The 54,913-nt window shown below is 65.5% G+C and carries 57 protein-coding genes and 1 pseudogene (2 of these 58 only partly in view); 23 read left to right on the top strand and 35 right to left on the bottom strand.

The features are described from left to right. From lepB to rpoE, 7 genes are all read right to left on the bottom strand, one after another. On the bottom strand, nucleotides 1-362 hold the start of the coding sequence (gene lepB, locus EWH21_RS08640; RefSeq protein ID WP_037048943.1) for a signal peptidase I. The gene continues 493 nt to the left of window position 1, outside the view; 362 of the gene's 855 nt are visible here — the first part of the coding sequence; it begins with the start codon at nucleotides 360-362; its stop codon lies off the left edge, out of view. Nucleotides 363-368: 6 nt separating this feature from the next. After that, a complete protein-coding gene (gene lepA, locus EWH21_RS08635) occupies nucleotides 369-2,168 on the bottom strand; it encodes a translation elongation factor 4 (RefSeq protein WP_277700292.1) in 1,800 nt (599 codons plus the stop codon). A 155-nt stretch (nucleotides 2,169-2,323) separates the two neighbouring features. Continuing rightward, the gene (locus EWH21_RS08630) at nucleotides 2,324-3,748 is read right to left on the bottom strand and encodes a DegQ family serine endoprotease (protein WP_037048949.1); all 1,425 of its coding nucleotides are present in this window, start codon (nucleotides 3,746-3,748) and stop codon (nucleotides 2,324-2,326) included. Between the two features lie 41 nt (nucleotides 3,749-3,789). Further along, on the bottom strand, nucleotides 3,790-4,236 hold the full coding sequence (locus EWH21_RS08625; RefSeq protein ID WP_037048951.1) for a SoxR reducing system RseC family protein: 447 nt from the start codon (nucleotides 4,234-4,236) through the stop codon (nucleotides 3,790-3,792). Further along, entirely contained in the window at nucleotides 4,233-5,195 is a 963-nt protein-coding gene (locus EWH21_RS08620) for a MucB/RseB C-terminal domain-containing protein (protein WP_277700291.1), read from the bottom strand. The genes EWH21_RS08625 and EWH21_RS08620 overlap by 4 nt, the downstream gene beginning before the upstream one ends. 8 nt (nucleotides 5,196-5,203) lie before the next feature. Further along, entirely contained in the window at nucleotides 5,204-5,776 is a 573-nt protein-coding gene (locus EWH21_RS08615; RefSeq protein WP_152488249.1) for an RseA family anti-sigma factor, read from the bottom strand. A 30-nt stretch (nucleotides 5,777-5,806) separates the two neighbouring features. After that, on the bottom strand, nucleotides 5,807-6,388 hold the full coding sequence (rpoE, locus tag EWH21_RS08610) for an RNA polymerase sigma factor RpoE (RefSeq protein ID WP_037048967.1): 582 nt from the start codon (nucleotides 6,386-6,388) through the stop codon (nucleotides 5,807-5,809). A gap of 505 nt (nucleotides 6,389-6,893) precedes the next feature. On the opposite strand from rpoE, the gene nadB reads away from it, so the two are divergent. Then, a complete protein-coding gene (gene nadB, locus EWH21_RS08605; protein ID WP_047592062.1) occupies nucleotides 6,894-8,525 on the top strand; it encodes an L-aspartate oxidase in 1,632 nt (543 codons plus the stop codon). On the opposite strand, the gene EWH21_RS08600 is transcribed toward nadB, so the two are convergent. Further along, nucleotides 8,479-8,946 carry a protein YgfX gene (locus EWH21_RS08600; protein WP_277700290.1) on the bottom strand — a complete coding sequence of 156 codons (468 nt, stop codon included), beginning with the start codon at nucleotides 8,944-8,946 and terminating at the stop codon, nucleotides 8,479-8,481. The two genes, nadB and EWH21_RS08600, sit on opposite strands and share 47 nt — an antisense overlap. Beyond that, entirely contained in the window at nucleotides 8,930-9,184 is a 255-nt protein-coding gene (locus EWH21_RS08595) for a succinate dehydrogenase assembly factor 2 (RefSeq protein WP_037048972.1), read from the bottom strand. The genes EWH21_RS08600 and EWH21_RS08595 overlap by 17 nt, the downstream gene beginning before the upstream one ends. Before the next feature lie 144 nt (nucleotides 9,185-9,328). On the opposite strand from EWH21_RS08595, the gene EWH21_RS08590 reads away from it, so the two are divergent. The 3 genes from EWH21_RS08590 (at nucleotide 9,329) to EWH21_RS08580 (ending at nucleotide 11,970) form a co-directional block, all read left to right on the top strand. After that, complete coding sequence (locus EWH21_RS08590) at nucleotides 9,329-10,270, top strand: folate-binding protein (RefSeq protein WP_277700289.1); 942 nt, start codon at nucleotides 9,329-9,331, stop codon at nucleotides 10,268-10,270. Between the two features lie 45 nt (nucleotides 10,271-10,315). Then, entirely contained in the window at nucleotides 10,316-11,152 is an 837-nt protein-coding gene (locus tag EWH21_RS08585; protein ID WP_037048978.1) for an HDOD domain-containing protein, read from the top strand. 65 nt (nucleotides 11,153-11,217) lie between these two features. After that, nucleotides 11,218-11,970, top strand: coding sequence for a transporter substrate-binding domain-containing protein (locus tag EWH21_RS08580; RefSeq protein WP_277700288.1), 753 nt, complete (start codon nucleotides 11,218-11,220; stop codon nucleotides 11,968-11,970). Here EWH21_RS08580 and EWH21_RS08575 read toward each other — a convergent pair. After that, nucleotides 11,956-13,350, bottom strand: coding sequence for a sensor histidine kinase (locus EWH21_RS08575; RefSeq protein WP_037048984.1), 1,395 nt, complete (start codon nucleotides 13,348-13,350; stop codon nucleotides 11,956-11,958). The two genes, EWH21_RS08580 and EWH21_RS08575, sit on opposite strands and share 15 nt — an antisense overlap. Then, a complete protein-coding gene (locus EWH21_RS08570; RefSeq protein WP_047592876.1) occupies nucleotides 13,347-14,018 on the bottom strand; it encodes a response regulator in 672 nt (223 codons plus the stop codon). Before EWH21_RS08570 ends, EWH21_RS08575 begins: the two co-directional genes overlap by 4 nt. A 259-nt stretch (nucleotides 14,019-14,277) precedes the next feature. Between EWH21_RS08570 and EWH21_RS08565 the strand changes: the two genes are divergently transcribed. The 5 genes from EWH21_RS08565 to EWH21_RS08545 all read left to right on the top strand — a co-directional run bounded on the left by EWH21_RS08565 (nucleotide 14,278) and on the right by EWH21_RS08545 (nucleotide 19,624). Next, on the top strand, nucleotides 14,278-15,540 hold the full coding sequence (locus EWH21_RS08565; protein WP_047592864.1) for an OprD family porin: 1,263 nt from the start codon (nucleotides 14,278-14,280) through the stop codon (nucleotides 15,538-15,540). A 32-nt stretch (nucleotides 15,541-15,572) separates the two neighbouring features. Next, the gene (locus EWH21_RS08560) at nucleotides 15,573-16,550 is read left to right on the top strand and encodes a tripartite tricarboxylate transporter substrate binding protein (RefSeq protein WP_037048989.1); all 978 of its coding nucleotides are present in this window, start codon (nucleotides 15,573-15,575) and stop codon (nucleotides 16,548-16,550) included. 102 nt (nucleotides 16,551-16,652) lie between these two features. Further along, entirely contained in the window at nucleotides 16,653-17,096 is a 444-nt protein-coding gene (locus EWH21_RS08555; RefSeq protein WP_037048992.1) for a tripartite tricarboxylate transporter TctB family protein, read from the top strand. 1 nt (nucleotide 17,097) lies between these two features. Beyond that, nucleotides 17,098-18,618: a tripartite tricarboxylate transporter permease gene (locus EWH21_RS08550; protein WP_037048995.1), complete on the top strand. Its 1,521-nt coding sequence runs from the start codon at nucleotides 17,098-17,100 to the stop codon at nucleotides 18,616-18,618. After that, complete coding sequence (locus EWH21_RS08545; RefSeq protein ID WP_037048998.1) at nucleotides 18,602-19,624, top strand: AbrB family transcriptional regulator; 1,023 nt, start codon at nucleotides 18,602-18,604, stop codon at nucleotides 19,622-19,624. The genes EWH21_RS08550 and EWH21_RS08545 overlap by 17 nt, the downstream gene beginning before the upstream one ends. Nucleotides 19,625-19,675: 51 nt before the next feature. On the opposite strand, the gene EWH21_RS08540 is transcribed toward EWH21_RS08545, so the two are convergent. Further along, nucleotides 19,676-20,557, bottom strand: coding sequence for an RluA family pseudouridine synthase (locus EWH21_RS08540; RefSeq protein ID WP_152488241.1), 882 nt, complete (start codon nucleotides 20,555-20,557; stop codon nucleotides 19,676-19,678). A 123-nt stretch (nucleotides 20,558-20,680) separates the two neighbouring features. Here EWH21_RS08540 and EWH21_RS08535 point away from each other — a divergent pair, with 123 nt between their 5' ends. The 3 genes from EWH21_RS08535 to EWH21_RS08525 all read left to right on the top strand — a co-directional run bounded on the left by EWH21_RS08535 (nucleotide 20,681) and on the right by EWH21_RS08525 (nucleotide 24,266). Then, on the top strand, nucleotides 20,681-21,352 hold the full coding sequence (locus EWH21_RS08535) for a hypothetical protein (protein ID WP_277700287.1): 672 nt from the start codon (nucleotides 20,681-20,683) through the stop codon (nucleotides 21,350-21,352). Nucleotides 21,353-21,499: 147 nt separating this feature from the next. Beyond that, the gene (gap, locus tag EWH21_RS08530) at nucleotides 21,500-22,519 is read left to right on the top strand and encodes a type I glyceraldehyde-3-phosphate dehydrogenase (RefSeq protein ID WP_037049004.1); all 1,020 of its coding nucleotides are present in this window, start codon (nucleotides 21,500-21,502) and stop codon (nucleotides 22,517-22,519) included. A gap of 130 nt (nucleotides 22,520-22,649) precedes the next feature. After that, nucleotides 22,650-24,266: an NAD(P)/FAD-dependent oxidoreductase gene (locus EWH21_RS08525; RefSeq protein ID WP_047592871.1), complete on the top strand. Its 1,617-nt coding sequence runs from the start codon at nucleotides 22,650-22,652 to the stop codon at nucleotides 24,264-24,266. Between the two features lie 18 nt (nucleotides 24,267-24,284). Here the strand turns inward: EWH21_RS08525 and EWH21_RS08520 are convergent, their stop codons facing one another. The 13 genes from EWH21_RS08520 to EWH21_RS08460 all read right to left on the bottom strand — a co-directional run bounded on the left by EWH21_RS08520 (nucleotide 24,285) and on the right by EWH21_RS08460 (nucleotide 36,430). Next, complete coding sequence (locus tag EWH21_RS08520; protein ID WP_152488238.1) at nucleotides 24,285-24,668, bottom strand: hypothetical protein; 384 nt, start codon at nucleotides 24,666-24,668, stop codon at nucleotides 24,285-24,287. Continuing rightward, entirely contained in the window at nucleotides 24,665-25,174 is a 510-nt protein-coding gene (locus EWH21_RS08515; RefSeq protein WP_152488237.1) for a GNAT family N-acetyltransferase, read from the bottom strand. Before EWH21_RS08515 ends, EWH21_RS08520 begins: the two co-directional genes overlap by 4 nt. A gap of 108 nt (nucleotides 25,175-25,282) precedes the next feature. Then, on the bottom strand, nucleotides 25,283-25,615 hold the full coding sequence (locus EWH21_RS08510; protein ID WP_037049012.1) for a Na+/H+ antiporter subunit G: 333 nt from the start codon (nucleotides 25,613-25,615) through the stop codon (nucleotides 25,283-25,285). Between the two features lie 12 nt (nucleotides 25,616-25,627). Next, nucleotides 25,628-25,897: a K+/H+ antiporter subunit F gene (locus EWH21_RS08505; protein WP_037049014.1), complete on the bottom strand. Its 270-nt coding sequence runs from the start codon at nucleotides 25,895-25,897 to the stop codon at nucleotides 25,628-25,630. Then, entirely contained in the window at nucleotides 25,882-26,385 is a 504-nt protein-coding gene (locus EWH21_RS08500) for a Na+/H+ antiporter subunit E (protein ID WP_037049016.1), read from the bottom strand. The genes EWH21_RS08505 and EWH21_RS08500 overlap by 16 nt, the downstream gene beginning before the upstream one ends. Further along, the gene (locus EWH21_RS08495; RefSeq protein WP_277700286.1) at nucleotides 26,382-27,887 is read right to left on the bottom strand and encodes a monovalent cation/H+ antiporter subunit D; all 1,506 of its coding nucleotides are present in this window, start codon (nucleotides 27,885-27,887) and stop codon (nucleotides 26,382-26,384) included. Before EWH21_RS08495 ends, EWH21_RS08500 begins: the two co-directional genes overlap by 4 nt. Then, entirely contained in the window at nucleotides 27,884-28,213 is a 330-nt protein-coding gene (locus EWH21_RS08490; protein WP_037049020.1) for a Na+/H+ antiporter subunit C, read from the bottom strand. The genes EWH21_RS08495 and EWH21_RS08490 overlap by 4 nt, the downstream gene beginning before the upstream one ends. Before the next feature lies 1 nt (nucleotide 28,214). Continuing rightward, a complete protein-coding gene (locus EWH21_RS08485; protein WP_150608718.1) occupies nucleotides 28,215-31,007 on the bottom strand; it encodes a monovalent cation/H+ antiporter subunit A in 2,793 nt (930 codons plus the stop codon). A gap of 359 nt (nucleotides 31,008-31,366) precedes the next feature. Next, on the bottom strand, nucleotides 31,367-31,828 hold the full coding sequence (locus tag EWH21_RS08480; protein ID WP_037049026.1) for a membrane protein: 462 nt from the start codon (nucleotides 31,826-31,828) through the stop codon (nucleotides 31,367-31,369). A gap of 114 nt (nucleotides 31,829-31,942) precedes the next feature. Then, a complete protein-coding gene (locus EWH21_RS08475; protein ID WP_277700285.1) occupies nucleotides 31,943-33,076 on the bottom strand; it encodes a glycerate kinase in 1,134 nt (377 codons plus the stop codon). 55 nt (nucleotides 33,077-33,131) lie between these two features. Then, nucleotides 33,132-34,499 (bottom strand): GntP family permease, encoded by a 1,368-nt coding sequence (locus tag EWH21_RS08470; protein WP_047590515.1) that lies wholly within the window; start codon nucleotides 34,497-34,499, stop codon nucleotides 33,132-33,134. Between the two features lie 175 nt (nucleotides 34,500-34,674). After that, entirely contained in the window at nucleotides 34,675-35,808 is a 1,134-nt protein-coding gene (locus tag EWH21_RS08465) for a sugar diacid recognition domain-containing protein (RefSeq protein WP_277700284.1), read from the bottom strand. 97 nt (nucleotides 35,809-35,905) lie between these two features. Further along, the gene (locus EWH21_RS08460) at nucleotides 35,906-36,430 is read right to left on the bottom strand and encodes a ProQ/FinO family protein (protein WP_134676320.1); all 525 of its coding nucleotides are present in this window, start codon (nucleotides 36,428-36,430) and stop codon (nucleotides 35,906-35,908) included. 312 nt (nucleotides 36,431-36,742) lie between these two features. Between EWH21_RS08460 and EWH21_RS08455 the strand changes: the two genes are divergently transcribed. After that, nucleotides 36,743-37,180 carry a hypothetical protein gene (locus tag EWH21_RS08455; protein ID WP_277700283.1) on the top strand — a complete coding sequence of 146 codons (438 nt, stop codon included), beginning with the start codon at nucleotides 36,743-36,745 and terminating at the stop codon, nucleotides 37,178-37,180. 445 nt (nucleotides 37,181-37,625) lie between these two features. Beyond that, complete coding sequence (locus tag EWH21_RS08450) at nucleotides 37,626-38,093, top strand: hypothetical protein (RefSeq protein WP_277700282.1); 468 nt, start codon at nucleotides 37,626-37,628, stop codon at nucleotides 38,091-38,093. Between the two features lie 110 nt (nucleotides 38,094-38,203). On the opposite strand, the gene pdxH is transcribed toward EWH21_RS08450, so the two are convergent. The 4 genes from pdxH to dinG form a co-directional block, all read right to left on the bottom strand. After that, nucleotides 38,204-38,851, bottom strand: a complete 648-nt coding sequence (gene pdxH, locus EWH21_RS08445) for a pyridoxamine 5'-phosphate oxidase (protein ID WP_047591956.1) — start codon at nucleotides 38,849-38,851, stop codon at nucleotides 38,204-38,206. Nucleotides 38,852-38,941: 90 nt separating this feature from the next. Continuing rightward, the gene (locus EWH21_RS08440; RefSeq protein WP_150608704.1) at nucleotides 38,942-39,595 is read right to left on the bottom strand and encodes an OmpA family protein; all 654 of its coding nucleotides are present in this window, start codon (nucleotides 39,593-39,595) and stop codon (nucleotides 38,942-38,944) included. An 83-nt stretch (nucleotides 39,596-39,678) separates the two neighbouring features. Then, the gene (locus tag EWH21_RS08435; RefSeq protein ID WP_277700281.1) at nucleotides 39,679-40,824 is read right to left on the bottom strand and encodes a serine hydrolase domain-containing protein; all 1,146 of its coding nucleotides are present in this window, start codon (nucleotides 40,822-40,824) and stop codon (nucleotides 39,679-39,681) included. 148 nt (nucleotides 40,825-40,972) lie between these two features. Next, nucleotides 40,973-43,117: an ATP-dependent DNA helicase DinG gene (gene dinG / locus EWH21_RS08430; RefSeq protein WP_037049053.1), complete on the bottom strand. Its 2,145-nt coding sequence runs from the start codon at nucleotides 43,115-43,117 to the stop codon at nucleotides 40,973-40,975. 140 nt (nucleotides 43,118-43,257) lie between these two features. On the opposite strand from dinG, the gene EWH21_RS08425 reads away from it, so the two are divergent. Continuing rightward, nucleotides 43,258-43,722 carry a CopD family protein gene (locus EWH21_RS08425; RefSeq protein ID WP_150608700.1) on the top strand — a complete coding sequence of 155 codons (465 nt, stop codon included), beginning with the start codon at nucleotides 43,258-43,260 and terminating at the stop codon, nucleotides 43,720-43,722. Nucleotides 43,723-43,762: 40 nt separating this feature from the next. On the opposite strand, the gene EWH21_RS08420 is transcribed toward EWH21_RS08425, so the two are convergent. The 4 genes and pseudogenes from EWH21_RS08420 to EWH21_RS08405 form a co-directional block, all read right to left on the bottom strand. Continuing rightward, a complete protein-coding gene (locus EWH21_RS08420; RefSeq protein WP_277700280.1) occupies nucleotides 43,763-44,524 on the bottom strand; it encodes a collagen-like protein in 762 nt (253 codons plus the stop codon). Continuing rightward, the gene (locus EWH21_RS08415; protein ID WP_277700279.1) at nucleotides 44,517-44,822 is read right to left on the bottom strand and encodes a DUF1145 domain-containing protein; all 306 of its coding nucleotides are present in this window, start codon (nucleotides 44,820-44,822) and stop codon (nucleotides 44,517-44,519) included. Before EWH21_RS08415 ends, EWH21_RS08420 begins: the two co-directional genes overlap by 8 nt. Before the next feature lie 158 nt (nucleotides 44,823-44,980). Further along, entirely contained in the window at nucleotides 44,981-45,715 is a 735-nt protein-coding gene (locus tag EWH21_RS08410) for an OmpA family protein (RefSeq protein ID WP_277700278.1), read from the bottom strand. Nucleotides 45,716-45,853: 138 nt separating this feature from the next. Beyond that, a pseudogene (locus EWH21_RS08405) lies at nucleotides 45,854-46,207 on the bottom strand (OmpA family protein); the annotation flags it as partial. Between the two features lie 436 nt (nucleotides 46,208-46,643). Between EWH21_RS08405 and EWH21_RS08400 the strand changes: the two are divergent. The 3 genes from EWH21_RS08400 (at nucleotide 46,644) to EWH21_RS08390 (ending at nucleotide 48,808) form a co-directional block, all read left to right on the top strand. Then, on the top strand, nucleotides 46,644-47,141 hold the full coding sequence (locus tag EWH21_RS08400; protein WP_277700277.1) for a DUF6231 family protein: 498 nt from the start codon (nucleotides 46,644-46,646) through the stop codon (nucleotides 47,139-47,141). A 2-nt stretch (nucleotides 47,142-47,143) separates the two neighbouring features. Then, a complete protein-coding gene (locus tag EWH21_RS08395) occupies nucleotides 47,144-47,626 on the top strand; it encodes a YchJ family protein (RefSeq protein ID WP_277700276.1) in 483 nt (160 codons plus the stop codon). 66 nt (nucleotides 47,627-47,692) lie between these two features. Continuing rightward, nucleotides 47,693-48,808 (top strand): hypothetical protein, encoded by a 1,116-nt coding sequence (locus EWH21_RS08390; protein WP_037049071.1) that lies wholly within the window; start codon nucleotides 47,693-47,695, stop codon nucleotides 48,806-48,808. Nucleotides 48,809-48,842: 34 nt separating this feature from the next. On the opposite strand, the gene EWH21_RS08385 is transcribed toward EWH21_RS08390, so the two are convergent. Next, on the bottom strand, nucleotides 48,843-49,424 hold the full coding sequence (locus EWH21_RS08385) for a hypothetical protein (protein WP_277700275.1): 582 nt from the start codon (nucleotides 49,422-49,424) through the stop codon (nucleotides 48,843-48,845). A gap of 192 nt (nucleotides 49,425-49,616) precedes the next feature. Here EWH21_RS08385 and EWH21_RS08380 point away from each other — a divergent pair, with 192 nt between their 5' ends. The 4 genes from EWH21_RS08380 to EWH21_RS08365 all read left to right on the top strand — a co-directional run bounded on the left by EWH21_RS08380 (nucleotide 49,617) and on the right by EWH21_RS08365 (nucleotide 53,395). Then, nucleotides 49,617-50,114 (top strand): LEA type 2 family protein, encoded by a 498-nt coding sequence (locus EWH21_RS08380; RefSeq protein WP_080756995.1) that lies wholly within the window; start codon nucleotides 49,617-49,619, stop codon nucleotides 50,112-50,114. 5 nt (nucleotides 50,115-50,119) lie between these two features. After that, complete coding sequence (locus tag EWH21_RS08375; protein WP_037049080.1) at nucleotides 50,120-50,314, top strand: SEC-C metal-binding domain-containing protein; 195 nt, start codon at nucleotides 50,120-50,122, stop codon at nucleotides 50,312-50,314. 7 nt (nucleotides 50,315-50,321) lie between these two features. Next, nucleotides 50,322-50,786 (top strand): DUF2489 domain-containing protein, encoded by a 465-nt coding sequence (locus tag EWH21_RS08370; RefSeq protein WP_037049082.1) that lies wholly within the window; start codon nucleotides 50,322-50,324, stop codon nucleotides 50,784-50,786. Between the two features lie 95 nt (nucleotides 50,787-50,881). Next, nucleotides 50,882-53,395 (top strand): penicillin acylase family protein, encoded by a 2,514-nt coding sequence (locus EWH21_RS08365; RefSeq protein ID WP_277700274.1) that lies wholly within the window; start codon nucleotides 50,882-50,884, stop codon nucleotides 53,393-53,395. Between the two features lie 248 nt (nucleotides 53,396-53,643). On the opposite strand, the gene EWH21_RS08360 is transcribed toward EWH21_RS08365, so the two are convergent. Beyond that, nucleotides 53,644-54,336 carry an NUDIX hydrolase gene (locus EWH21_RS08360; RefSeq protein WP_277700273.1) on the bottom strand — a complete coding sequence of 231 codons (693 nt, stop codon included), beginning with the start codon at nucleotides 54,334-54,336 and terminating at the stop codon, nucleotides 53,644-53,646. Between the two features lie 141 nt (nucleotides 54,337-54,477). Here EWH21_RS08360 and EWH21_RS08355 point away from each other — a divergent pair, with 141 nt between their 5' ends. Further along, nucleotides 54,478-54,913 carry the 5' portion of a nicotinamidase gene (locus EWH21_RS08355; RefSeq protein ID WP_047586569.1) on the top strand. It continues 209 nt past the right edge of the window, so the window shows 436 of its 645 coding nt (coding positions 1-436); the start codon lies at nucleotides 54,478-54,480; the stop codon falls past the right edge of the window.

Raw genomic sequence — 54,913 nt, 5'->3', positions numbered from 1 at the left:
TCGATGACCTTGGTGTCGATGACCGGCAGACGAATGCCGTAGGCGAACTTGTTGACCAGGATGAAATCGCCCACTTCCAGGGTCGGCTTCATCGACCCCGACGGAATCTGGAAGGGTTCCACCAGAAACGAGCGCAGTACCAGCACGATGGCCAGCACCGGGAAGAACGACTTGCCGTACTCGACCAGCAAGGGTTCCTTGCTCAGGCGCTCCAGCACCCTGTCGTCAGGATCGTCGACCCGCCCCTGGTACGCCGCAATCGCCGCACGGCGGCGCGGAGCCAGCAGGATCAGATCGATCAGGGCCAGGAAGCCGCAAACGGCAACCGCGATAACCAACAGGAGCGGGAAATTGATCGACATAGAGCCTTAGCTATCCAACCTGAGCACCGCAAGGAAGGCTTCCTGTGGGATTTCCACGTTGCCGACCTGCTTCATGCGTTTCTTACCGGCCTTCTGCTTCTCGAGCAGCTTCTTCTTACGGCTCACGTCGCCGCCGTAACACTTGGCCAGTACGTTCTTTCTGAGTGCCTTGACAGTGGTTCGCGCGATGATCTGGCCGCCGATGGCTGCCTGGATCGCCACATCGAACATCTGTCGAGGAATCAGTTCCTTCATCTTCTCGGTCAACGCGCGTCCCTTGTACGCCGCGTTGTCACGGTGCACGATCAATGCCAGGGCATCGACCTTGTCGCCATTGATCAGCACATCCAGCCTGACCAGGTTGGCCGACTGATAGCGATCGAAATGATAGTCCAGCGAGGCGTAGCCACGGCTGGTCGATTTCAGACGATCGAAGAAGTCCAGCACCACCTCGTTCATCGGCAGGTCGTAACGCACCTGAACCTGAGAGCCGAGGAACTGCATGTCACGCTGCACGCCACGCTTCTCGACGCACAGGGTAATGACGTTACCCAGGTGCTCCTGCGGCACCAGGATGGTCGCCGTCACGATCGGCTCGCGGAAATCGGCGATGGACGAGACATCCGGCAGCTTGGACGGGTTGTCGACGGTGATGGTCTCACCGGTCTTGAGCTCGAGTTCGTAGATAACGCTCGGCGCGGTGGTGATCAGGTCCAGGTCGTACTCGCGCTCCAGGCGCTCCTGGATGATCTCCATGTGCAGCATGCCGAGGAAGCCGCAGCGGAAACCGAAGCCCAGCGCATCGGAGCTTTCCGGCGCGTACTGCAGCGACGAGTCATTGAGGGTCAGCTTCTGCAGCGCCTCACGGAAGTCCTCGAAATCGTCGGAGCTGACCGGGAACAGGCCCGCGTAGACTTGCGGCTGGATCTTCTTGAAGCCCGACAGCATCTCCACCTCTGGGGTCGAAGACAGGGTCAGGGTGTCGCCGACCGGCGCGCCATGAATGTCCTTGATGCTGGCGATGATGAAGCCCACTTCACCAGCCTTGAGGTCAGCGGTGGCGGTGTGTTTCGGGGTGAATACACCGACGCTGTCGACCAGGTGCACCTTGCCGGTGGACTTGACCAGAATCTTGTCGCCCTTCTTCACCCGACCCTGGCGCACGCGCACCAGCGACACGACGCCCAGGTAGTTGTCGAACCAGGAGTCGATGATCAGCGCCTGCAGCGGCGCCTCGATCTCGCCCTCGGGCGCGGGGATGGTCTGCACCAGGCGCTCGAGCACCTCGTCCACGCCCATGCCGCTCTTGGCGCTACAGGCCACGGCTTCGCTGGCGTCGATACCGATGATCTTCTCGATCTCGTCCTTGACGCGCTCCGGATCGGCCTGCGGCAGGTCCATCTTGTTCAGCACCGGCATGACCTCGAGGCCCTGCTCGATGGCGGTGTAGCAGTTGGCAACCGACTGCGCTTCCACGCCCTGGCCGGCATCGACCACCAGCAGCGCACCTTCGCAGGCCGCCAGCGAGCGACTGACTTCATAGGTGAAGTCGACGTGACCGGGGGTGTCGATGAAGTTCAGCTGATAGACCTTGCCGTCCTGCGCCTTGTAGTGAAGCGTGACGCTGTGGGCCTTGATGGTGATGCCGCGCTCACGCTCCAGATCCATGGAGTCCAGGACCTGAGCCTCCATTTCACGCGCGGAGAGACCGCCGCAGAGCTGGATGAAACGGTCAGCCAGGGTGGACTTGCCGTGGTCAATGTGGGCAATGATGGAAAAATTGCGGATATGACTCAGGTCACTCACAGATCAACACTCGAAGAGGGCACGGGCAAGACGCTTGCCGAAAATAGCCGCGGATTGTACCCGATCCCTCGCAACCACGTCACGTCTGCTGCAGCGCCTGGCGTGCACGCAAAAAGGGCGCCCGAAAGCGCCCCTGTTCAGCCTTGCCGGAAGAATTACTCCGCCAGCTTGAAGGTGATGAAGCTGGCGCGCCCCTGACGCAGCACGCGCATGGAAACCGACCGGTTCTTCGGCAGCTCCTGCGCCACCTGGGTAAAGGTGCTGGTGGAGTCGATGGCCTGGTTGTTCAGGTGCGTGATCACGTCCCCCGGACGCAGGCCGATCATCGCGGCCGGACCATTGAGCACTTCCTTGACCACCACACCGCCTTTCAGGTCGAGGCCTTTCTTCTGCTCGGCAGTCAGCTCGACCACCGTCACGCCCAGGCGGTTGTTGCTGCGCTCGCCACCCTGAGCAGGGTCGCCAGCGGCCAGCTCCTGCCCTTCTTCCGGCAGCGTGCCGATGGTCACGTTGAGCTTCTTGCGCGAACCGTCGCGCACCACGTCCAGCTGCGCCTTCTCACCCGGCTTCAGGCCACCGACCAGATGCGGCAGATCCGCGGACATGATGATCGGCTTGTCATTGAGATTGAGGATGACATCGCCAACCTGCAGCCCGCCTTTGTCGGCCGGGCCATCTTCCAGCACCTGCGCGACCAGCGCACCGGCAGGCTTGTCCAGGCCGAAGGATTCGGCCAGGTCCTTGTTCACTTCCTGGATGACCACACCCAGCCAGCCGCGCGTGACCTTGCCATCCGCCTTGAGCTGGTCGGCGACCTGCATGGCGACTTCCATGGGAATGGCGAACGACAGGCCCATGAAACCGCCGGAGCGAGTGAAGATCTGCGAGTTGATGCCGACGACCTCACCCTTGAGATTGAACAGCGGGCCGCCGGAGTTGCCCGGGTTGATCGCCACGTCGGTCTGGATGAAGGGCACGTAGCTGTCGCTGGGCAGGCTGCGGCCCTTGGCGCTGACGATACCGGCTGTCACCGAGTGATCGAAACCGAACGGCGAACCGATGGCCAGCACCCACTCGCCGACCTTGAGCTCCTCGGACTTGCCCAGGCGCACGGTCGGCAGGTTCTTGCCTTCGACCTTGAGCAGCGCCACGTCACTGCGCGGGTCGGCGCCGATCAGCTTGGCCTCCAGCTCGCTGCGGTCGGACAGGCGCACGATGATCTCATCGGCGTCGGCGACCACATGGTTGTTGGTCATGATGTAGCCGTCCGGCGAGATGATGAAGCCGGAACCCAGCGATTGCGCCTCGCGCTGACGCCCGCCCGGATTGCGCGGCACCTGCGGAATGCTGCGCTCGAAGAACTCACGGAACATCGGTGGCAGGCCTTCCAGATCGGGCAGCCCGGACTGCCCGGCAACGGCGCGCTCAGGCACCTTCTGGCGCGTGCTGATATTGACCACCGCAGGCGAGGCCTCCTCGACCAACGGCGTGAAATCAGGCAGATCGGCCTGCGCCACCAGACTTTGCCCCCACAACAGGGCGGCCATCAACACCGGCACAACGGACTTGATATTTCTCATCGGCTACAACTCCAGATGCAGAATGAAATACACGCAGGAAATCACGGGCTGGCAGCCAGCAATGCGCGCAGGACAACAGGTTGCAATTGGGGATCATCGGCGACCCTGGACGCTCGCCAGCGTACCAGCAGCCAGGAAACGCACAGACCGGCAAGGCCGGAGAGAATGCACAACGGTTCGGAGAGCCCTGCGGCGTCGGCCGCCAGGGCGGCAGCCATGAGGCCCAGCAAGGGCAGCAGATAGACAAGCAGAGAGCTGCGCACCAGCAGCTCTTCGCGGACGCCGATCACCACGGCGTCGCCAACATTCAGATGCAGCGTGGACAGCGCGCGCACATGACCGCGCTCACGGCCCACGCCCAGGCGTTCCATCACGCCCTGCCCGCAGGCAGCATTGGCCGAGCAACTGGAGCAGGTACTCCGGCGTAGCGTCTCGACCCAGACGGCGCCGGGCTCGAGCGCCACTACACGCCCCTGTTCCTCTATCATTGGCTGGCCTGTTCAGGCGCTCCTGTTTCAGGCGCGCCCGCGCGCATGGACAGCGCGATGCGCTCGGCAGTCCCCAGGGGAATCTCCCCCACCACCGTGACCATCACGTCCCCTGCCTCGGTGCTCATGCGCCGCGACACGGCAACGGTCGGGCCCAGCTGGCTGCGTGCGTCTTCGACGACACGACCGTTCAGCGGCTCGAGAAAGACCGAGAAGCGGGCCAGGCCATCGCCATACATGAGGTAGGCAACGCTGGCATCGGAAGACGGTTCGTGGCGCAGCTGCGCCATGTTGAGGGTGAAGCCTGGCGGCAGCCAGTCGGAACGCCAACTGCCTTCGGCCAGGTTGTCGACGGGGCGAATGCGCACCGGACGACAGCGCGAGCTGGGCTGCAGGACCTCGGCTTCCGGCGTCATGACATCGAGCTGGGTGAACTGGAAACGCTCAAGCAGCTGACCGCGCTCGTTGAGCAGCAAGGACTTCAACGGCAGACCGGTCTCCCGATCCAGATGCAGTTCGAAGCCATAGCGGTGCTGGTCCTTGGGTGCCAGCACCAGTACCACGGCGCTGCGATCAGCGATACGCGACTGACCCACGACACGAATGTCGTACCAGTTGCTCAGCTGATCGGCATCCAGGTGGCGAGCGGGCCAGGTCTGGCCTTCGCTGACCTGATCGACCAGCGCACCACTGACGCATTGCGTCTGTCCATCGACCTTCAGCACCTCCTGCGCGGGACCATCCAGCTGCAGAAGGCGCTCACGCACTTGTCCCCCATCCTCCACTTTGTGCCAGACGGCATGACTGGAGAAACTACCGTTACGTTCATAGATAAACGTACCCTGAAAACTTTGCTGACGCTCCGCCTCGGCTAGGCGTCCAAGCAAGTCCTGAACCTCAGAGGCGTGCACCGGCAACGCCAGCAGGCCACTGAGCAGACAGAGGGGAATCGCGCGCATGTGACTCCTTAGCGGTTTTCCAGACTGGCGGCCCGGGCGTAAGGCAGAGCGGTTTCACCACCCCCCATCACGGCCTGCTGCGCATGTTGACGCAGGTAGTCGGGCAGACGCTGATCATGCCAGCTCACGGTGCCAACCTTGGCGGGCTCACCGGCTTCCTCGCTGCTGTTGTAGCCGGCGAGCAGTGCGGGCCCCTGGACCTGCGGCGCCGAGAGCACCGGAGAGGCGTCCTGCTGGGCCAGCTGATTACCCGTCAGCTCGTCCTGATTGTAGAAGCGCACACCAGCCAGCACGGCGACCGTCACGGACGCTGCCACGGCGACACGACCGACGCTGCGCCACATGGGGGTCTTGCGCGCCGGAACCGCTTCATCGGCCAGCGCTGCGGATACCGCAGCAGCGATGTCCAGCTTCGGCACCAGCACCTCGCGATGCATGGCCGCCCTGGCCAGTTGATAGCGCGACCAGGTGTCACGCAGCTCGCTGCCTTCGCTGGCTGCGAGCACACGCCGCAATTCCAGTTCGTCCGCTTCGTTATCCATCACCGCGGACAGCGATTCCTGCAGGGTTTCACGACTCATGGCGTACCTCTCTTGGCTATCGCCGCTGCCTTAGGCTTCCTGCAACAGAGGTTGCAGGGACTTATCAATTGCCTCACGTGCACGGAAGATCCGTGAACGCACCGTACCCACCGGACATTGCATGACGCTGGCAATGTCTTCGTAACTCAAGCCTTCGAACTCGCGCAAGGTCAGTGCCGTACGCAGGTCGTCCGGCAGCTGGGCGATGGTTCGATGCACGGTGGCCTCGATCTCGTCGCGCAGCAGTGCCCGCTCCGGTGACTCGATGTCCTTGAGGCCGTGATCACCATCATAGAACTCCGCGTCATCGCTACTGACATCACTATCTGGCGGCCGGCGACCGCGCGACACCAGATAATTCTTCGCCGTGTTGATGGCGATGCGGTACAGCCAGGTATAGAACGCGCTGTCACCGCGAAAGTTTCCAAGCGCTCTGTAGGCCTTGACGAAGGCCTCCTGAGCGACATCCTGAGCCTCGTGGGTGTCGTGCACGAATCGCACGATCAAACCGAGGATCTTGTGCTGATACTTCAGCACCAACAGATCGAAGGCGCGCTTGTCACCGCGCTGCACTCGCTCGACCAGCTGCTGATCGTCTTCCTGGGTTAGCATGCACTCTCCTCATGACGCTTGGAGGAGGCTTGCGCCCGTAAGCGAATCAGCTTGCCAAGATAGACTCGGGCCTTACGCAAAAGTTCTCCCCTCCAAGCAAGCTTTCCCGCAGAGTTCTCTTCTCTCTGCCAGAAATGGCGCCAGCGGAACCTTTCCGCCAGCGCGAATAATCTTATCGCCGCCCATCCGACCTCCTCGACAACGCTCGGAGGCAGGCACGCGCACGCGTCCTCCCTTATATGGGCGACCCTCTATGGAACCTTACCGACTAAGAAAGTTCCCGAGCACTGCGGTCGGTCATAAGGCCTGTTCATAACCTCTCGAGCCAGAGCGCTGCCGACAAGACAGACGCACCGCTTCGATCCACTCAGCCAGACGAGCGCCCGGCGGATCGACGCCCACGAAGAGCGCATTGCAGCAGGGCGATCCCGAGCAGGCCATGGGCGGCTATTGTGCCGTCGCCCCTCTCTATATACTAGGACTCGCTTTCACGCGGAACTCGGACATGAGCTTACATTTCCAGCACGACGTTCTGGTCATCGGCAGCGGTGCCGCCGGCCTGACCCTAGCCCTTACCCTGCCTTCCCATCTGCGCATCGCGGTCCTGAGCAAAGGTGACCTGTCCAATGGTTCGACCTATTGGGCGCAAGGTGGCGTTGCCGCCGTACTGGACGATACCGACACGGTCGAATCGCACGTGGCCGACACGCTCGACGCCGGTGCCGGCCTGTGCCGCGAGGACGCCGTGCGTTTCACCGTCGAGCACAGCCGCGAGGCCATCCAGTGGCTGATCGACCAGGGCGTGCCCTTCACCCGTGAAGACGAAACCGCACTGGAAGATGGCGGTTTCGAGTTTCACCTGACGCGCGAGGGCGGCCACAGCCACCGCCGCATCATTCATGCCGCAGATGCGACCGGCGCCGCGATCTTCAACACCTTGCTGGAACAGGCCCGCGGGCGCTCGAACATCGAGCTGCTGGAACAGCGCGTCGCCGTCGACCTGATCACCGAGCGCAGGCTCGGCCTGGAGGGCGAGCGCTGCCTGGGCGCCTACGTGCTGGACCGGACCCGTGGCGAAGTCGACACCTTCACCGCCCGCTTCGTCATTCTCGCCACCGGCGGTGCAGCCAAGGTCTATCTCTATACCAGCAACCCCGATGGCGCCTGCGGCGACGGCATCGCCATGGCCTGGCGCGCCGGCTGCCGCGTCGGCAACCTGGAGTTCAACCAGTTCCATCCCACCTGCCTGTATCACCCGCAGGCCAAGAGCTTCCTGGTCACCGAGGCGGTGCGCGGCGAAGGCGGACTGCTCAAGCTGCCCAACGGCGAGCGTTTCATGCCGCGCTTCGACGAGCGCGCCGAACTGGCGCCCCGCGACATCGTCGCCCGTGCCATCGACCATGAAATGAAGCGCCTCGGGATCGACTGCGTCTACCTCGACATCAGTCACAAGCCCGCCGAGTTCATCAAGAGCCACTTCCCCACGGTGTACGAACGCTGCCTGGGCTTCGGCATCGACATCACCCGGCAAGCCATCCCGGTGGTGCCCGCAGCGCATTACACCTGCGGCGGCGTGGTCGTCGACCGCTGCGGTCGCACCGACGTTCCCGGACTGTATGCCATTGGCGAAACTAGCTTCACCGGCCTGCACGGCGCCAATCGCATGGCCAGCAACTCGTTGCTGGAGTGCTTCGTCTACGCCCGCTCGGCCTGCAACGACATCGTCGCCAACCTGAACCGGGTCGACATGCCCAGCGATGTTCCCTGCTGGGACGCCAGCCAGGTGACGGACTCCGACGAGGACGTGATCATCGCCCACAACTGGGACGAACTGCGGCGCTTCATGTGGGACTACGTGGGCATCGTGCGCACCAACAAGCGCCTGCAGCGCGCGCAGCACCGGGTGCGCCTGCTGCTGGACGAGATCGACGAGTTCTACAGCAACTACAAGGTCAGTCGCGACCTGATCGAGCTGCGCAACCTCGCCCTGGTCGCCGAGCTGATGATCAATTCGGCCATGCGCCGCCACGAGAGCCGTGGCCTGCATTACACCCTGGACTACCCCGAGCAGTTGGCCGAAGCCCGCGATACTATTCTGACGCCGACGCCACAGGCTCAGCCCAGCGCCTGCGACTGAACTTCAGACGCAGGCGCAGGCGTCGATGCTGCTCGGTCGGCAGCGCGTCGCGGGGAATGCACAGCCCGCGACTGAAGCGTTGCCCCGGCAGGCGATAACGCAGAACCACCAGCAACGGCAGCGCCATGCTGTCCGGGCGCAACTGCACGGCCTGCCAGGTGCCATCCGCACGCTGCAACGACCAGCCGAATGCATCGCGGCGCACGCCGACGATGCTCTGTGACGATGACAACAGGATGTGGCGCGGTAGCACCCAGGCTGCATGCACCAACAGCAGCGCGCAGATCGACAGCTTCGACCAGAGCGGCAGGTCGGCCAGCCAGGGCGCCGGCATGGCCAGCGCCAGGACCAGCAGATAGAGCCTCAGCAGCCCGCGTGACGGCCGCCACTGACACTCGAATACGTCACTTGGGTTGGACACGGTCCAGGATCATGCGCACCATGCGCTTGAGATCGGCGTCTTCCGGCTCGCCGCGCTGCATGAACCAGCCGAACATGTCCTGATCCTCGCACTCCAGCAGCTTGCGGTAGCGCGCCTGATCCTCGGCATCCAGGCTGGGGTACACCTCCTGGACGAAAGGCACCAGCAGTACGTCCAGCTCCAGCATGCCACGACGGCTATGCCAGAACAGGCGATTCAGTTCAGTTTGCTCAACCATGCAACGGACTCCTCGAACGAGGGCCGCAGTATAACGGCGAATTGCGCCGCTGTTCACCGCGACGAGGCGCAATTGCGCTGACAAGGCCTATCACGCCCTCTATGATGACGCCCCTGACCTTTATCCAGTGATTCGACTTGCATCATGGCCGATAGCGCGTATTTCACCCTCCTCGATCACGAAGGCGTTCTCGCCGTGCGCGGCGCCGATGCCGCCAAGTTCCTGCAGGGGCAACTGACCTGCAACCTCAACTACCTCGATGCCCATCTGTCCAGCCTGGGCGCCCGCTGTACACCGAAAGGGCGCATGCTCTCCAGCTTCCGCATCGTGCCGGTTGCTGACGGCTACCTGCTGGCGATGGCACGCGAGCTGATCGACGCCCAGCAGGCCGAGCTGCACAAATACGCGGTGTTTGCCAAATCCAAGCCTGCCGATGAAAGCGCGGCCTGGGTGCGCTTCGGCCTGGCCGGCGGGAACGCCGCACTGAGCGAGCTGGGCATTGAGCTCGGCGAGCAGGCGGATGCCGTGGCCAGCAGCGGCGAGTTGCTCGCGGTTCGTCTTGGCGACGGCCGCGTCGAACTCTGGGCGCCGCACGCCGGGTCCGAACGACTGCTTGCCGTGCTGGGCAAGCACCTGCGCCAGGCGCCGCTCAACGACTGGCTGCTGGCGCAGGTCCGCGCCGGCGTCGGCCAGGTGTTCGGTGCGACGCGCGAGCTGTTCATTCCACAGATGATCAACCTCCAGGCGCTCGGCGGCGTGAGCTTCAAGAAGGGCTGCTACACCGGCCAGGAGATCGTCGCGCGCATGCAGTACCTCGGCAAGCTCAAGCGCCGCCTGTACCGCCTGCGCCTGGTCGGCGCAGCGCTACCGGCCGTCGGCAGCGAGCTGTTCTCCCCGGTCCACGGCTCCAGTGTCGGAGAAGTGGTGCTGGCCGCGCAGGCTGACGAAGACATTGAGCTGCTCGCCGTACTGCAGGAAGATGCAGTCAATGACGGCCGCATTCACCTCGGCAGCAACGAGGGCCCGGCACTGGCCCTGCTCGACTTGCCCTACCAGCTGGATGCCGACAAGGAAATCCAGCGCTGACTAAACTTCCCGGCGCCACACCGGTTCGCCTAAGAGAGCCTTTTGATGAGCAAGCTTGCCGAAAAAGTCCAACAGGATCTGATCAACGCCATCGAGAACGATGAGCTGGTACTGCCAACCCTGCCCGAAGTGGCACTGAAGGTTCGCGAGGCCGCAGAAGACCCCAATGTCGGTATCCCGCAGATCAGCAAGGTGATCGGCAACGATGCCGCCCTGACCGCGCGCATCATCAAGGTGGTCAACAGCCCGTTGCTGCGCAGCAACAAGGAAATCACCGACCTGCAGATGGCCGTCGCCCGCCTGGGCATCAACTACACCTGCAACCTGGCCACCGGCCTGGCGATGGAGCAGATGTTCCAGGCCACCAGCGACGTGGTCGACCGCAAGATGCGTGAAGTGTGGAACAAGAGCACCGAAATTGCGGGCATCTGCCACGTTCTGTGCCGCCACTACACCCGCCTGATGCCGGACCAGGCGACCCTCGCCGGCCTGGTCCATCAGATCGGCGTGCTCCCGATCCTGACCTACGCCGAAGAACACAACGAACTGCTGGCCGATTCCATCAGCCTCAACCATGTGATCGAGCAGATTCACCCGATCATCGGCGACAAGATCCTGCGCACCTGGGAGTTCCCCGAGCCGATCGCCATCGTGCCCAGCCACTACCTGGACTTCACGCGCAACTCGGCCAAGGTCGATTACGTCGACATCGTCCAGGTCGCGACCCTGCAGAGCTACCTGGGCAGCGAGCACCCCTACACCCAGCTCGACTGGAGCAAGGTGCCGGCGTTCGCCAAGCTGGGCCTCGACCCGCAGGTCGACATGCAGGCCGACGAAGACCTCTCCGCCGCCATGGAAGCGGCCATGGGCATGCTGCAGTAAAAGCATCTCGCCATGGATGGCATATCGCCTCTACACTCAGGTCACTCGCCTGAGGAAGTAGAGCCATGCGTTACGCATTTCTCCTGCTCGTCCTGCTGTTCGGCAACCTCCACGCCGCTGATCGCGTCCGTCTGACCAACGGTGAGTGGCCCCCCTACCTGGGCGAAACCCTCCCCCATCACGGCGTTGCCTCACGTATCGTCGAAGAGGCCTTCGCCTCGCAGGGCATCGCGGTGCAATGGGAGTTCCACCCCTGGGCACGCTCGCTGAAGATGGCCGAGCAGGGCCTGCGCGACGGCAGCGCGGTGTGGCTGAACAACCCGCAACGGCAGCAGCACTTCCATGTCAGCGCGCCGGTCGTGGAGAGCGGCTACTACCTGTTCCACCGCAAGGACGACGCATTCGACTGGTCCGGCATCGATGACCTGCGCGGCCTGCGCATTGCCGGCACGCGCGGCTACGACTACGGCGACGCCTTCCAGCGCGCCGAAGCGGCCGGCGACCTCGAGGTCATGCGCCTGACCAGTGACGAACAGGGACTACGCCAGCTGCTGGCCGGGCGCGTCGACCTGTTTCCCGTGGACAAGGTGGTCGGCTTCGACCTGCTCTACCAGCACTTCAGCCCGGCCGAGCGCCGGCGCCTGAGCTTTCACGCCAAACCACTGCGCAGCGACAGCCTGCACCTGCTGCTTTCGCGCGAGGTGCCGGGCAATGCCGAGCTGATGGCGCGCTTCAACCGGGGTCTCGAGCAGCTCCGTGCCAGCGGCAAGATCTCCCAGTACCTGCTGGAGATTCAGCAGCCGCTAAGCCTCTACTAGCAGCGGAAACTCGACCCGCACCAGCAGGCCGTGCGGCCGGGCCTGGTGCAGGCTGATGCGGGCCTGGTGGGCACGGCAGATCTCCCCGACGATGGCCAGCCCCAGGCCGGCACCATTGCCCTGCGCGCTGCGCCTGTAGAAGCGCTCGAAGACCTTCTCGCGCTCGGCCTCGGGAATGCCCGGACCATCGTCCTCGACCTCCAGCACGGCCGGGGCCACCGCGCGGATCACCAGGTTGCCGCCGGCGGGGGTATGCGCCAGCGCATTGTCCAGCAGGTTGTTCAGCAGTTCGTTGAGCAGGGTTGGCTCGCCATCGATCCAGACTGGCTGCTCGGCCTCCAGCGCCAGCGCCACCCCACGGGCATGCGCCAGCGGCGCCATGGCCAGCGCCAGGTCGCGGGCCAGTTGGCTGAGATCGATGCGCTGCGCACCGCCCTCGGTGATGGCGCGTGCACCACTTTCGATCCGCGCCAGGGACAGCAGCTGATTGGCCAGCAAGGTCAGGCGATCTCCCTGCAGCGCCACCTCCTCCAGCGTCCTGCGCCACTCTTGCGCCTCCTCGGCGCGCAAGCCCAGGGTGATGCGCGCCTTGAGCGCGGCCAGCGGCGTGCGCAGCTCATGCGCCGCGTCGGCGATGAATTGCGACTGGCGCTCGAACAGGCCTCTCAGCCGCTCGTTGAACTGGTTCAGGGTCTCCACCAGCGGCAGCACCTCGCGGGGCAAGCCGCTGTCGTGCAGGGGCTGCAGATCATCGCTGGTGCGCTCGGCCACCTCCCGACGCAACGCCTCCAGCGGTCGCAACGCCAGGTTCACCGCCAGCCAGACCAGCAGCAGCGCACTGATCGACAGCAGGCCCATGCGCCACAGCGTGCCCACCAGCAGTTCGCGAGCCATGCGCTCGCGCGCGCCCTGGGTTTCGGCCACGCGAATCTCGGCGATACCGTTCAACTGCGGCTCGCTGACCGGCTGCAGCAGGCTGACCACTCGCACCCCCTGATTGCGGTACTCGGCGTCATAGAAATGCGCCAGCGCCGGGTAGTCGTCGGTGCGCGGCGTGCCCTTGGGCGCAGCTGGCAGGTCTTCGTAGCCGGATACCTGATGCCCCTCGAGGTCGAGCACCTGGTAGTAGATGCGCCCGGCACTGTCATAGGCGAAGGTGTCCAGCGCCACGTAGGGAATGTTGGCCCTGAGGCGCCCGTCCTCGGCGTAGAGGCCGTCGGCCACGGCACGTGCCGACGCCAGCAGGGTGCGGTCGTAGGCCTCGTCGGCGGCGCGCCGCGCGCTCCAGTAGGCGCTGAGGCTGCTCAGCAACAGGATGACCGACAACAGCAGGGCCAGGCGCCGCAGCAGGCGTCCGCGCAGGCTGAAGCCACGGCTCATGCCTCGACTGCCTCCAGCAGGTAGCCGAGACCGCGGAAGGTGACGATGCGCACGGCGCTGCCTTCGAGCTTCTTGCGCAGGCGATGGACGTAGATCTCGATGGCATCGGGGCTGGCATCCTCGTCCAGACCGAATACCTGCGCGGCCAGCTGCTCCTTGCTCATCACCCGGCCCGGTCGGGCGATCATAGCCTCCAGCACGGCCTGCTCGCGGGCGGTCAGACTGAGCGCCTCGCCCTTCAGGCTGAAGCGCCGCGCCCCGAGGTCGTAGACCAGCTCGCCACAGCGCTGCAGCTGTTCGCCACCCAACACGCTGCGCCGCAGCAATGCCTTGACCCGCGCCTCGAGCTCGCTCAGCTCGAAGGGTTTGGCCAGATAATCGTCGGCGCCGAGGTTGAGGCCATGCACGCGGTCCTTGACCTCGCCACGCGCGGTCAGCATCAGCACCGGCAGGGTCTGCCCGCGATCACGCAAGCGCGCCAGCACGGCAAAGCCGTCGAGGCGCGGCAGGCCGATGTCGAGAATCGCCAGCGCATACTCCTCGCTCGACAGCGCCAGGTCGGCGGCGACGCCATCGTGCAGCACGTCCACCGTCCAGCCCGCGCCTTTCAGGGCCTGGGCCACGCTTTCCGCCAGTTGCGGATGGTCTTCGACCAGCAGGATACGCACCGCCACCTCCAGCTGCAGCATCGTTAGAGGCGCGCAGTGTAGCGCCCTCGACGCCGCTGTGAATTGCCCAGTTGCCAGGTTTCGTTGCCACCGCCAGCCGCGCGGACGCCCCTGCCAGCACCGCCGGAAAAAACTTTCAGCCATGAAAGCCTGCTGAAAGCTTGCCCTCATAGCATCGCTTCAAGGTGGCTCGATCCACCTGCTCAAGCGACCTTGCAGTGGTGCCAGGTCGCAACAAGAACAAAAACGGAGACCACACATGTACGCAGCCTCACGTCAGGCCCTGCCGCCTGTCCGCCTGCTCTGCCTGGCCATCGCCGCCAGTGCGACCCCGCTCGCCAACGCCGCCTTCATCGAAGACAGCACTGCCAGCCTCACCGCCACCAACATCTACCTCAATCGTGACTTCCGCGAAGGTTCCGGACAGAACAAGCGCGAAGAATGGGGTCAGGGCTTTCGTCTCGACCTGCAGTCCGGTTACACCGAAGGCACCGTCGGTTTCGGTGTCGATGCCATGGGCCTGCTCGGCCTCAAGCTCGACTCGGGACGCGGCCGCACCGGCACCGACCTGCTGCCGGTGCATGATGACGGGCGTTCGGCCGACGATTTCAGCCGCCTGGGCCTGACCGCCAAGATCAAGGTGTCCGCGACCGAGCTGCGCTATGGCTCGCACGTGCCGGAGCTGCCCGTGGTCAAGGCCAGCGACAGCCGCCTGCTGCCGCAGGTCTTCGAGGGCGGCCTGCTGACCTCCTCCGAGCTGGAAGGCCTGACCTTCACCGGTGGTCGCCTGGACAAGGTCATCGACCGCGCCTCCACCGACGACGAAGACCTGGTGCTCAACAGCAAGAACCGCCGCTTCGCCGGTGGCATCCAGGCCGACCACCTGGACCTGGCCGGCGCCGACTACAAGTTCGCGCCCGGCTTTACCGGCCGCTACTACTACGCCGATCTGGACGACATCTACCGCCAGCACTTCCTCGGCCTGCTGACCAGTCACAAGCTCGGTGCCGGCACCCTGAACAGCGATCTGCGCCTGATCTACAGCGACGACACCGGCGCCGCCAAGGCGGGCAAGGTGGACAACCGCGCGATCAACGCCATGCTCAGCTACGGCATCGGTGCGCACAAGTTCGGCCTGGGCTTTCAGGACATGAGCGGCGACACCGGCTTCGCCTACATCGACGGCAGCGACCCGTTCCTGGTCAACTTCGTGCAGATCAACGACTTCGCCAACGCCGACGAGCGTTCCTGGCAAGCGCGCTACGACTTCAACTTCGCCAGCGTCGGGGTTCCCGGCCTGACCTTCATGACCCGCTACATCCGTGGTGACGATGCACGCATCGCCGGCAGCGACGAGCGTGGCGGCGAATGGGAACGCGACATCGAGTTCAAGTACGTGGTGCAGAACGGCCCGCTCAAGGATCTCTACGTCCGCGTACGCAACGCCAGCTTCCGTTCCGACTTTGCCCGCGATGCAGATGAAAACCGCGTCATCGTCGGCTACACCCTGCCCATCTGGTAACCCACAATAAGATTCTCCAGGAGAACCCAATCATGAAATCTGCCCTGACCCGCGCCGCACTGGCGGTTTCCTGCCTGGCCTTCGCCGGCCAGCTGCTGGCTGCCGAACCCAAGCGTCCCGAATGCATCGCACCGGCCAAGCCCGGCGGCGGCTTCGACCTGACCTGCAAGCTGGCCCAGAGCGGCCTCAAGGACACCGGCCTGCTCAAGGCGCCCATGCGCGTCACCTACATGCCGGGTGGCGTCGGCGCCGTTGCCTACAACGCCGTGGTCGCCCAGCGCGCCAAGGACCCGGGCACCATCACCGCCTTCTCCTCCGGTTCGCTGCTCAACCTGGCCCAGGGCAAGTTCGGTCGCTATGACGAACACGCCGTCCGCTGGCTGGCGGCCATCGGCACCGACTACGGCGCCATCACCGTACGCGCCGATGCTCCCTGGCAGACCCTCGGCGAGCTGGTCGAGGCGCTGAAGAAAGACCCGGCCAGCGTGGTCTTCGGCGCCGGTGCGACCATTGGCGGCCAGGACTGGATGCAGACCGCACTGATCGCCCGCGCGGCCGGCATCGACCCGCAGAGCCTGCGCTACGTGGCCTTCGAAGGCGGCGGCGAGACCCTGACCGCGATGCTCGGCGGTCACGTGCAGGTCACTTCCAGCGGCCTGGGCGAAGTCACCCCGCAACTGGCGGCCGGCAAGGTGCGCATCCTCGCCGTGCTGTCCGACGAGCGTCTGCCGGGCAAGCTGGCGGACATTCCGACCGCCAAGGAGCAGGGCTACGACATCAGCTGGCCGGTGATTCGCGGCTTCTACATGGGCCCGCAGGTCAGCGACGAGCAGTTCGCCTGGTGGCAGGGCCAGTTCGAGAAGATGCTGGCACGTGACGACTTCGCCGCCCTGCGCGAACAACGTGACCTGTTCCCGCTGTCGCTGACCGGCGACGAGCTCAACGCCTTCGTGCTCAAGCAAGTGCAGGACTACAAGGCCCTGGCCGGCGAATTCGGCCTGGTCCAGTAACACGCCTGTGCAATCCGCGCCCTGCCGAGGGCAGCGCTGAGCACCCCACCCGGGTCGTGTTCAGCGCGGCCCTCCGGCCTGGCGCTTCCGAGGTAAATCACCATGTACGTTCGCCTGTTCTCCGCGGTCTGGCTGCTTCTGTGTGCCTGGCTCGCTGTCATTGCCTGGGGCTTCCAGGCGCCTTTCGCCTATGACCCGGTCGGCCCGCGGGCCTACCCGCTGCTGCTGCTGGCCCTGATGGGTGCCGGCAGCCTGTGGCTGGTGTTCAAGCCGGGTATGCTCGAACAACGCCTGGACCTTCCCACGGCGCTGCGCAGCGCGCTGTGCGTGGTGGTTCTGCTGGCCTATGCGCTGACCTTCGAGCCGCTCGGCTTCGTCATCAGCACCAGCCTGGCCACCTTCGCCCTGGGCCTGCTGTTCACCGGCCGCCCGCTGCCCTGCGCGGTCAGCGCGGTAGCGATGGGCGTGCTGCTGTACGTGTTGTTCGATCTGCTGCTGGACGTGCCCCTGCCGCTCGGCCTGCTTGAAGCCTTCGTGGAGAGCTGAAATGGAAACCCTTAACTTCCTGATGCAGGGCTTCGGTGTCGCCACGCGCCCGGACAACCTGCTGGTGGCGCTGTTCGGCGCCTTCGTCGGCACCGTGGTCGGCCTGCTGCCGGGCCTCGGTCCGATCAACGGCGTGGCCCTGCTGCTGCCGCTGGCGTTCGCCCTCGGCCTGCCGCCGGAAACCGCACTGATTCTGCTCGCCGCCGTCTACCTGGGCTGCGAGTACGGCGGGCGTATCTCCGCCATCCTGCTCAACGTGCCGGGCGACGCCGCGGCCATCATGACCACCCTCGACGGCTACCCGCTGGCGCGCCAGGGCAAGGCGGGCATCGCCCTGTCGCTGTCGGCGGTCAGCTCCTTCATCGGCAGCATCGTCGCCACCTGCGGCGTGGTGCTGTTCGCGCCGCTGCTGGCGAAGTGGGCCGTGGCCTTCGGCCCCGCCGAATACTTCGTGCTGATGGTGTTCGCCATCGCCTGCCTCGGCGGCATGGTCGGCGACAAGCCGGTCAAGACCCTGATGGCCGCCCTGATCGGCCTGGCCCTGGCCACGGTTGGCGTGGACTCGACCACCGGCGTCTATCGCTTCACCTTCGACAGCGTCAGCCTGTCCGACGGCATCCAGTTCGTCATCGTGGTGATCGGCTTCTTCAGCGTCAGCGAGGTCCTGCTGATGCTGGAGAAGACCCATGGCGGGCAGAAGGCGGTCAAGGCCAGCGGCCGCCTGCTGTTCAACTTCAAGGAGTTCTGCCAGACCTTCTGGACCATGATCCGCAGCGCCCTGGCCGGCTTCGTCATCGGCACCCTCCCCGGCGCCGGCGCCACCATCGCCAGCGCCATGACCTACATGACCGAGAAGCGCATGGCCGGCAGCAAGGGCCGCTTCGGTGACGGTGACCTGCGTGGCCTGGCAGCCCCGGAGGCCGCCAACAACGCTTCGGCCTGCGGCTCGCTGATCCCCATGCTGACCCTCGGCGTACCGGGCTCCGGCACCACCGCGGTGATGATCGGCGCCCTGACCCTGTACAACATCACTCCCGGCCCGCTGCTGTTCGAACAGCAGCCCGACGTGGTCTGGGGCCTGATCGCCTCGCTGTTCATCGGCAACGTCATCCTGCTGGTGATGAACATCCCGCTGGTCGGCCTGTTCTCGCGCATGCTCAGCGTGCCGAACTGGGTGCTGGTGCCGGCGATCACCGTGGTCAGCATGGTCGGCGTCTACGCCGTGCACAGCACCACCTTCGATCTGGTGCTGATGATCCTCCTCGGCGTGTTCGGCTACATCCTGCGCAAGCTCGACTTCCCGCTGTCGGCGCTGATCCTCGGCTTCGTCCTCGGCGAGCTGATGGAAGACAACCTGCGCCGCGCGCTGTCGATCTCGGCCGGCGACCTGGGCATTCTCTGGGGCAGCCCGATCACCCTGGTGCTGTGGGCACTGGTCGCGCTGATGCTGGCGTTGCCGGGCATCCGCTGGGTGCGTCGTCGCCAACAGATCAAGGCCGGGGCTGATGCCGCTGCCGCGTGATCTCTGGGTAACGCCGCTGGCCGGTGCGGTCGGCGGCTACCTGGCCAGCCTCGCCGGCTGGCCCCTGCCCTGGATGGTCGGCTCGCTGCTCGCGGTGATCGCCCTGCGCTGCCTGACCAACCGTGCCTTCAGCGAACTCCCCGGTGGCCGCAAGACCGGCCAGTGGCTGGTCGCCAGCGGCATCGGCCTGCACTTCACCAGCGAAGTGCTGGAGCAGGTGCTCAGCCATCTGCCGATCATCGTCATGGGCGCCTTCGGCACGCTCCTGCTCAGCCTCATCGGCATCGCCATCCTCCGTCGTGCCGGCGTCGACCGCGCCACCGCGTTCTTCGCCAGCATGCCCGGCGGGGCCAGCGAGATGGTCAACCTGGCCCTGCGCCACGACGCCCAACCGGCACGGGTGGCGGCGGCGCACAGCCTGCGCCTGCTGCTGGTGGTCCTGCTGATTCCGGCGCTGTTCACCTGGGGTCTGCCCGCTGTCAGTGCACCGGCGCGCGCGCCAGTGGACTGGACCTGGCTGATCGTCCTGCTCGCCGCCGGCGCGGTGCTGGCCCTGGGCTGGGGGCGCCTGAAGCAACCCAACCCCTGGATGCTTGGCCCGCTGACCGCCTGCGCCGTGGCCAGCGCCACCTTCGACCTGCACCTGGGCCTGCCGCCAGGCCTCGGCCAGCTCGGTCAGTGGCTGATCGGCAGCGCGCTGGGCTGTCATTTCGACCGTGCCTTCTTCCGCAGCGCCCCCGGTTTCCTGGCCCGCGTACTGCTGTTCACGCTGCTGGCGATGCTGGTCGCCGCTGCGCTGGGTGAAGGGCTCGGCTGGCTGGCCGGCGAGGATCACCTGTCACTGATGCTGGGCATGATGCCTGGCGGCATCACCGAGCTGTGTCTGACTGCCGAGGCCCTGCAGCTCTCGGTGGCACTGGTCACCGCGCTGCAGGTATTGCGGCTGTTTCTGGTGATGTTTCTCGCCGAGCCGCTGTTCAAGCTCTGGTGCAAGCGCCACGTCTAGCCTGTGGTACTTGCACTGCCGCTTCACTCAAGTGGCTGCCCCGGCGTCCCGCTACCACTGCAGGTGCAGCTGGCTGTCGAACGTACGGGGCTGACCACTGAGCGGGTCGACGAAACGCAGACCACGGGCCAGCAGCTTGAGCGGCTGGCTGTAGTCATCCGCCTGGTGGCGCGACTCCAGCAGGTGCGGATAGAAGTCGTCGCCAACGATGGGCGCGCCCAGCCCGGCCAGGTGCACCCGCAGTTGATGCTTGCGCCCGGTGACCGGCGACAGGCCGTAGCGCCATAGCGCGCCACGGCGCTCGAGCACCTCGATCCGCGTTTCGCTGTTGGCCTCGCCGGCGACCTCCTGCATGCGGAAGAAGGGCTCGCCAGCGACCATCCGCGAACGGTGCACACAGGGGAACTGCAGATCGGTCAGCGCCGGGGCAATGGCCTCGTAGCGTTTCTCCACCTGCCGCTCGCGAAACAGCGCCTGATACAGCCCGCGGCTGGCCGGGTCGACCGAGAACAGCACCAAGCCGGCGGTCAGTCGGTCGATGCGGTGAATCGGCACCAGGTCAGGATTGCCGGTGCGCCTGACCAGACGCGCCAGCAGGGTCTGCTCGACATACTCGCCAGCCGGCATCACCGGCAGGAAATGCGGCTTGTCGGCGACCAGCAGGTGCTCGTCCTGCCACAGCACCTGCTCTTCGAAGGGAATCGGCGTCTCGTTCGGCACCTCACGGAAGTAGCGCACCTTGAGGCCGGCGCGATAGGGATGCTCGGCGTCGATGGGCTTGCCTTCGCCATCCAGCACGCGGCCGCGCGCCATGCGTTGCAGCCACACCGCCCGCTCGATAGCGGGAAAGTGCGCGCACAGGCAGTCGAGCACCGTCGCCCAGTCTCCCTGGGGCAGGTGGAGCGTACTGGGGCGCATGGCAGGGCTGGGCATTACGGGGGCTCGCATCGGTCCGGACGGGCGAATTAGGCCGCAGTCACCGCGTCCAGTCAAAGCAAACGGCTTGAGCCGGCGTCACGCTGTAGCTATGGTGGCCGCTTCGCTTCGGAGGCCTGCATGTCCATCACCCGTTCCCTGCTCAGCAGCATCGCCCTACTCCCGCTTCTGACCGCCTGCCAGGTCTACACCGGCAAGCCGGAAGGCCCGCCACCGGCCACCCGCCTGCAGGGCCAGGTACAACTGGAGAACGGCCAGCTGCTGTTCAGCCCCTGTCAGGAACAGCGCCGCTTCCTCCTGGTCGACGGCGGCAACACCGGCATCGAGCATGAAGCCAGGCAGCTCGCCAGCGATGGCCAGGGCGAGCTGTTCGCCGACCTGGCCGGCCAGCTGGGCGGCAGTCAGGGCCAAGGCAACGATGGCCGCTTCGAGGTCAGCCAGCTCTACCGCCTGCAGGGTGAAGGCCATGGCTGCGACGACCTCAACTTCAAGCGCCTGACCCTGCGCGCCAGTGGCAACGAGCCGTTCTGGCAACTGGAGGTCGGCAGCAAGGGCCTGGTCCTCAACCGTCCCGAGCATGAGCCAATGGCCCTGCCCTACCTGGAAGAACAGCTGCCGGAAGGCCGTCTCAACTTCAGCAGCGAGGCCAACGGCCAGCGCCTCGAGCTGTGGGTCGCGCCGCAACGCTGCGTCGACGGCATGAGCGGTGCGGTGAACCACCTCAGCGCGGAACTGCGCCTGGACGGCCAGGTACTGCGTGGCTGCGCGCACTTCGGCGCCATGCGCAACTGATTGCACCGCCTGCGGCACGGATGCTGACGGCTGAGCGCAGGTCCTGGCTCAGCCGTCAGCCCGTGTGATCTTTTGCCACAATCGAAAGCAGGCGCACCCCGCTCCCTCCGCCTAAGCTCAAGGCAGCATCGCAGGAAGGAGACCACCATGCTACGAGTAGCCCTTAACGGATATGGGCGCATCGGCCGCGCACTCACGCGCGCTCTGGTGCAGCGCGATCTGCAGCAACGCATCCGCCTGGTCGCGATCAACGACCTCGGCGACTACCAGACCCTCACCCACCTGACGCGCTTCGACTCCACCTTCGGCCGCTTTCCCGGCGAGGTGGAACTGCATGGCGAGCAGTTGCACCTCGGTGGCCAATCGATCCACCTGCTCAGCGAGCGCGAGGCGTTCAACCTGCCCTGGAACCGTCTGGGCGTGGACCTGGTGCTGGAATGCTCAGGCAAGTTCAAGAAGCGCGCACAAGCCGAGCAGCACCTGACCGCCGGCGCGCAGCGCGTGCTGCTCTCGCACCCGCTGGAAAGCGCGGACCTGACCGTGGTCTATGGCGTCAACCACCAGTTGCTGAGCAACCAGCAGCAGATCGTTTCCAACGCCTCCTGCACCACCAACTGCCTGGCGCCGCTGGCCAAGGTGCTGCACGAGGCGGTGGGCATCCGCCAGGGGCTGGTCAACACGGTGCATGCCTACACCAACGACCAGAACCTGCTGGACAAGGCCCACAGCGATCTCTATCGCGCCCGCGCCGCCGCGCTGTCGATGATCCCCACCAGCACCGGTGCCGCCCGGACCATCGGCCTGGTGCTGCCGGAGCTGTCCGGGCGCCTCGACGGCCTCTCGGTGCGCGTGCCGACCCCCAACGTGTCGCTGCTCGACCTGACCTTCAACGCCGAGCGTGCGACCAGCCGCGAGGCGATCAATGCCGCGCTGCAGAACGGTGCCAAGGCCATGACGCCAGGCGTCATGGAGTGCAACGAGGCGCCGCTGGTTTCCACTGACTTCAACGCCTACCCGGTCTCCTGCGTGGTCGATCTCAACCACACCCGCGTGCAGGACGACCTGGTCAAGGTGCTGGCCTGGTACGACAACGAATGGGCATTCGCCAACCGCATGCTCGACGTCCTGCTGTACTGGCATCACCTGAGCCGCGACAGCCAGCGCTGAACGTCGCAGCGGCGCTTGCGCCGCTGCGTCCATGGCGTTGCCGGGCGACGACCGGCACACGGCGATCCTGTACAATCGCCGCCCTCGTTACCCCCTGCCGGATCACCACCGGCCCTGCTGGATACCTGCCATGATTCGCCTCACCGAACTGAAACTGCCCCTCGACCACGCCGACGACGCCCTGCGCCCGGCCATCGTCCAGCGCCTGGGCATCGCCGATGGCGAGCTGCTCGCCTTCACCGTGTTCAAGCGCAGCTACGATGCCCGCAAGCGTTTCGGCGACATGCCGTTCATCTACATCGTCGACTGCGAGGTGCAGGACGAAAGCGCCCTGCTCGCCCGCCTCGAAGGTGATCGCCACGTCGGACCGGCACCGGACATCCGCTACAAGCCCGTCGGCCAGGCGCCTGCCGGTGGCCTCGACGAACGCCCCATCGTGGTCGGTTTCGGCCCCTGCGGCATCTTCGCCGCACTGATCCTGGCCCAGGCGGGGCTGCGCCCCATCGTCCTGGAGCGCGGCAAGGAAGTTCGCCAGCGCACCAAGGACACCTGGGGGCTGTGGCGCAAGAACGTGCTCGACCCGACGTCCAACGTGCAGTTCGGTGAAGGCGGCGCCGGCACCTTCTCCGACGGCAAGCTCTACAGCCAGATCAAGGACCCGAACCATCACGGCCGCAAGGTGCTGGAAGAGTTCGTCAAGGCCGGCGCGCCAGATGAGATCCTCTACATCAACAAACCGCACATCGGCACCTTCCGCCTCACCGGCGTGGTCGCCACCATGCGCGAGGAGATCAAGGCGCTCGGTGGCGAAGTGCGCTTCCAGGAGCGCGTCAGCGACCTGCTGATCGAGGACGAGCAGCTCAGCGGCGTCGTGCTGGAAAGCGGCGAACAGCTGCGCAGCCGTCATGTGGTGCTGGCCCTCGGTCACAGCTCGCGTGACACCTTCCGCATGCTCCATGCCCGTGGCGTGTTCCTGGAGGCCAAGCCGTTCTCGGTGGGTTTCCGTATCGAGCACCCGCAGTCGCTGATCGACAACGCGCGCCTGGGCAAGTACGCCGGTCACCCGAAGCTCGGCGCCGCCGACTACAAGCTGGTGCACCACGCCAGCAACGGCCGCGCGGTGTACAGCTTCTGCATGTGCCCGGGCGGCACCGTGGTCGCCGCCACCTCCGAGCCGGAGCGCGTGGTCACCAACGGCATGAGCCAGTATTCGCGCAACGAACGCAATGCCAATGCCGGCATCGTCGTCGGCATCACCCCGGAGCAGGACTACCCCGGTGGCCCGCTGGCCGGCGTGGAGCTGCAGGAGCGCCTGGAGTCGCACGCCTATGTGCTCGGCGGGCGCAACTACGAGGCACCCGGGCAGCTGGTCGGCGACTTCATCAAGGGCACGCCGTCCACCGCGCTGGGTGAGGTGCAGCCGTCCTACAAGCCGGGCGTGCGCCTGGGCGACCTGGCGCCGTCGCTGCCGGACTTCGCCATCGCGGCGATCCGTGAGGCCATCCCGGCCTTCGCCAAGCAGATCAAGGGCTTCGACCTGCATGACGCGGTGCTCACCGGCATCGAGACGCGCACCTCGTCCCCCGTGCGCATCACCCGTGGCGCCGACATGCAGAGCCTGAACCTGAAGGGCCTGTATCCGGCCGGTGAAGGCGCCGGCTATGCAGGCGGCATCCTCTCCGCCGGGGTCGACGGCATCCGTGTCGCCGAGGCCGTGGCCAGGGACATGCTCGGGCTGGAGCGCTGAACAGGGGCCCGGCCGGACTCAGCCGGGCGACCTGAAGCGTAGCGCCAGCAGGCATGCCGGCAGCGCCAGGACCAGCACGCCGACAGTGACCACCAGCAGGCTGCGCAGCGGCATGCTGGTGAAGAGGTTGACCCAGTACAGCGTCCACAGCGACAGGCAGGCGCAGCAGCCGACCAGGCCACTGCGTCGGCTGCGGCAACTCATCAGCCAGATCGCGTTGAACAGCGCCAGGGCGGCGAAGAGATACAGCGAATGCTGCAACTGCACGCCGTAGCCGATATCGCGGCGGAGCGTGCCGAGCAGCTGTCGACAGACCTCGAAGGCGCCGCTGTAGAGCAGTGCTGCCAGCACCAGCTGCGCGCCGACGAGCAAGGCGATAGCGCCGCCACGCCGCGCGTTCAAGCGTCTTCGACGCGCAGGCAACAGAGGGTCGAGCGGCGTGAACCGTGCGGACGCCGTTGCGGGTCGGCGTAGGTGAGCAACTCGACGAACCCCGCCTTGCGCATCATCCCTGCCGAGGCGGCATTCTCCTCGTGGCGATCGATGTAGATGTCGCGCAGCCCATCCTCCAGCAGCCCTTCGACCACGCCACGCAACAGGCGTGAGCCCAGCCCCTGCCCGGCCTGCCGAGCGTGCACCACGGCCTCGCAGATGTAGGCATGCACCTGGCCCGAGCGTGACGGCGGCTGATGCGCGGCGAAGCCATCGGTCAGGCGATGACTGACGAAGCCTTGCAGCACGCCCTCCTGCTCGGCCAGCAGGGCCCGCGTCTCGCCACCGGCGATGGCTGCCAGGTGGGCGCGCACCTCGGCTTCGGGCAAGTGGTTCCAGGGGTTCGGTCCATGCTCCAGCAACAGCTCGCACATGGCCTCGATGTCCGCTGCGGTCGCGGCGCGCAACTGCATCATGATGTTCACCTCGCCTGAGTCAGTGGCCGGCGCCAGGTGCTGCCAGCCAGGGGCTCAGTCTAGGGCCTGCGTGCAAGGGTCTACAGGCACAGTCACGGGTGAAAACTGTCACTGCTCCCAGGGGCGGCCACGGGTCTGCTCGCTCAGGCGTACCTTCTGCTGCAGGGCCGCCTTGGCCAGCATGTGGGCGCTGACCGGCGCGGTGATGAACAGGAACAGGGTGATGAGCAGCTCATGCAGGCTGATGCCCTGGCCCCGCGTCCCGAAGTAGATCAGCGATGCGATGACCATGCCGCCCACGCCCATGGTGGTGGCCTTGGTCGGCCCATGCAGGCGCATGAAGAAGTCCGGCAGGCGGTACAGGCCGATGGCGCCGACCAGGGCGAACAGGCTGCCGAGCAGCAGAAACAGGGCGACCAGGCCCTCGATCCAAGCGTTCATGCTGTCTCTCCTCTACTCGATGATGTCGCCGCGCAGCAGGTACTTGGCCACTGCCACGGTGCCGATGAAGCCCATCACCGCGATCAGCAGCGCCGCTTCGAAATACAGGTCCGAACCCAGCCAGATGCCGAACAGCACCAGCAGGGCGATGGCGTTGATGTACAGGGTGTCCAGCGCCAGGATGCGATCGGGCATGTCCGGCCCCTTGATCAGCCGGGCCAGGGTCAACACCAGTGCCAGGCCCATGATGGCCAGGCAGATCGGAATCACGTACGCGAGCATGCGAACACCTCCAGCAGTGGTGCTTCGTAACGGGTCTGGATGCTGCGCACCAGCGCGGCTTCGTCATCCACGTTGAGGCCGTGGATCAGCAACGTGCGCTTGTCGTCGCTGAGGTCGGCGGAGACCGTGCCGGGCGTCAGCGAGACGATGCTGGCGAGCATGGTCAGCGCCAGCTCGTCGTCCAGCTTCAGCGGCACCTCGACGAACGCCGGGCGCATGCGGCTGGCCGGGCCGAGAATCAGCTTGGCCACCTCCAGGTTGGCGACGACGATGTCACCCAGCACGCGCAGCAGGAACAGGCACAGCTTGACCGGTTTGCGCACCTGCGGCGGGTTGATCCAGAACACCTGGCTGACCAGCGGAATCAGCCAGCCGAGGAAGGCCCCCAGCAGCCAGTGACCGAAGCTGAAGTCGTTGACCAGCAGCAGCCAGACACCGAGCAGGCACAGGCTCAGCAGAGGATGGGGCAGCCAGCGACGCCCGTTCATGCGCCACCTCCGCTGTGCAGGATCATGTGATAGCTCTCCAGGTCATGCAGTTGCGTCACCATGGCGCCGATGTAGTCCAGCGCGGGCGCGGCGCAGGCCACCAGCAGCGGGCTCATCAGCAGCAGGCCGATGGCGGCGAGCAGGCGGCCGTTGTCCAGCTCGGCGCTGTCCAGCTGGCTCAGCCCGACACGCCAGAACAGGGTGCTGCCGGCGCGGCTGAGACTGACCAGGGTCACCAGGCCGCCGATCAGCACCACCGGCCACAGCACGGCGGCTTCCCAGCCGGATCCTGCAGCCTTGAGCAGCAGCAGCTTGCCGACGAAGCCCGAGAGCGGCGGCAGGCCGGCCACGGCGATGGCGCCGGCGAAGAACAGCGCCCCCAGGATGTACGGATTCTGCAGCGCCGGCCCCTGGATCAGCTGCGCTTCCTTGATCCCGCGCTGGCGGCTGACCAGATCGGCGATCAGGAACAGCGCGCCCGCCACCCAGGTACTGTGGATCAGATAGAACAGCGCCGCCTGCAGTGCCTCGGGGGTGCCCAGGGCCATGCCGGCGAGCAGCGTGCCCACCGACAGCACCACCAGGTAGGCCAGCATGCCCTGCAGCGTCACCGAGGCGAACGCGCCGACGGCGCCCAGCGCCAGGGTCAGCAGAGCCAGCGGCCACAGCCACTCCTGGACCAGGTGCGAGAGGTTGCCGCTCTCGTCCCCGAAGACCAGGGTGTAGACCCGCAGAATCGAGTACAGGCCGACCTTGGTCATGATCGCGAACAGCGCCGCCACCGGCGCGGTCGCCGAGGCGTAGGCACGCGGCAGCCAGAAGTACAGCGGCAGGAACGCGGCCTTGAGGCCGAACACCACCAGCAGCAACATGCTGGCCGCGCCGATCAGCGGCGCATGGTCGGCGCCGGCGGCGGCGACGCGCAGCGACATGTCGGCCATGTTCAGCGTGCCGGTGACGCCATACAGCACGCCCACGGCGATCAGGAAGAACGCCGAGCCGACCAGGTTGAGCACCACGTAGTGCAGCCCCGCACGCACGCGATCCTTGCCGCCGCCGTGCAGCAGCAGCGAGTAGGACGCGATCAGCAGGATCTCGAAGAACACGAACAGGTTGAACAGGTCGCCGGTGAGGAACGCCCCGTTGATACCCAGCAACTGGAACTGGAACAGCGCATGGAAGTTGCGACCGCGCTCGTCGTCGCCACGCATCGCGTAGAGCACCGCGAACAGCGCCAGCACCGATGTCACCACCAGCATCAACGCACTGAGGCGGTCCAGTACCAGCACGATGCCGAACGGCGGCTGCCAGTTACCCAGGGCATAGACCTGGATCGTGCCCTGGTCGGCCAGCGCCAGCAGCCAGAAGCTCAGCGGCACCAGCAATGTGGTCACGCCGACCGACAGCACGCGCTTGCGCGGCATGTCCAGGCGAGCGGCCACCAGCAGCAGGCTGCCGGCCAGCAGCGGCAGAAGAATGGGAAGGATCAACGCATGATTCATCGATGCTGCTCCCGGCCATCGACATGGTCGGTGCTCAGTTCACCGACGCTGCGCAGGGCCAGCACCACGACGAACGCGGTCATGGCGAAACCGATGACGATGGCGGTCAGCACCAGCGCCTGGGGTAGCGGGTCGACATAGCGGCTGCCCTGCCCGATCACGCTGGACGCACCGCCCTGCAGGCGTCCCATGGCGAAGAGGAACAGGTTGACCGCGTAGGAGATCAGGGTCAGCCCCATGACCACCGGAAAGGTGCGAGCTCGCAGCAGCAGATACACGCCGCTCGAGGTCAGGATGCCGAGCGCCACGGCAAACAGCGCTTCCATATCAGAGTACCTCCTGTCCGGGCTTTTCCTGGGTCAGCTTGCCCAGGTTGGCGAGGATGAGCAGGGTCGACCCGACCACGGTCAGGTAGACGCCCAGGTCGAAGAGCATGGCCGTGGCCAGCTCGATCTCACCCACCAGTGGAATGTGGAAATGGCCGAACGCCGAGGTCAGGAACGGGCGCTCGAACAACCAGCTGCCCGCCCCGGTGGCCGTGGCGATGAGCACGCCGCCACCGGCCATGCGGTGATAGTTCAAAGGCAGGCGCGACTGCGTCCACTGCACGCCGCTGGCGACGTACTGCAGGATCAGCGCCACGGCCGTGATCAGGCCGGCGATGAAGCCGCCGCCCGGCAGGTTGTGGCCACGCAGGAAGATGAACACCGAGATCAGCAGCGCCATCGGCAGCAGCACGCGCGACAGCGTGGCGAGGATCAGCGGGTGGCGGTCACGCGCCCAGCTGCGGCCCTCGGCGTCGGCGTTGGGCTGGAACAGGCGCAGGCCGTCGAGCATGGCATAGATGCCCACCGCCGCGATGGCCAGCACGCTGATCTCGCCCAGGGTATCGAAACCACGGAAGTCCACCAGAATCACGTTGACCACGTTGGTACCGCCACCACCGGAGACGCTGTTGGCCAGGAAGTAGTCGGCGATGCTCGTGTACGGGCGGGTCAGCACGGCGAACGCCAGCATGGCCACCATCACCCCGCTGCCGATGGCCAGGCTGAAGTCGCGCAGGGCGCGCATGCTGCTGGACTCGACGCGCGTCTGCGCCGGCAGGAAGAACAGCGCCAGCATCAGCAGGATGATGGTCACCACCTCCACCGACAGCTGGGTCAGCGCCAGATCCGGCGCCGAGTAGCGGGCGAAGGCCAGCGCCACCATCAGCCCCACCACGCTGAGCATCACCAGCGCGGCCAGGCGCTGGCGGTGGAAGATCACCGTCGCCAGCCCGGCCATGACCATGATCGCCAGGCCCAGCGCGGTGATACCGTCGATCGGCTGCATCGGCACCGAGCCACTCAGCTCCGGCAGCGGGCCCAGCGCCAGCACCACCACCACGATGGCAGCGCCGAGCAGGTAGGCGATGTAGCGTTGCAGCGAACCGTTCTCCAGGCGACGGGTGAACGCCGTGGCGCTGACGAACAGGCTCATCACCATGCGCTCGAAGACCAGCTTGGCATCCACCCGGGGCATCCCGGCGTACCAGCGGAACAGCGGCTTGCGCAGGGCATAGACGAGAACACCACCCACCAGCGCGACCACGCTCATGATCAACGGCAGGTTGAAACCGTGCCAGATCGACAGGCTGTACTCGGGCAGGTCGCCACCCAGGGTGGCGGACGCGGCAGAGGCCAGCAGCGGGGCCACGGTGTAGGCCGGCACGACACCGACCAGCAGGCAGAGGAACACCAGCACTTCCACCGGCACCTTCATGTAGCGCGGCGGCTCGTGCGGCGGGTACTTCGGTAGGTCGATCGGCTCGCCGTTGAAGAACACGTCATGAATGAAGCGCAGCGAGTAGGCCACCGAGAAGACGCCGGCCAGGGTCGCCGCTGCCGGGATCACCCAGTTGAAGCTGCCGAGCAGGTGCTGGTGCAGCGTCTCGGTAAAGAACATCTCCTTGCTCAGGAAGCCGTTGAGCAACGGCACCCCGGCCATCGCCGAGGCCGCCACCATCGCCAGCATCGCCGTATGCGGCATGTACTTCCACATGCCGTTGATACGCCGCATGTCGCGGCTGCCGGTCTCGTGGTCGATGATGCCGGCGGCCATGAACAGCGAGGCCTTGAAGGTGGCGTGGTTGATGATGTGGAACACCGCCGCCACCGCCGCCAGGCGCGTATCGAGGCCGAACAGCAGGGTGATCAGGCCCAGGTGGCTGATGGTGGAATAGGCCAGCAGGCCCTTGAGGTCATGCTGGAACAGCGCCAGGGTGGCCCCCACCAGCAGGGTCGCCAGACCGGTCAGGCTGACCAGGTAGAACCACCATTCGGAGCCGGCCAGTGCCGGATACAGGCGCGCCAGCAGGAACACCCCGGCCTTGACCATGGTCGCCGAGTGCAGGTAGGCCGAGACGGGCGTCGGCGCCGCCATGGCATGCGGCAGCCAGAAGTGGAACGGGAACTGCGCCGACTTGGTGAACACGCCGAGCAGCACCAGGATCAGCGCGACCGGATACAGCTCATGGGCACGAATCGCGTAACCGGCTGCCAGCACCTGGGACAACTCGAAGCTGCCGGCGATATGGCCGATCAGCAGGATGCCGGCAAGCAACGCCAGACCGCCACCACCAGTGACCGCCAGGGCCATGCGTGCGCCCTTGCGAGCGTCGGAACGTGCCCCCCAGAAACCGATCAACAGGAAGGACGAAAGGCTGGTCAGCTCCCAGAACACCAGCATCAGCAGCAGGTTTTCCGACAACACCACGCCGAGCATGGCGCCCATGAACAGCAGCAGGAAGCCGAAGAAGCGCCCCATCGGCTCGCTTTTGGACAGGTAGTAGCGTGCGTAGAGGATCACCAGCAGGCCGATGCCGAGAATCAGCAGGGCGAAGAGGAAGCCCAGACCGTCGAGACGCAGGCTCAGGTTCAGCCCCAGTTGCGGCAGCCATTCCAGCTTGACGCGCAGGACCTCGCCGGCGAACACGCCAGGCTGCAGGCTGAACAGCAGCACCAGCGCCACCAGCGGCGGCAGTGCGGCGGCCACGGCGCACGCCGAGCGGCCCAGCCGCTCGGCCAGCACCGGTAGAAAAACGCCCAGAAACGGCAAGGCTATGATCAGCGCAAGCGCCATCGGCAAAACCCCTTTAGCAGGCACGCCAGTCGACCACGACCAGCGACGAGAATTGGAGTCGCAACTCCCTGACGGTGACGAACCCCGCACCACAACGAATCAGCTAAGTCGTTGTCGCGACAAGAATAACCGCCGATTATCCATACCTATCGGCGCATCGTCATGCATTGAATTATTACTAAACGCACCAGCAGGTGAATACGCGTCTTTCTCTATCACCGCTCTGCGCCGCGCCTATCAGCCGTTGCGGATAGCGATGTGCGCATCGCTGACCGCCGCACGACGGCGCGTCGTCCAGTATGGCAGGCACAAAAAACCGGAGCGGCCCGAGGCGGCTCCGGTCGGTTGAAACGGCGTCCTCAGTGAGCGACGCGGCTGGTTCCGTTGACGGTCATGATGCGCACGCGCTCGCCGACACGGAAGATCTCATTGGGCTCGACTTCCTGCACATAGGCGCGCAGGGTGCCGTCGTCTTCGCGCACGGTGATCTCCACGCCCTGGGTACGGGTCAGGCCTTCCTCTGCGGCTGCACCGAGCAGGCCGCCGGCCACCGCACCGATCACCGCCAGCACGGCGCTGCCGCGACCGCCGCCGAGACCACTGCCGCCAACGCCACCGATCACCGCACCCGCACCTGCGCCGATGGGCGTCTTGGTGCCTTCGATCTTCACCGGTCGCAGCGACTCGATGGTGCCCATGCGCACGGTCTGTACCGCGCGCGCCTCGTCACGGCTGTAGGTATCGCCAGTCAGGCTCGATGCGCAACCGCCTAGGGCCAGCAGCGCCGCCAGCGAAGTCATGAGCAGAGTGGGTTTACGCATAGCAATTCCTCCAGAGATATCTCGATCCATTAGACGCCGGGCACGCGCAACTGTCACGGCAAAGCCTGAACAATAGTAGCCTCAGACAGACAGAGTTCAGTTAGGTTCGTGGCGCTACGCCCGCGCCAGGCGCCAGAGCCTGGCGATATCCGTGGTGCGAGCCTGCAGCTCGGCGGCGGCGCCGGCCATGGCCTGCTCCAGCGACAAGGGCCCCGGAGCGAGGCTGAACGCGGCTTCGATGCCGGCGTCATACAGTGCCTGATAGTCGTCACCCAGGCTGCCGGACAAGGCGATCACCGGCACGCCGGCGGCACGCGCGACGCGGGCCACGCCGACCGGCGTCTTGCCGTGCAGCGTCTGCGCATCCATCCGCCCTTCCCCGGTGATCACCAGGTCCGCCCCCTGCACGGCAGCCGCCAACCCGGACAGCTCGGCCACCAGCTCGATGCCCGGTCGGAAGCCGGCCTTGAGGAACCCCCGTGCGGCGAACCCCAGGCCACCGGCGGCCCCCACACCGGGGAACTCGGCATGATCCTCCCCCAGGGTCGACGCGGTGACGCGGGCAAAACGTCCCAGCGCCTGATCGAGCTGCGCCACATGCTCGGGCGTCGCGCCCTTCTGCGGCCCGAATACCGCAGAGGCGCCCCGCGGACCGCAAAGCGGGTTGTCGACATCGGCAGCGACGTCGATCTGCACGTTCAGCAGGCGCGCATCCAGGCCACTCAGGTCCAGCTGGTCCAGCTCGGCCAGGGCAGCGCCACCCGGCGCCAGGTCGCGACCCTGCACATCGAGAAAGCGCATGCCCAGGGCCTGCAGCAGGCCGACGCCGGCATCGTTGGTGGCACTCCCGCCCAGGCCGAGGATGATGCGCGTGGCGCCGACATCGAGGGCCTCGCGGATCAGCTCGCCGGTGCCGTAACTGCTGGCCAGGCGCGCATCACGCTGCTCGCGCGGCACCCAGTGCAGGCCGCTGGCCGCCGCCATCTCGATGACGGCCGTGCCCTCCCCCAGCCAGCCCCAATGGGCCACGACCGGTTCGCCCATGGGGCCCCGGACCCGGCACTCGCGGCGCTCACCGCCAACGGCGGCGAGCAGCGCATCGACCGTGCCCTCACCGCCATCGGCCATTGGCCGCAGCAGGCACTCGGCGTCGGGGAATACCTGCTGCCAGCCACGGGCGATGGCCGCGGCGACATCGGGCGCACTGAGACTCTCCTTGAAGGAGTCGGGAGCGATGACGATTTTCATGACTAGAACCTCGGAAGGAGGCGGGTGCGCCGCAGCCACCCGCCGGTAAAGCGGATTACAGCAGAACCAGGCTGAGCAGCCACACCGCCGCCATGCCGGCCAGGCCCTGGATCAGGGTCGCCATGGTCTGGGCGCGATACGCGGTGGCGACTTTCATGCGGCTGAACTGGGTCACCACCCAGAAGAAGCTGTCGTTGGCATGCGAGACGGTCATCGCGCCAGCGCCGATGGCCATCACGGTGAGCACCCGGCCCATCTCGCTGTCCAGGCCCAGGTTGCCCAGCAGCGGTGCAACCATGGCCGACGTGGTGACCAGCGCCACGGTCGAGGAGCCCTGCGCACTTTTCAGCGCGGCCGCCACCAGGAACGGCATGAACAGCCCGATGCCCAGGGCCGACAGGGTGTCACCCAGGTAAGCGGTCAGCGCCGTGGCCTTGAGCACGGCACCGAAGGCACCGCCGGCACCGGTGATCAGCAGGATCGGCGCCGCTTCCTTGAGGCCGTGGGCGACATGGTCATGGAACTGCTGACGCTTGCCTTCCCCCTTGAGCAGGGTGCACGCCAGGGCCAGACCGACCAGCAAGGCGGCGACCGGCTGGCCGAGGAAGCTCAGCACGTCGAAGAACGCGCCGGTGCCGAAGGGCTTGCTCGGGAACGCCGCGAGCGAGCCCAGGCAGATCAGCAGGATCGGCACGAAGATCGGCGAGAACGCCTGCCAGGCGCTGGGCAGCTTGCCGTAGCGGGCGCGCAGGGCGTCGAAGTCGACATCCTCGGCGAGCAACTCGCTGGGCGCTTCCTCCAGCAGTTCATGGTCGTTCTGCTTGAGGAACCGGTTGGCCCACAGCATGCCGGCCACGGCGGTGACCGCAGCGACCAGCAGGCCGACCAGGATCACCAGCCCCAGGGAGGCTTCGAGGCCCAGGTTACCGGCTGCGGCGATCGGCCCTGGCGTCGGCGGCACGAAGGTGTGGGTGGCATACAGACCTGTCGCCAGCGCCACGCTCATGGCCACCACCGAGACTTTCATGCGCGCCGCCAGGGCATTCTTCAGCGAGTTGAGAATGACGTAGCCGGAGTCGCAGAACACCGGGATCGATACCAGATAGCCGATGATCGACATGGTCAGCGTGGGGAAACGCTGGCCCAGCAGACGGATCACCGTCTCGGCCATGGTGATCGCCGCGCCACTGCGCTCGAGGATCACCCCGATGATGGTGCCGAGGACGATGACGATACCGATGTAGCCGAGAATGCCGCCGAACCCGGCGGTCATGGTCTTGATGATTTCGTTGCCAGGCAACTGATAGGCGAAGCCGGCGATCAGGGCGGCGGCCAGCAATGCCAGGAAGGGGTGCAGTTTCAAACGGGTAGTGGACAGCACGATGAACGCGATCAGTGCCACCAGAATCAGGACCAGGCCCATGACCAGTCTCCTCATTGTTGTTATGGCGGGCGCGACGCCCGGGTGGAAGTGCCGACAGGCGCCTCATTGTGGCTCAGCCACCACTCCCCTCGCCCTGTGCGCAGGCACCAAAACAACGCTGACGAACGCCAGCGGCCTGTGCGGGCGCACAAAGCCGCATCGCCCTGCCGGCCGCCTATTCGCTCGTCGGTGCCGGTGCCAGGGCCTCCGGTTCCAGCAGGCCCAGGCCCAACGATAGCTGCAGGCGCTGATCCAGGCGATTGAGGTCCAGGCCGCTCAGCTCGGCGATGCGCTCCAGGCGGTAGCGCAAGGTATTGCGGTGAATGCCCAGTTCCTGGGCACAGGTCTGTACCTGACCGTCATGCGCGCACCAGGCCTCCAGGGTGGTGCGCAGCGTACCCTGGGGGTCCTGCGCCAGCACGCTGCGCAAGGGGGCCAGCCAGCCCTGCAGCAACCAGCTGTGGCGCTGGGCGTACAGCAGCGTCGGCAGGCGCAGCTCGTCCAGGCGCAACAGCCGGCGCTCGGGGAAGCGCGCCTGCCCGTAGGCCTGCAGGTCACGCAGGACCAGGCTGGCCTGGCGCAACTCGGCCAGGTCGTACAGCGGATCGCTGAGCGTCAGGGAACGCACGCCCCATTCGCGCTCGTCGGCCTGGGCCAGCCAGGCCCGGTCATCCCGGCTCGCACTGAACGGCCGGCACCAGAGCAGCTCGTCACGTCCAAGCGGGGCAATCAGGTGATCATTCTTGCCACCCAGGCTGGCCAGCAGGCGCGCCTGGCGTGGCAGCGGGTCGCCGTCGGCGTCGAGCTGCAGCAGGCAGATCTGCCGCGGCCAGGAGAGCTGCAGGGCGAGGCGCTCGGCATCGGCTTCGAGGCTGGCGAGGCGCAACTGCGGGTCGAGCAACTGGCGCAGCCAGGCCTCCTGCTGATGCCGCTGCCAATGCCGTTCCGCCTGCAGCACCCGGTGCTCGACGAGCATCTCCGCGGCCATGCGCACCAGCTCGGCGTAGGGCCTCACGAGCTCGGGCTCGCCGGTGATGCCGAGCACGCCGATCAGGCGCTCGGCATGCAGCAGCGGCAGGTTCACCCCGGGTTTGACTCCACGCAGGCAGGCGGCCGCCTGCGCGTCGATCTCCACCACGCGACGATTGGCCAGCACCAGTTGCGCGCCCTCGTGCCGCGTATGCAGGCGACTGGGGTCTCCGCTGCCGATGATCATCCCCTGCGCATCCATGACGTTGATGTTGTGCGGCAGGATGGCCATGGCGCGGTCGACGATGTGCTGCGCCAGAGTGGAATCGAGTTCGAGCATCGGAAGCGGCCTCGCGATTGAGGCCGTCATTGTAGGCACATCAGCGGCGCTTCACGATGCACCACAGAACCCGAGGCAAGCTCGGGTTGCCGGAGCTTTACGCCTCGTCAGGCTGCGCAGCGGCCTCGACGGCCTCGTCAGCCGCCGGCGCCTTCGCCTTGGCCTGGGCGCGCCGGGCCTCCATGCGCTGCCGCCGGGCCTGCTGCCGGGCATGCAGTGCCTGCGCCGCCGTCACCATGCCGACCGGCTGGCCCTGGAGATCCAGGCGCGGCGCGTTCTCGGTCATCGCAGACCAGTAGCGCCCGCCCCGGCACCAGGCGGCGATGCCCAGCTTGAGCTGCTCGAGACTGATGCCGAGCAACGCCAGATGCTGCTCGGCATCCTTGAGGATGCCCTCTTTCAGCGGCACCTTGGGCGCTGGATTGACCGGGAAGGCCAGCGGGAAATGCTTCTGCAGTCGCCAGATCGCCTCGACGGCCGGATCCTGCTCGCGTGCCTTGGTTTTCGGTGCCCTGGTTTTCTGCGGTGCCTTGCGCTTCTGCGGCTTGGCACTTTCAGGTTCGGCCTGCTGTTTTTCCGCCCGCAGGCGATCACGCAGTTCGGCTAATTGTTCAAAACCCATCGTTCGGTTCACAGCGCTCTGGTTGATTCGTGGCGCAAGGGTATCTCATGTGCTCCTCGCATACAGCCCCATTGGCAGCCGGCATGCTCGGCGGTAGCTGTGAAGGCGGGGCGAAATCGCTGGCATACGTGGATAAGGTAGCGCGCAGATCGGCGGCAACCGGCCAGGAGCGGCCGTAATGGCGTTTGTGTAGTATCTGCCTCTCTTCCCATCTGCATGAGTTGCCCGATGTTTAGCAGACACTCCCCATTCCCTAGCAGAGCTGTCCTAGACTTGCAAAATGCACGTTCGCTTTTGGGAAAGCGGCTGAGTGTGCTGTTGCACGACCAGTACTATTTCAACGACGAGAAAGATCTGGGATACATAGGCTCTCTAGAGTGGCGTTTTGGCGAGCACGAAGTTTTATCCATGTATCTCTTGAGTGATGGCGAGGGAGTAGGCGCGGACTTGTTGCCTTCTGATACGCCAGCTTCCTTTGAGATAGAACCGAACGTGACATGCTTCTGGAAGAGGGAAAACCTGCTTGCAGGTCTATCTGCAACCCAACTCGAAAACGCAAAAATTTGCGCAGTTGAGGGCGTTCTTGATTCTTTCAACGGGCAAGAGCCTTGGCTGGCCGGATTCAGAGTTACGTTCGAGACCGGTGACTCATTGATCTACCTTAACCAGGGTGATGAGGCTGTCGTATTGATAAATGCGCTACCGCCTGTAAGTGTAGGCCTCGAAACCCGCTTCGTTACCACAATTTAATGGCAGCTATGGGTGGCACTGTTCATAAGGGGCAGCAATTGGCCGATTGCTGCCCCTCAGAGTGGCGTGCGAGAGGCTATGATGGACGTCTCGGAAGCTTATTATGACGAACAGCCAAAAGGAGCAACACTGCACGATCTGCGCATGCCTACTCGATAATCCGGAAGATCCGCTATCGGGTAATACCGGCGGGGATTGCTGGAGATGCATAGGTGCTATCGAAGCGGAAACGGGATGCGCAGAGTCACTCGAATATGTACGTCAAGAATACGAGGAGGGACTTCGGCCTGGCTGGATCGATCCGTTCAAGCCATGATTCGAAAGCTGCATTTACGACTGCTTCGGGTAGGTTTCTGCCATTCCTCTGAGGCTGCCGTCGGCCCAGAGAAGACGCCCATACCTAGAAAAAGTAGCCTCTACAGACTCCAGGGATCCGAGAAGTGGGATGAGTAACCTGCTATCCATTACAAGTCATAAATCCAAGTACAGCTCCGGCTTCTACTCTACCTTTGCCATTGACGGTATACCTCTGGAGGTCTGGTTACCTCGTCATAATCGAGAGGCTGAACTACACCTCGTAGCTGCTCATTCAGGCTTGCATAGCGATGACGACACCTATTTGGTCTGGGATCGGATCCACTCCACCGCGCCGGGCTGGAAGACCTTGGTTCCCCTGCTCGTATGCTCTGATGACTTGGACCTGACCTGTACCGTCATTGTCGCTGAGCAGCATGCTGATGAGCACAATGTCCACTGGAGTCGATTTGGCTTGATGAAGGATTTAGTCACTCTGCAATCTCCTGCTGTCGATTGGTACGACTCAATACCGGGTCTGACTTTCGAGCGTCTCCAGTTCCAGAGCGTACTGGACACGTTCCGAAAACAAGAGAACATCAAAATGCACTGGGATTAGGGGCGAAAGCTGGGGTATGCGAGCGTCCGCTTTTGGCCGATAGCAGCCCCCCACCATCTCCAGAAAGCGCTTTGCTACTCAGTCAACGAGCCCTGCCCCTTCCGCGCCCCTCAGGGCGCCAGGCGTTCGCGAATCCAGGCCTCGCCCTGCAGGCGGTAGTTGAGTCGGTCATGCAGGCGGCTCGGGCGGCCCTGCCAGAATTCGATGCGCTCCGGCAGCAGGCGATAGCCACCCCAGTGTGGCGGGCAGTGCGGGGCCTGGTTGAGAAAGCGCCGTTCGGTTTCCGCGAGCAGCCCTTCCAGTTCGGCGCGATCACGGATCACCCGGCTCTGCGGCGACGCCCAGGCGCCGATACGGCTGCCCAGCGGACGCACCTGATAGTAACCATCGGACTCGGCGGGAGTGACGCGCTCCACCCGGCCTTCGATGCGCACCTGGCGCTCCAGGCTGGGCCAGAAGAACGTCATGGCGGCGAACGGGCGCGCCGCGAGCTGGCGCCCCTTGGCACTTTCGTAGTTGCTGAAGAAGGTGAAGCCGCGCTCGTCTAGGCCCTTGAGCAGCAATACACGGCAGTGCGGCCTGCCCTGCTCGTCCACGGTGGCCAGGGTCATGGCGTTGGGTTCGACCGGCAGTTGCTCGGTCTTCACGGCATCGTCGAACCACTGACGAAACAGGGTGAAGGGTTCCAGCGGGGCCTGGGCTTCGCTCAGGCCGTCGCGGGTGTAGTCACGGCGCATATCGGCCAGTGTCTGGGTCATGGCAGTTCCTCGGGGTGCCTGCCGCAACCCTCGGTGCTGTCGCCAGCGGGTTGCGGATACACCCTCAACAGGTGGGGAATGCCGCCAAGCTTACTCTGACTTGCCCAGTTTTCCTTGATCTGCGGCAGCTACCTTGGGCCCATCCTTCAGGTCGGCCTTGGCAGGCTGGCTGTACTTGGCGATCAGCCCCTGCATGGTGTCACGCGAGGTCAGGAGGATTTCCACACGACGGTTGAGCGCACGCCCGGCTGCGCTGTCGTTGGCGGCACGCGGCATGTCCGACCCCAGGCCCATGACCTGCAGGCGGTTCTGCTTGAGGCCGCTGAGGCGGAAGATGGAGGTCACGGCACGCGCGCGCTGCTGGCTGAGGTCGCGGTTCAGCGAGGCATCGCCGCTGCTGTCGGCGTGGCCGAGTATCACCACGGCGATGTCGTTGTCGGCCTCGAGCAGCTTGGCGACCCGGGTGATGGGGCCCAGGCTGGCCGGCAGCAGCATCTGCGGACGGTCCGGGTTGAACGAGCCCTTCACTGGCGCGGTGACGACCAGCAGGTTGTCGCGCCGCTCGAACTCGAATGCGCTGTCCTTGACGGCGTCACGCACGCGCGGCTCGTACTCGTCGAGCCAGGCACGGGTCACCTGCGGTGGCGGCATCACGGCCGCCTTGGCGACCTCTTTCTTCTCCGAGCCCGCGCAGCCGGCAATCAGCAGGCAGCAGGTAAAGGCAAAAATCTTGTTGGCGCGCATGAAGCCCCCGAGGTCGCACAAGTTTCTAATGGTCGGTTTGTTATGGGTGGTACTGAACGAATGGCGCAAGTCTAGCCGCTCGATCAGATACAGTCCGCAACCCGTTGCGCAAGTTTCTGCGCTCGAGGGTCCATCAAGACGAACGGTCCTAGATTATTGATGACGAAGCCGAATGCGAGGTCGCGCTGCGGATCGGCAAAGCCGCTGGAACCGCCGGCACCAGGGTGGCCGAAGGCGCCGGCGCCCATGCCGTAGGTCGCATTGGCCACCTCGGGCTGGTCGAGCATGCAACCGAGGCCGAAACGGGTGCGGGTCAGCAGGGTCTTGTCCTCACCCAGGCTGTGCTCGCGGGTCATTTCGCCGAGCAGCTCACTGTCCAGCAGGCGGCCGTCGAGCAAGCCGGCATAGAAGCCGGCCAGGCTGCGGGCATTGCCGTGGCCATTGGCCGCCGGTTGCTGCATGCGCCGCCACTCCGGCTTGTTGGTGCTGGTCATGATCGATGGCGGATTGGTGAACGAGCGCGTGCTCATGGCGCTGGCATCGCTCATCATCACCTTGAGCAGGCGCTGCGCGGCTGCATCGCCCAGGTTGCCCTTGCCGCGGGCGATGTGCGCGACGCGATCGAACTCGCTGTCGGCCAGGCCGACATGAAAATCCAGGCCCAGCGGCCTGGCGATACGGGCGGCGATGCTCTCACCCGGGCCACGCCCTTCCACCCGACGGATCAGCTCGCCGATCAGCCAGCCATAGGTGATGGGCGCATAGCCGTGCCCCTCGCCCAACGGCCACCAGGGCTGTTCGGCGGCCAGCGCGGCGGTCATGGTCTGCCAGTCATACAGGGCTTCGGCCGGCAGCGGCTGGCGCAGCGCCGGCAAACCGGCCTGGTGGCAGAGCAGATGGCGCACGCTGATGCGCTCCTTCCCGGCGGCGGCGAACTCCGGCCAGTAGCGCGCCACCGGCGCATCCAGGTCGAGCTTGCCCTCGCCCACCAGTTGCAGCGCGACGACCGCCGCGAAGGGTTTGGTGCAGGAGAACAGGTTGGCGATGGTGTCGCTGTGCCAGGCCTGCTGGCCGTCCTTGTCCATCACCCCGGCCCACAGGTCCAGCACGGTTTCGCCGCCAATCTGCACGCAGAGCGCCGCGCCGCGCTCCTGGGAGTCCTCGAACAGGCTGGCGAAAGCATCCCTCACCGCCTCGAAACGCAAGTCGAAATAGCCCTGAACCTGCACATCTGTCTCCTTGAACGAAATTGCCTGCATTGTTCCAGCCCCCGCCGCCGTTGGGAACCGCTGGCCGTCGATGTTACGCGGGGCACGCGGGCGACTCGGCGCTGGCTCGCACTCCTCTGGACCCGCGCTACAGCCGACAGTCAGGCGCTCACTGGATTTCCCGACGAAAGGGGGGCAAGGCATTGAGAATCGCCTTGCCGTAGCGCTGGGTCACCACGCGTCGGTCCAGCAGGGTGATGGTGCCGCGATCGGCCTCGGTCCGCAGCAGGCGGCCGCAGGCCTGTACCAGGCGCAGCGACGCATCCGGCACGGCGATTTCCATGAACGGGTTGCCACCCCGCGCCTCGATCCATTCGGCCAGCGCCGCCTCGACCGGGTCATCGGGTACGGCGAAGGGAATCTTGGCGATCACCACATGCTCGCAGTAGGCACCGGGCAGATCGACGCCCTCGGCGAAGCTGGCCAGGCCGAACAGCACGCTCTCCTCGCCGGAGTCGACACGCGCCTTGTGCTTGTTCAGCGTCTCCTGCTTGGACAGGTTGCCCTGGATGAACACCCGCTTGCGCCAGTCGCGGTCCAGGCCGTCGAACACGTCCTGCATCTGCTTGCGCGAGGAGAACAGCACCAGGGTGCCGCGACTGCCCGCGACCAGCGCCGGCAGCTCGCGCACGATGGCTGCGGTGTGCACGGCCGCCTCGCGCGGGTCGGCCTTGAGGTCGGGCACGCGTAATACGCCGGCATCGGCGTGGTGGAAGGGGCTCGGCACGATGGCGGTGACCGCCACCTTGGGCAGCCCGGCACGCATGCGGTAGCGGTCGAAGGTGCCCAGCGCGGTGAGCGTGGCCGAGGTGACCAGGGCGCCGTGGGCGACGTTCCACAGGTTGCGGCGCAGGGTCTCCGCCGCGAGGATCGGGCTGGCGTTGACTTCGATGTCGAATAGCGCGCCACTGTCGGCCAGGGTCAGCCAGCGCGCCATCGGCGGGCTTTCTTCCGGGTCTTCGGCGGTGAAGGCCAGCCACAGCTCCCAGTTGCCCTTGGCGCGCGCCATCAGGCTGCCGAACAGCGGGTACCATTCCTCGGCCTGGTGGCTGGCGATGCCGACCGCGCCCTCGCCGTCCATCGCTTCCTTGAGCAGCTCGGTGACGCCGGTGAACAGGTCGTTGAGCTTGGAGAAACCTTTCTTCAGTTCCAGCCCCAGCTCGGTCAGGTGCTCCGGCACCACCCCACCGACGAAGCGGTGGCGCGGGCGCTCGCGCCCTTCCATGTCCTCACCGGCCTTGAAGTCGGCAACCTCTTCGCAGGCGCTGAACATGAACTGCTGCTGGCTCTTCAGCTCGCGCGCCAGCTCCGGCACCTGCTCGATCAGCCGGCCCAGGTCGCCCGGCAGCGGATTCTGTGCCAGCAGCTTGGTCAGGTTCTTGTCGATCTGCGTGAGCCAGTCGGCGGTCGAACGCAGGCGCGTGAAGTGAGCGAAGTGGCCGATGGCCTTGTCCGGCAGGTGATGACCTTCGTCGAACACGTAGATGGTTTCGCGTGGGTCGGGCAGCACCGCACCGCCACCGAGCGCGAGGTCAGCCAGCACCATGTCGTGGTTGGTGACGATCACGTCGACCTTGCCCATGCCTTCGCGGGCCTTGTAGAAGGCGCACTGCTGGAAGTTCGGGCAATGCCGGTTGGTGCACTGGCTGTGATCGGTGGTCAGCTGCGCCCAGCGGCTGTCGTCCAGCTCTTCGGGCCAGCTGTCGCGGTCGCCATCCCAGCGGTTGCCGGCGAGTTTCTCGATCATCGCGGTGAACAGCTTCTGCCCCTGCTCATCGACGTCGATGCGGAAGCCTTCCTCTTCGAACAGCTGCGCCGTGGCGCTCTGCGCGGCGCCGTCCTGCAGCAGGTGATCGAGCTTGGACAGGCACAGGTAGCGACCACGCCCCTTGGCCAGGGCGAAACTGAAGTTCAGGCCGCTGTTGCGCAGCAGGTCGGGCAGATCCTTGTGCACGATCTGCTCCTGCAGCGCCACGGTGGCGGTGGCGATGACCAGACGCTTGCCCGCCGCCTTGGCCGTGGGAATGGTCGCCAGGCTGTAGGCCACCGTCTTGCCGGTGCCCGTACCCGCCTCCACCGCGACCACGGCGGGATCGCCCAGGCGCTTGCCCTCGTCGTCGCTCCTGATGGTGCCGAGCACCTTGGCGATTTCGGCGATCATCAGGCGCTGACCGTAGCGAGGCTTGAGCGACTTGGCCTCGAGGAAGCGCGAGTAGGCGCCCTGAATCTGGGACTTGAGTTCGGTACTGAGCATGGATTCTGAAACGAAAAAGGCTGGATAAATTTTCAGTATTCGCGGAGCGGCCGCTATCATAACGCGGCAATCGATCTGGCGCAGACTCCCGTGCACATCGGGCAGCTCGAGCCGTCAACCGAACCCTCTGGAGACCCTGCATGACCCCCTACGCCCCACTCTATGCGCTACACCTGCTGGCCGCCGTCATCTGGGTGGGCGGGATGTTCTTCGCCTGGATGATCCTGCGCCCGGCAGCGGTCGACGCACTGGAGCCGCCTGCCCGCCTGCGCCTGTGGCTGAACGTGTTCAAGCGCTTCTTCGTCTGGGTCTGGTTGGCGGTACTGCTGCTGCCGCTGAGCGGCGTGGGCATGCTGCACCTGAGCTACGGCGGTTTCGACGCGGCGCCGCGCTACGTGCACATCATGATGGGGCTGTACCTGGTGATGCTCGCCCTCTTCCTGCGTATCCAGGCCCTGCTGCTACCGGAGCTGCGGCGCGCGGTGGAGGCCGAGAACTGGCCCGCCGGCGCTGAGGTACTGGGAAAGATCCGCAAGATCGTCGGCAGCAACCTGCTGGTCGGCCTGGCGCTGATGACGCTGGTGGCGATGCGCCCGAGCTTCTGATCGAACCGGCTGCCTGCAGGGCGCAGGCAACCCGCACCCCTCAGAAACGAAAGACCTGCACGGCGCCACTGCGCCCTGCAACGCCGGCGCGCCCCGGCTGGCCGGGGTTGCCGTCGGCGGCGCCATCGACGCCATAGAGCAGGCAGTCCTTGGCCGCGCCACCGTGGCCAGGCCGCCCTGCAGCGCCAGCCACGCCACCCTCGCCGCCGTCGAGCAACACCTGCAGGCGCTCGACCTCGACATGGTGCGGCACTTCCAGCACCACGTTGCCACCCGCCGCGCCGGCATGCCCGTCGGTGCCGTCCTGGCCATCGTAGCCGGCACTGGCCTGGCCCCAGGTACAACCACCCGGCTTGCCATGGGCACCATCGAGCCCGGCGTAACCCGGCGCACCACGACCGCCACGCACGTCCAGGGTCAGGGACTCGAACGTCAGCTTGTGCAGTTTCAGCTTGATTTCCCGCCCGGGCGTGGCGGCCTTGCTGTAGGTGCCTGCGGCGCCCTTGGCGCTGATCCAGGCGCCGGCGCCGACATCGGCATCCAGCACCTCCAGGCGCAGCGGCTGATCGCTCGGCGCCACGCCGATGCGCGCCTCGCGCCCCATCAGCAGGGTGCCGATACGCAGTTCGGTGACCTTCGCCGGAATCATCAGCGTCGCGTGATCGGCGACCTCCAGGCGGTCCAGCTGCAGGGCGGCGCTGGCCACAGGCAGGCGCATCAACGCATTGGCAGGCACCTTGACCTGGTTGTCAGCCTGCGCGACGCCAGTGCACAGGCACAGCAACAGGGCGAGCTTACGCATGCGCAGCCTCCTCGACCGAGGCCGTCTCGACGGGAGCGGGCTGCTTCGTCGCTTTCATCGGATACAGGTGGAAGATGCCGAACAGCAGTACCTGCAGCCGGTCACCCCAGGGGTTGACCCGCCCTACCAGCAGGCCCGCGAACAGCCACAGCTGCAGCGCATGCACGAGCAGCATGGCAGCGGCCAGCACAAGGAGCAGTTGCTCGAACGGTGCACCGAAGCGCTTGGCCAGCGCCGCGCCACACACCACCCAGAACACCAAGACCAGCGCCTTGCCCACGGTCAACAATGACTTCATCCCGCCCCCATGCTCGCGACTTTCTGATAGCGCAGCACGTTAACCGGTCGCAGCGCCGACCACCAGCGGCAAGGGTCTTTTTCCGGGACTTTGTCAGGCGTTGGCCCAGACGGACGTGCCCCCGGGGCGAATGCACCGGGGGCACCAGGTCGTATCGATCAGCGGGAAACGTACAGCTCGACTCGACGATTTTCCGCACGTCCGGCATCGCTGCCGTTGTCCGCCACCGGCTGGCTCTCGCCACGCCCTTCGGTGCTGAGCTTGTCGGCTGGCACACCCTGGGCGACGAGGAAGTCGGCGACACTGCGCGCACGACGTTCGGACAAGCCCTGGTTGTACGCATCGCTGCCGACGCTGTCGGTGTGCCCGACAACCTTGACCGCCACCAGGTTGGCGCCTGTCAGTCGCGTCGCGACATCCGCCAGCAAGCGTTTCGCCTCGCCCGTCAGCTCGGCGGAGTCGAAGGCGAACAGCACGTTGCCCAGATCGCTGAGCACGATGACTTCGTCCTGAACCTGCGGCTCCATGGGCGGTTCCTCGGCGACACTGGCCGGGTACTGCGGCAGCGGGCAACCGTTGTGGTGGACCGGCGTTCCAGCGGGTGTGCCCGGGCATCGATCACGCCGATCGAACACGCCGTCGTCGTCTTCGTCGCCGTCCTGCGCATAACAGATGATGGTACCCAGTACCGCACCGGCCACGGCGCCGCCTGCTGCCCAGGTAGAACTCTCGATTGCACCAAGGCCGCCACCGGCCAGGGCTCCAATCGCACTGCACAGGGGCCAGTTCCCTTGATTGAGCGGCGCGTCTCCCGTACTGGAAGTCGTGGCACAACCAGAGAGAACACTGCTGACCAAGAGAAAAGGTATGACCTTCAGAAGGTGGGTTCTCATGGTGGTGTCTCCTGTGTACCGGCGTTATGCCGGTATTACAGGAGTAAAGACGGCAGGCGGGGATCGCACAAGAACGAGCCCGGTCGGTTGTACACCGACCGGGCTCGTTCGCATCTGCCGTCTACGGGGCGAAGCGCCTTACGGCTGAGCTTCGACCTCGGCTTCCACGCGACGGTTGATGGCGCGGCCATCGGCAGAGGCGTTGTCGGCGACCGGGCGGCTTTCGCCATAACCCACGGCTTGTACGCGGCTGGACTCGACACCGTACTGGTTGACCAGCACGTCACGAACGGCACCGGCGCGGCGCTCGGACAGACCCTGGTTATAGGCATCGCTGCCCACGGAGTCGGTGTGACCTTCAACCACGGTGCTGGTCTGCGGGTACTGTTTCATGAAGTCGGCCAGCGCCTTGATGTCGCCGTAGCTTTCCTGCTTGACCTGCGCCTTGTCGAAGTCGAACTTGACGTCCAGCTCGACGCGTACGGCTTCGGCCGGCTCAGGCGCCATCTCTTCGACGACGACTTCCTCGACGACTTCGACCTGCTGCGCCTCGGCACCGTGGACCCAGCAATAGGCCGCGCCCATGCCGGCGCCAACCAGCGCACCGCCACCCGCCCAGCTCGAGCTCTCGATTGCCCCTAACGCAGCACCACCCACACCACCGACGGCTGCGCAGGTGGGCCAGTCGGTTTTCTGCAGACCGGCACAACCGGTCAGCAGGGTACTAGCCAGAATCAGGGGTACAGCGTTCCTTGTGATACTCATACTTTAGGTCTCCAATGTTCATCGGCCCATAACCGACTCAATAGTAGTAAAGACACGAGTTGTACAATCCGCCAGCTATAGCGCATAGCACGGATAATTTTCTCTCACTCTAGGCCTGATATCGACACCACGTTAGTCTTTGCAGACTTTTCGAGGAAGTTCGATGACTGCCAGCCTTAGCTCCCGTACTCCACAGCAGGCGATTGCCGCACTGCTAGCCCGTTATACACCCGAGAAGCTGTTGCTGCTCGGTGCCAGCGAGCTACCCGCTGTCGATGCCTTCAAAGAGGCACATCCGCAGTGTCAGGTCACCACCGCAGCGGCTGCGCCCCTGGCGCCGGAACTGGCCGCACAGCGTTTCGACCTGGCCCTGCTGGTCGACTGCCTGGAGCACTTGCCCAAGCGCGACGGACTGCAACTGCTCGGTGGCATCCGCAACCTGAACGCCAGCCGGGTTGCCGCGCTGGTCGATCTGCAGGCGGGCGACTGGCAGGAAACCGACTTCTTCGCCCTGGCCATGCAAGCCAGCGAACAGTTCCAGCGCGAGGGACAGACCCTGCATCTGTTCACCTATGATCTGCTCGATTACAAGCAAGTTCCCGACTGGTTGAACGCAAAGTTCTGGGCCAATCCACAAAATTTCGGCAAGTACTGGTGGTGACGATGGACCCACTCGATCCCAACTGCCCATGCGGCAGCGGCAACCCGCTGAGCCAGTGCTGCGGCCACTATCACGGCGGTACCCCCGCGCCCTGCGCCGAGCTGCTGATGCGCTCGCGCTACAGCGCGTACGTCCTGGGCCTGGTGGACTACCTGGTGGCGACCACCCTGCCCGCCCAGCAACAGGCACTCGACCGCAACGCCATGGCAGCCTGGAGCGCACAGAGCACCTGGCTCGGCCTCGAGGTGGAGAAGCGCGAAGTGTTCGGGGGCAAGCCCGAGCACGCCCAGGTGACCTTCGTCGCCCGCTGGCACGATGACAACGGCGAGCACAGTCATCGCGAATGCTCGGCCTTCGTTCAGGTTGACGGCCGCTGGTATTTCATCGACCCGACCGTGCCCCTGAAGGCCGGACGCAACGACCCCTGCCCCTGCCAGGGCGGCCAGAAATTCAAGAAGTGCTGCGCCCCTTTCCTGAGCGCCTGACTGGCTTTCTCCGCGCTTTCTGCTTGAGTTGAAGCGTCCGCAAGGACACTCAACAAGGAGAGAGCCATGCACAAGAAAAGTGGTTTGACGGTCATTCTGGCGAGCCTGCTCATAGGTTGCGCCACTCAGCCCGGCGGGCTGCAGGGGGAATCCGTGGACCTGGGCGACAGCCAGCGCGTCAGCCGGCTGTTCGCCTACCCGAACAACTGCAACGTGATCTGCTATCGCGACTGGACGCTGGAGCAGACCGTCGAGCACTACCTGCGCCAGAGCCTCGATCGGGACGGTTATCCGCAGGCCAGCGTGAACGTGGTCCGCCACGGCGAACGCATCCTGGCCGACTTCAAGGGTGCTCCCGACGGCTATGGCAAGCCGCTGCAGCAACTGCTCGATGCCGGCGACCTGGCCTACAAGGGCGCCAGCCAGCTGAACAGCGACGGCAAGTGGCAGTACAACTGGTACTTCTTCCTGCCCCTGGGCATGGCGCTGGAGAACCGCAAGAGCGTCGAGCTGCTGCACTTCCCGCCAGACTATTCGCTGACCCAGGCGCAGGACTATCTGCGCTCCAACACCACCGATCGCTGGGCGTCGCTGCTCAGCTACAACGGCGTGCCGGTGCAGCAGACGCCGGCCTACCAGACCATCGTCGACATCGCGCCCATCGCGGCACCAGCCAGTGCGGGGAGCACGCTGGAAGGCGTGTACAGCTACTTCAATACCTACCAGCAGCGCATGGTCGGCGAGCTCACCGCTGGCAAGGGTGACGGCACCCTGCCCATGGTTGCCTTCGGCAGCCCGGTGCGGAACTGGATCAAGCAGCAGTACGGCGTGACCCTGCCGGTGCTGGGGCTTGGCCAGATCACCTCGGCGCCCGGACAGCAGACGTCGGTTCTCGGCGCCAACCACCCGAGCTACATCTGGTACGCGGCGGACCCGGACAACAACCAGGGCAGCGAAGCCAAGGCCAACGCCACCGGCATCAAGGTCATGGGGCAGGACCTCAGTGCTGCCTGCTGGCAGGCCGGCATGGGCCAGAACCCGGGCAATGACCCGCAGCAGACGCTCACCAGTTGCACCCAGAAATGGCAGGTGACGGACAAGCAGCAGACCTGCGAACTGTTCTTCATCACCGTGCGCAACCTCAAGCCCGAGGACGCCAAGGCCCAGTGCAAGGCTGGCTGAAACGACAGGGCCCGCACATGCGGGCCCATTTCTCTTATTCCTGCAGCTTAAGGTGTGACGTATCCGGCGGTGGCGCCGCCGCGTCGGCCTTGGCCTGCCCCATGTCACTGCCCACCGGCGCCAGGCTGAACTGCGACAGGTCCACGCGCGGCGCCTCGGCATCCGGCTTGGCGTCCTGCAGGTCCGCCCCGACCGGGGCGATGCCGAAGTCCGGGGCATCCACCTCGCTGAACGCCGCCATGTATTCGTCACGCGGCGCCACCTGCAGCCGCCCCGCCGTGGCCCCGCCAGACGCCGCTGCCGCAGCAGGTGCCGCAGGTGCCGCAGGTGCCGCAGGTGCCGGTTCGGCGGGTGGTGGTGGAGCCAGTTCGACTTCCTCGATCGGCATATCCATGTCGATCACTTCGACACGGGCCCCCGCCCGCTCCAGGGTCGATCGGTACTTCTCCGCCGCCGCCGCGTCGAGGTTGTTCTTGATCACGATGCGACGCCCGGAAAACAGCTGGGCGATCCGCTGGGCATCGGCCTGGAACAACTTGGCCATGTTGGCCTTGACCAGCTCCAGTTGCGCCCCCGGCACCAACTGCCCGGAGAAGGCGATCTCGTAGCGACTCATGGTCACACTCCTGTCCTATTCACGACTCAGTATGGCGCAGGTTGTTTTGCGCTGACACTGCCGGCTTCTCATCCGTGCATCACGCTTTACAAATGTTCAACGGGCAACGGCGGTATCTCCTTGAAAATAATGACTCACCCCAGTTGCAGCCAAGCGCTTGCTTGTTACACTGAGCCGCAATGGGGGTATGAAATGTTTTCTCAGGCGCAAATGATAAGAATTATCAGCCTACTGATGTTTTTTGGCCTTGCTTCAGGCCTCGCAGGATGCTCCACCTGGATGACGGGTGGATTCAAGGACCCGGATGTCCGACTCATCAAGGTGGACGTAATCAAGGCCAGGCTACTCGAACAAGAGTTCCTCCTGCGCTTTCGCATCGACAATCCCAACAGCGTCAGCCTGCCGGTACGCGGTCTGGAATACGCGGTCACCCTCAACGACATTCCCCTGGCCGACGGTTCCGCCAGTGAGTGGTTCACCGTGCCCGCCAATGGTCATCACAGCTTCGACGTGCCGGTGCGCACCAACCTGTGGCGCCATGTCCGCCAGGTGGTGAAGATGCTGGAAAAACCCGACCAGCCGATCCGCTACAGCCTCAAGGGTGAAGTGAAGACCGGCATGCTCTTCAGCCGCAGCGTGCACATGTCGCGCAATGGCGAGATAATTCCCGGCGATTTCATCCCGGAGTAACCCTCATGAGCAACCAACCCCACGTCCACGGCCCTGACTGCAACCATGACCATGATCACCACGACCATGGCCATGTCCACGGCCCGCATTGCAACCACGGCCATCAGGAGCCGGTGCGCAACGCCCTGAAGGACGTCGGCCGCAACGATCCCTGCCCTTGCGGCAGCCAGAAGAAGTTCAAGAAGTGCCACGGCGCCTGAGTCGGGCATGCACGCCGTGACCCTGTCCCTGCTGCTCGCCGGCCTGCTGCTGATCGCCGCCCTGGCCGCCTATGCCTGGCACCTCTGGCGCCGCGTCTGGGCCCGGCAACAGGCCCAGGAGGAGGCTCGCCAGGAACGCCAGGAGCGCCTCGGTGGTGACCTGAACATCCTGGCCAGCAGCCTGCTCGACGAGCAGCTGCCGCTGATCGAGGGCGCCATCCGCATCAAGGTGCTGCTCGACAACTACGACAGCGACCTCAGCAACGACAGCCGCTGCCAGGTGTTCCACCTGCTCTTCGAGGCGACCACCGACGTACCGACCCATGCGGCCTGGAAGGCGCTGGACAAGGAGCAGCGGCGGCGCTTCGAGAAGCGTTTCAACGAGCTGGAACTGCAGCACAAGGCCGCCGCCCGCACGGCCGCGCGCTGGCTGCTCGATGACGGGCTCAAGCGCGCTCAGCCGAACGCCTGAGCCCTCTTGCCAGGTCGCAACGGCCTCTTTACCTTGGCGACTTCGTGGCCGGTCGACACCCGACCGGCCTCATCCCCTGTCCAAGGATATCCGCCATGCGCACGCTGGCCCGCCTGACTCTTGCCGCATCCCTGACCACGCTCGGTGGCTGCCAGTCACTGCTCAACAGCCGCTATGCCGACAGCGTGCCGCCGACCCGCGGCATCGAGCGCATCCAGGGCGTGGCGGAAAGCGCATCGGTACGGCGCAATGCCCTCGGCATGCCGCTGATCGAATCGGGCACCTTTCACGACGCGCTGTTCACCCTGGGCTACGTGCACGCCGGCGACCGCCTCAGCCAGATGGTCGGCATGCGCCTGCTGGCCCAGGGTCGCCTGGCGGAAATGGCCGGCCCGGGCGTGCTGGAGATGGACCGTTTCATGCGCGCGGTCAACCTCAGGAAGAGCGCGGAGCTGCTCTACGCCGACGCCTCGCCGCGCCTGAAACGCTTCTTCGAGGTCTATGCACGCGGCGTCAATGCCTACCTGTTCCGCTACCGCGACCGCCTGCCGATGGACCTGGCGGAATCCGGCTATCGCCCCGAGTACTGGAAACCCGAGGACTCGGTGCTGCTGTTCTGCCTGCTGAACTTCGGCCTGTCGGTGAACCTGCAGGAGGAAATCGCCGCGCTGACGATGGCCCAGCAGGTCGGCGTCGACAAGCTGCCCTGGCTGCTGCCGATCTACCCGGATGAGCCGCTGCCCTTCGCCGAAGCGGAGAAACTCGCCGGCCTCGATCTCAAGGGCCAGTTGCCCGGTCTGCAGGCGGTCGCCCGCAGCGCCGCGCAGATCGCCGAGCAGCACATGCTGGGGGTCGCGGCCTCGAACAACTGGGCCATCGCCCCTGAACGCAGCCGTGGCGGCAAGAGCCTGCTGGCCAACGACACGCACCTGCCGCTGAGCATGCCGTCGCTGTGGAATTTCGTGCAGATCCGCTCGCCCAAGTACCAGGCCGCCGGTGTTTCGCTGGCCGGCGTGCCGGCCGTGGTGGCCGGGTACAACGGCAAGCTGGCCTGGGGCATGACCATGGTCATGGGCGACAACCAGGACATCTACCTCGAACGCATCAAGCGCGAGGGCAGTCGCCTGATGTACCAGGCCGACGGCCAGTGGCTGCCGGTAATGGAGCGCCAGGAGACCTTCTTCATCAAGGGCCAGCGCCCCATCCGCGAAACCCTGTACGAGACTCGCAACGGCCCGCTGCTCAACTCGGTACTGGGCGAGCGCAAGCACATGCTGCAGCCCCTGCCCTTGCAGACTGGCTACGGCCTGGCCCTGAAGACCACCCAGTTCGAGCGCGACAAGAGCCTCGACGCCTTCTTCGACCTGTCCCGTGCGCAGTCGGTAGATGCCGCCTTCGAAGCCACCCGGGAAATCCGCGCGATGCCGCTGAACATCGTCTTCGCCGATGCCCAGCACATCGGCTGGCAGGTCACCGGTCGCTACCCGAACCGGCGCGAAGGCCGTGGCCTGCTGCCCTCCCCCGGCTGGGACCAGCGTTACGCCTGGGACGGCTACGCCGATCCGATGCTGCATCCCTACGACCAGGACCCGCCGCAAGGCTGGCTGGGCACCGCCAACCAGCGCAGCGTCGAACCCGGCTATGGCATGCAGCTGTCCAGCTCCTGGTTCTACCCGGAACGCGCCGAGCGCATCGCCGAACTGGCGGGCAACGGCCGTCACGATGGCCGCAGCATGATCGCCATGCAGTACGACCAAAGCTCCCCGTTCGTCGCCAAGCTGCAGGCAATGTTCAACGACCCGTCCATGCACGAGCCGCTGCGCCAGGCGATCGCCGCGCTGCCCAGCGGCCAGCGCGAGCGCGCCGATGAAGCGCTGCGGCGCCTGCTGGCCTTCGACGGCAAGCTCACCGCCAGCTCGGCCGATGCGGCCGTCTACGGTGCATTCATGCAGGAGAGCGTCCGGCAGACCTTCCTCGACGAGCTGGGCCCGGAAGACAATCCGGCCTGGCAGGCCCTGGTGGAAACCGCCAACCTGTCCTATTCGGCGCAGGCCGACCACCTGCTCGGCCGTCCTGACAGCCCGTTCTGGGATGACATCCGCACCCCGCAGAAGGAAGACAAGCCAGCCATCCTGGCGCGCAGCCTGGCCGCCAGCATCACGCTGCTGGAGAACCGCCTGGGCAGCGAGCGCCGCAACTGGCAGTGGGGCAAGCTGCACACCTACGAATGGGTCACCGACACCACACGCCTGGCGCCCTACATGAGCGCCAGCCAGCGCACCAGCATCAACGCCCTCAAAGGCTACCTGGATCGCGGCCCCTACCCGGCCGGTGGTGACCACGGCACCCTGAACGTCGCGGCCTATCCCTGGGGTCAGGACTTCACTACCTTCCTGATCCCGGCCATGCGCATCGTCGTGGACTTTTCCGCCGATGAGCCGCTGATCGGCGTCAACAGTTCGGGGCAGTCCGGCAACCCGGCCAGCCCGCACTACGCCGATGGCATCGAGGCCTGGCTCAAGGGCGGCTACATGAGCTTCCCGTTCAAGGCGCAGAACCTGGACAAGGTCTATGGCAGCCAGCGTCTGCTGCTGATGCCGGGCAAGTGATGACCGTTCGTCGGCTGGCGCTGAACCTTTTCCTCAGCGCCAGACTCTGAGTAATCGACTTACTCCATAGATCATCGATTTGAGGCGCCCCTGGCGCCTTTTCTTTTGCCTGCAGAAAAAAAAGATGGCATTTCTGCATCAGTGGATTGAACTTCTCGCTCGAAGCAGGCTCTGAACCTGTGCATCGATTGAAATGCTCCCCTGGCGCCCATGGCGCCTATTTTTTTGCCCGCAATCAGGCAAACCCTCTACGCCAGCAGGCTGCGGTCGAAGATGAAGGCCTCTCCCGCCTGCGGACGATGCTCCAGCAGATGCTGTGGCCGCCCCATCTTCGGGTAGTTCTTCTCACCGGTATCGGCGATCCAGCCCTGCGCCTTCATCCGCTCCAGACGCCCACGCAGGGTGGTGTGCTGCACCGGCTCGCCCAGGCAGGCCTGAAACGCCGCCAGTGCCTCGGTCACGGTGAAGCGTGGTACCAGCAGGTACAGCGGCAACGAGCTGTATACCGATTTGCCCTGCAGGCGTTCGGCGGCCAGGCGCACCAGCTGCGCATGATCGAAGGGCAACGCCTGCTGCCCGCTGAGGACCGCCTGCAGGTCGACGAAACGCAGGTCGTCGTCTTCCGGCTCGACGTCCGCCGCCAGCAGTGCCAGGTAGCAGGTGCTCAGCGACCAGCCACGCGGGTCGCGCACGCCATTGCCCACCGTCGCTACCTGTTCCAGGTAGTGCGGCCGCAGCCGCGCCTTGTCCGCCAGCGCCCGCTCGGCGGCGGCATCCAGGCTGGCATCGACGCAACGACCATTGACCAGCACACCGGGCAATGCCCACTGCCCCGCATAAGGCTCACGCTGACGGCGAATCAACAACACCTGCAGCGCCCCCGCCTCACTCAGGCGCAAGGCCACGATATCGACCCCGGCAAGAACCTCCACTGCACTCATCCTGTCACCTGCTCCTCCGTGTACTTATTTCATCTTGACCAATAAGGCGGTTTTTTTCACGTGGAAAATCAGATAAACGCTTGACTACATATTTCATCAGATGGAATATGTAGTCACTTACACGCAGAAAGGAGGCACACCATGAAGATCGCCAGCTTCGACGTCGATGCCCAGAAAGGCTTCACCCCGCTGTGCCCCAACGAGCTGCCGGTGCCCGAGGGCGATGCCATCGTGCCGGCGCTCAATCAGCTGGCCGCACGGGCGCAGCTGCGCATCGGCAGCAAGGATGCGCACAGCCCGCAGGCCGCCTGGGTCGTCGACAGCCACGCGGAGATGCTGCGCCCCCTGCCCCTGGCCAATGCCGACCTGACCTGGGTCAGCCACTGCGTACCCGGCACCCCTGGCTTCGAACTGCTCGACGGCCTGCCCGCGCCGCTGGACTATGACTACTTCGTGTGGAAAGGCGTGGAACCGGACCTGCACCCCTACGGCGCCTGTTACCACGACCTGGCCGAGAAGCGCAGCACGGGCGTGATCGAGTTTCTCCGGCACAATGGCGTCGAGCGTGTACTGGTCG

The sequence above is a fragment of the Pseudomonas sp. REST10 genome, assembly GCF_029542605.1.
Lineage (GTDB): Bacteria > Pseudomonadota > Gammaproteobacteria > Pseudomonadales > Pseudomonadaceae > Aquipseudomonas > Aquipseudomonas khazarica.
This window is presented reverse-complemented; position numbering and strand designations above follow the sequence as displayed.

Bases quoted from the DNA above. Each gene is read 5' to 3' on its own strand.
- EWH21_RS08630 (WP_037048949.1), bottom strand. From the start codon at position 3,748: ATGAGAAATATCAAGTCCGTTGTGCCGGTGTTGATGGCCGCCCTGTTG.
- EWH21_RS08625 (WP_037048951.1), bottom strand. From the start codon at position 4,236: ATGATAGAGGAACAGGGGCGTGTAGTGGCGCTCGAGCCCGGCGCCGTC.
- EWH21_RS08620 (WP_277700291.1), bottom strand. From the start codon at position 5,195: ATGCGCGCGATTCCCCTCTGTCTGCTCAGTGGCCTGCTGGCGTTGCCG.
- EWH21_RS08615 (WP_152488249.1), bottom strand. From the start codon at position 5,776: ATGAGTCGTGAAACCCTGCAGGAATCGCTGTCCGCGGTGATGGATAAC.
- rpoE (WP_037048967.1), bottom strand. From the start codon at position 6,388: ATGCTAACCCAGGAAGACGATCAGCAGCTGGTCGAGCGAGTGCAGCGC.
- nadB (WP_047592062.1), top strand. From the start codon at position 6,894: ATGAGCTTACATTTCCAGCACGACGTTCTGGTCATCGGCAGCGGTGCC.
- EWH21_RS08595 (WP_037048972.1), bottom strand. From the start codon at position 9,184: ATGGTTGAGCAAACTGAACTGAATCGCCTGTTCTGGCATAGCCGTCGT.
- EWH21_RS08590 (WP_277700289.1), top strand. From the start codon at position 9,329: ATGGCCGATAGCGCGTATTTCACCCTCCTCGATCACGAAGGCGTTCTC.
- EWH21_RS08585 (WP_037048978.1), top strand. From the start codon at position 10,316: ATGAGCAAGCTTGCCGAAAAAGTCCAACAGGATCTGATCAACGCCATC.
- EWH21_RS08580 (WP_277700288.1), top strand. From the start codon at position 11,218: ATGCGTTACGCATTTCTCCTGCTCGTCCTGCTGTTCGGCAACCTCCAC.
- EWH21_RS08575 (WP_037048984.1), bottom strand. From the start codon at position 13,350: ATGAGCCGTGGCTTCAGCCTGCGCGGACGCCTGCTGCGGCGCCTGGCC.
- EWH21_RS08565 (WP_047592864.1), top strand. From the start codon at position 14,278: ATGTACGCAGCCTCACGTCAGGCCCTGCCGCCTGTCCGCCTGCTCTGC.
- EWH21_RS08560 (WP_037048989.1), top strand. From the start codon at position 15,573: ATGAAATCTGCCCTGACCCGCGCCGCACTGGCGGTTTCCTGCCTGGCC.
- EWH21_RS08555 (WP_037048992.1), top strand. From the start codon at position 16,653: ATGTACGTTCGCCTGTTCTCCGCGGTCTGGCTGCTTCTGTGTGCCTGG.
- EWH21_RS08550 (WP_037048995.1), top strand. From the start codon at position 17,098: ATGGAAACCCTTAACTTCCTGATGCAGGGCTTCGGTGTCGCCACGCGC.
- EWH21_RS08545 (WP_037048998.1), top strand. From the start codon at position 18,602: ATGCCGCTGCCGCGTGATCTCTGGGTAACGCCGCTGGCCGGTGCGGTC.
- EWH21_RS08540 (WP_152488241.1), bottom strand. From the start codon at position 20,557: ATGCCCAGCCCTGCCATGCGCCCCAGTACGCTCCACCTGCCCCAGGGA.
- EWH21_RS08535 (WP_277700287.1), top strand. From the start codon at position 20,681: ATGTCCATCACCCGTTCCCTGCTCAGCAGCATCGCCCTACTCCCGCTT.
- gap (WP_037049004.1), top strand. From the start codon at position 21,500: ATGCTACGAGTAGCCCTTAACGGATATGGGCGCATCGGCCGCGCACTC.
- EWH21_RS08525 (WP_047592871.1), top strand. From the start codon at position 22,650: ATGATTCGCCTCACCGAACTGAAACTGCCCCTCGACCACGCCGACGAC.
- EWH21_RS08515 (WP_152488237.1), bottom strand. From the start codon at position 25,174: ATGATGCAGTTGCGCGCCGCGACCGCAGCGGACATCGAGGCCATGTGC.
- EWH21_RS08510 (WP_037049012.1), bottom strand. From the start codon at position 25,615: ATGAACGCTTGGATCGAGGGCCTGGTCGCCCTGTTTCTGCTGCTCGGC.
- EWH21_RS08505 (WP_037049014.1), bottom strand. From the start codon at position 25,897: ATGCTCGCGTACGTGATTCCGATCTGCCTGGCCATCATGGGCCTGGCA.
- EWH21_RS08500 (WP_037049016.1), bottom strand. From the start codon at position 26,385: ATGAACGGGCGTCGCTGGCTGCCCCATCCTCTGCTGAGCCTGTGCCTG.
- EWH21_RS08495 (WP_277700286.1), bottom strand. From the start codon at position 27,887: ATGAATCATGCGTTGATCCTTCCCATTCTTCTGCCGCTGCTGGCCGGC.
- EWH21_RS08490 (WP_037049020.1), bottom strand. From the start codon at position 28,213: ATGGAAGCGCTGTTTGCCGTGGCGCTCGGCATCCTGACCTCGAGCGGC.
- EWH21_RS08485 (WP_150608718.1), bottom strand. From the start codon at position 31,007: ATGGCGCTTGCGCTGATCATAGCCTTGCCGTTTCTGGGCGTTTTTCTA.
- EWH21_RS08480 (WP_037049026.1), bottom strand. From the start codon at position 31,828: ATGCGTAAACCCACTCTGCTCATGACTTCGCTGGCGGCGCTGCTGGCC.
- EWH21_RS08475 (WP_277700285.1), bottom strand. From the start codon at position 33,076: ATGAAAATCGTCATCGCTCCCGACTCCTTCAAGGAGAGTCTCAGTGCG.
- EWH21_RS08470 (WP_047590515.1), bottom strand. From the start codon at position 34,499: ATGGGCCTGGTCCTGATTCTGGTGGCACTGATCGCGTTCATCGTGCTG.
- EWH21_RS08465 (WP_277700284.1), bottom strand. From the start codon at position 35,808: ATGCTCGAACTCGATTCCACTCTGGCGCAGCACATCGTCGACCGCGCC.
- EWH21_RS08460 (WP_134676320.1), bottom strand. From the start codon at position 36,430: ATGGGTTTTGAACAATTAGCCGAACTGCGTGATCGCCTGCGGGCGGAA.
- EWH21_RS08450 (WP_277700282.1), top strand. From the start codon at position 37,626: ATGAGTAACCTGCTATCCATTACAAGTCATAAATCCAAGTACAGCTCC.
- pdxH (WP_047591956.1), bottom strand. From the start codon at position 38,851: ATGACCCAGACACTGGCCGATATGCGCCGTGACTACACCCGCGACGGC.
- EWH21_RS08440 (WP_150608704.1), bottom strand. From the start codon at position 39,595: ATGCGCGCCAACAAGATTTTTGCCTTTACCTGCTGCCTGCTGATTGCC.
- dinG (WP_037049053.1), bottom strand. From the start codon at position 43,117: ATGCTCAGTACCGAACTCAAGTCCCAGATTCAGGGCGCCTACTCGCGC.
- EWH21_RS08425 (WP_150608700.1), top strand. From the start codon at position 43,258: ATGACCCCCTACGCCCCACTCTATGCGCTACACCTGCTGGCCGCCGTC.
- EWH21_RS08420 (WP_277700280.1), bottom strand. From the start codon at position 44,524: ATGCGTAAGCTCGCCCTGTTGCTGTGCCTGTGCACTGGCGTCGCGCAG.
- EWH21_RS08415 (WP_277700279.1), bottom strand. From the start codon at position 44,822: ATGAAGTCATTGTTGACCGTGGGCAAGGCGCTGGTCTTGGTGTTCTGG.
- EWH21_RS08410 (WP_277700278.1), bottom strand. From the start codon at position 45,715: ATGAGAACCCACCTTCTGAAGGTCATACCTTTTCTCTTGGTCAGCAGT.
- EWH21_RS08400 (WP_277700277.1), top strand. From the start codon at position 46,644: ATGACTGCCAGCCTTAGCTCCCGTACTCCACAGCAGGCGATTGCCGCA.
- EWH21_RS08395 (WP_277700276.1), top strand. From the start codon at position 47,144: ATGGACCCACTCGATCCCAACTGCCCATGCGGCAGCGGCAACCCGCTG.
- EWH21_RS08390 (WP_037049071.1), top strand. From the start codon at position 47,693: ATGCACAAGAAAAGTGGTTTGACGGTCATTCTGGCGAGCCTGCTCATA.
- EWH21_RS08385 (WP_277700275.1), bottom strand. From the start codon at position 49,424: ATGAGTCGCTACGAGATCGCCTTCTCCGGGCAGTTGGTGCCGGGGGCG.
- EWH21_RS08380 (WP_080756995.1), top strand. From the start codon at position 49,617: ATGTTTTCTCAGGCGCAAATGATAAGAATTATCAGCCTACTGATGTTT.
- EWH21_RS08375 (WP_037049080.1), top strand. From the start codon at position 50,120: ATGAGCAACCAACCCCACGTCCACGGCCCTGACTGCAACCATGACCAT.
- EWH21_RS08370 (WP_037049082.1), top strand. From the start codon at position 50,322: ATGCACGCCGTGACCCTGTCCCTGCTGCTCGCCGGCCTGCTGCTGATC.
- EWH21_RS08365 (WP_277700274.1), top strand. From the start codon at position 50,882: ATGCGCACGCTGGCCCGCCTGACTCTTGCCGCATCCCTGACCACGCTC.
- EWH21_RS08360 (WP_277700273.1), bottom strand. From the start codon at position 54,336: ATGAGTGCAGTGGAGGTTCTTGCCGGGGTCGATATCGTGGCCTTGCGC.